The 57,671-nt window shown below is 64.6% G+C and carries 51 protein-coding genes and 1 riboswitch (1 of these 52 running past the window's edge); of the genes, 24 read left to right on the plus strand and 27 right to left on the minus strand.

Annotated elements, in window-relative coordinates:
- Window positions 1–201 precede the first annotated feature (201 nt).
- Window positions 202–417: a DUF465 domain-containing protein gene (locus F4Y72_06175; protein ID MXZ27874.1), complete on the plus strand. Its 216-nt coding sequence runs from the start codon at window positions 202–204 to the stop codon at window positions 415–417.
- Window positions 418–505: 88 nt separating this feature from the next.
- On the opposite strand, the gene F4Y72_06180 is transcribed toward F4Y72_06175, so the two are convergent.
- Complete coding sequence (locus F4Y72_06180) at window positions 506–2,041, minus strand: putative sulfate exporter family transporter (GenBank protein MXZ27875.1); 1,536 nt, start codon at window positions 2,039–2,041, stop codon at window positions 506–508.
- Window positions 1,642–2,754: an amidohydrolase family protein gene (locus F4Y72_06185; protein MXZ27876.1), complete on the minus strand. Its 1,113-nt coding sequence runs from the start codon at window positions 2,752–2,754 to the stop codon at window positions 1,642–1,644. The genes F4Y72_06180 and F4Y72_06185 overlap by 400 nt, the downstream gene beginning before the upstream one ends.
- A gap of 135 nt (window positions 2,755–2,889) precedes the next feature.
- On the opposite strand from F4Y72_06185, the gene ppk2 reads away from it, so the two are divergent.
- The 3 genes from ppk2 to F4Y72_06200 all read left to right on the plus strand — a co-directional run bounded on the left by ppk2 (window position 2,890) and on the right by F4Y72_06200 (window position 5,277).
- Window positions 2,890–3,858, plus strand: coding sequence for a polyphosphate kinase 2 (gene ppk2, locus F4Y72_06190; protein MXZ27877.1), 969 nt, complete (start codon window positions 2,890–2,892; stop codon window positions 3,856–3,858).
- A gap of 94 nt (window positions 3,859–3,952) precedes the next feature.
- The gene (locus tag F4Y72_06195; protein ID MXZ27878.1) at window positions 3,953–4,777 is read left to right on the plus strand and encodes an alpha/beta hydrolase; all 825 of its coding nucleotides are present in this window, start codon (window positions 3,953–3,955) and stop codon (window positions 4,775–4,777) included.
- Window positions 4,774–5,277, plus strand: a complete 504-nt coding sequence (locus tag F4Y72_06200) for an alpha/beta hydrolase (protein MXZ27879.1) — start codon at window positions 4,774–4,776, stop codon at window positions 5,275–5,277. Before F4Y72_06195 ends, F4Y72_06200 begins: the two co-directional genes overlap by 4 nt.
- Here F4Y72_06200 and F4Y72_06205 read toward each other — a convergent pair.
- The 3 genes from F4Y72_06205 to F4Y72_06215 are packed head-to-tail and all read right to left on the minus strand — an operon-like array spanning window position 5,263 to window position 8,373.
- Entirely contained in the window at window positions 5,263–6,030 is a 768-nt protein-coding gene (locus F4Y72_06205) for an HpcH/HpaI aldolase/citrate lyase family protein (GenBank protein MXZ27880.1), read from the minus strand. The genes F4Y72_06200 and F4Y72_06205 overlap by 15 nt on opposite strands.
- Window positions 6,031–6,039: 9 nt before the next feature.
- The gene (gene hpaH / locus F4Y72_06210) at window positions 6,040–6,843 is read right to left on the minus strand and encodes a 2-oxo-hepta-3-ene-1,7-dioic acid hydratase (GenBank protein ID MXZ27881.1); all 804 of its coding nucleotides are present in this window, start codon (window positions 6,841–6,843) and stop codon (window positions 6,040–6,042) included.
- Window positions 6,844–6,855: 12 nt separating this feature from the next.
- Entirely contained in the window at window positions 6,856–8,373 is a 1,518-nt protein-coding gene (locus F4Y72_06215) for a hypothetical protein (protein MXZ27882.1), read from the minus strand.
- Between F4Y72_06215 and F4Y72_06220 the strand changes: the two genes are divergently transcribed.
- A complete protein-coding gene (locus F4Y72_06220) occupies window positions 8,372–9,226 on the plus strand; it encodes a DUF1838 domain-containing protein (protein MXZ27883.1) in 855 nt (284 codons plus the stop codon). The two genes, F4Y72_06215 and F4Y72_06220, sit on opposite strands and share 2 nt — an antisense overlap.
- 13 nt (window positions 9,227–9,239) lie before the next feature.
- On the opposite strand, the gene cysQ is transcribed toward F4Y72_06220, so the two are convergent.
- Both cysQ and F4Y72_06230 read right to left on the minus strand, forming a co-directional pair.
- The gene (gene cysQ, locus F4Y72_06225) at window positions 9,240–10,058 is read right to left on the minus strand and encodes a 3'(2'),5'-bisphosphate nucleotidase CysQ (protein MXZ27884.1); all 819 of its coding nucleotides are present in this window, start codon (window positions 10,056–10,058) and stop codon (window positions 9,240–9,242) included.
- Window positions 10,059–10,065: 7 nt separating this feature from the next.
- Complete coding sequence (locus F4Y72_06230; GenBank protein ID MXZ27885.1) at window positions 10,066–11,373, minus strand: DEAD/DEAH box helicase; 1,308 nt, start codon at window positions 11,371–11,373, stop codon at window positions 10,066–10,068.
- Window positions 11,374–11,576: 203 nt separating this feature from the next.
- Here F4Y72_06230 and trxA point away from each other — a divergent pair, with 203 nt between their 5' ends.
- From trxA to F4Y72_06260, 6 genes are all read left to right on the plus strand, one after another.
- Entirely contained in the window at window positions 11,577–11,897 is a 321-nt protein-coding gene (gene trxA, locus F4Y72_06235; GenBank protein MXZ27886.1) for a thioredoxin, read from the plus strand.
- Between the two features lie 149 nt (window positions 11,898–12,046).
- A complete protein-coding gene (gene rho, locus F4Y72_06240; protein MXZ27887.1) occupies window positions 12,047–13,327 on the plus strand; it encodes a transcription termination factor Rho in 1,281 nt (426 codons plus the stop codon).
- A 74-nt stretch (window positions 13,328–13,401) separates the two neighbouring features.
- Window positions 13,402–14,154, plus strand: a complete 753-nt coding sequence (locus F4Y72_06245) for a DUF1538 domain-containing protein (protein ID MXZ27888.1) — start codon at window positions 13,402–13,404, stop codon at window positions 14,152–14,154.
- Window positions 14,154–14,924, plus strand: coding sequence for a DUF1538 domain-containing protein (locus F4Y72_06250; GenBank protein MXZ27889.1), 771 nt, complete (start codon window positions 14,154–14,156; stop codon window positions 14,922–14,924). Before F4Y72_06245 ends, F4Y72_06250 begins: the two co-directional genes overlap by 1 nt.
- Window positions 14,925–14,936: 12 nt before the next feature.
- Window positions 14,937–15,287, plus strand: a complete 351-nt coding sequence (locus F4Y72_06255; GenBank protein MXZ27890.1) for a P-II family nitrogen regulator — start codon at window positions 14,937–14,939, stop codon at window positions 15,285–15,287.
- Window positions 15,284–15,688 (plus strand): CBS domain-containing protein, encoded by a 405-nt coding sequence (locus tag F4Y72_06260; protein ID MXZ27891.1) that lies wholly within the window; start codon window positions 15,284–15,286, stop codon window positions 15,686–15,688. Before F4Y72_06255 ends, F4Y72_06260 begins: the two co-directional genes overlap by 4 nt.
- 19 nt (window positions 15,689–15,707) lie before the next feature.
- On the opposite strand, the gene F4Y72_06265 is transcribed toward F4Y72_06260, so the two are convergent.
- Together F4Y72_06265 and F4Y72_06270 are read right to left on the minus strand one after the other, a co-directional pair.
- Window positions 15,708–18,590: a TonB-dependent receptor gene (locus tag F4Y72_06265; GenBank protein MXZ27892.1), complete on the minus strand. Its 2,883-nt coding sequence runs from the start codon at window positions 18,588–18,590 to the stop codon at window positions 15,708–15,710.
- A gap of 59 nt (window positions 18,591–18,649) precedes the next feature.
- The gene (locus F4Y72_06270) at window positions 18,650–20,143 is read right to left on the minus strand and encodes an NAD(P)-binding protein (protein MXZ27893.1); all 1,494 of its coding nucleotides are present in this window, start codon (window positions 20,141–20,143) and stop codon (window positions 18,650–18,652) included.
- A gap of 130 nt (window positions 20,144–20,273) precedes the next feature.
- On the opposite strand from F4Y72_06270, the gene F4Y72_06275 reads away from it, so the two are divergent.
- Entirely contained in the window at window positions 20,274–22,739 is a 2,466-nt protein-coding gene (locus F4Y72_06275; protein ID MXZ27894.1) for a TonB-dependent receptor, read from the plus strand.
- Window positions 22,740–22,768: 29 nt separating this feature from the next.
- Here F4Y72_06275 and F4Y72_06280 read toward each other — a convergent pair whose 3' ends face one another.
- From F4Y72_06280 to aroQ, 7 genes are all read right to left on the minus strand, one after another.
- Window positions 22,769–23,605, minus strand: a complete 837-nt coding sequence (locus F4Y72_06280) for a hypothetical protein (GenBank protein ID MXZ27895.1) — start codon at window positions 23,603–23,605, stop codon at window positions 22,769–22,771.
- A complete protein-coding gene (gene purD / locus F4Y72_06285; protein ID MXZ27896.1) occupies window positions 23,602–24,897 on the minus strand; it encodes a phosphoribosylamine--glycine ligase in 1,296 nt (431 codons plus the stop codon). Before purD ends, F4Y72_06280 begins: the two co-directional genes overlap by 4 nt.
- Window positions 24,897–26,438: a bifunctional phosphoribosylaminoimidazolecarboxamide formyltransferase/IMP cyclohydrolase gene (gene purH / locus F4Y72_06290; protein MXZ27897.1), complete on the minus strand. Its 1,542-nt coding sequence runs from the start codon at window positions 26,436–26,438 to the stop codon at window positions 24,897–24,899. Before purH ends, purD begins: the two co-directional genes overlap by 1 nt.
- A 41-nt stretch (window positions 26,439–26,479) precedes the next feature.
- A complete protein-coding gene (locus F4Y72_06295) occupies window positions 26,480–26,779 on the minus strand; it encodes a Fis family transcriptional regulator (GenBank protein MXZ27898.1) in 300 nt (99 codons plus the stop codon).
- Between the two features lie 80 nt (window positions 26,780–26,859).
- Window positions 26,860–28,230, minus strand: coding sequence for an acetyl-CoA carboxylase biotin carboxylase subunit (gene accC, locus F4Y72_06300; GenBank protein MXZ27899.1), 1,371 nt, complete (start codon window positions 28,228–28,230; stop codon window positions 26,860–26,862).
- A gap of 33 nt (window positions 28,231–28,263) precedes the next feature.
- Window positions 28,264–28,716: an acetyl-CoA carboxylase biotin carboxyl carrier protein gene (locus tag F4Y72_06305; protein ID MXZ27900.1), complete on the minus strand. Its 453-nt coding sequence runs from the start codon at window positions 28,714–28,716 to the stop codon at window positions 28,264–28,266.
- Window positions 28,717–28,726: 10 nt separating this feature from the next.
- Window positions 28,727–29,170 carry a type II 3-dehydroquinate dehydratase gene (gene aroQ, locus F4Y72_06310; protein MXZ27901.1) on the minus strand — a complete coding sequence of 148 codons (444 nt, stop codon included), beginning with the start codon at window positions 29,168–29,170 and terminating at the stop codon, window positions 28,727–28,729.
- A 115-nt stretch (window positions 29,171–29,285) separates the two neighbouring features.
- Between aroQ and F4Y72_06315 the strand changes: the two genes are divergently transcribed.
- Window positions 29,286–29,957, plus strand: coding sequence for a DUF2799 domain-containing protein (locus F4Y72_06315; protein MXZ27902.1), 672 nt, complete (start codon window positions 29,286–29,288; stop codon window positions 29,955–29,957).
- Here the strand turns inward: F4Y72_06315 and F4Y72_06320 are convergent.
- On the minus strand, window positions 29,954–32,401 hold the full coding sequence (locus F4Y72_06320) for a TonB-dependent receptor plug domain-containing protein (protein ID MXZ27903.1): 2,448 nt from the start codon (window positions 32,399–32,401) through the stop codon (window positions 29,954–29,956). The genes F4Y72_06315 and F4Y72_06320 overlap by 4 nt on opposite strands.
- Window positions 32,402–32,695: 294 nt before the next feature.
- Here F4Y72_06320 and F4Y72_06325 point away from each other — a divergent pair, with 294 nt between their 5' ends.
- The 4 genes from F4Y72_06325 (at window position 32,696) to F4Y72_06340 (ending at window position 37,953) form a co-directional block, all read left to right on the plus strand.
- Window positions 32,696–32,986 carry a co-chaperone GroES gene (locus F4Y72_06325; protein ID MXZ27904.1) on the plus strand — a complete coding sequence of 97 codons (291 nt, stop codon included), beginning with the start codon at window positions 32,696–32,698 and terminating at the stop codon, window positions 32,984–32,986.
- A 76-nt stretch (window positions 32,987–33,062) separates the two neighbouring features.
- Window positions 33,063–34,694, plus strand: a complete 1,632-nt coding sequence (gene groL, locus F4Y72_06330; protein ID MXZ27905.1) for a chaperonin GroEL — start codon at window positions 33,063–33,065, stop codon at window positions 34,692–34,694.
- Between the two features lie 109 nt (window positions 34,695–34,803).
- Window positions 34,804–37,713, plus strand: a complete 2,910-nt coding sequence (gene glnE, locus F4Y72_06335; GenBank protein ID MXZ27906.1) for a bifunctional [glutamate--ammonia ligase]-adenylyl-L-tyrosine phosphorylase/[glutamate--ammonia-ligase] adenylyltransferase — start codon at window positions 34,804–34,806, stop codon at window positions 37,711–37,713.
- 18 nt (window positions 37,714–37,731) lie between these two features.
- Window positions 37,732–37,953 carry a zinc-finger domain-containing protein gene (locus F4Y72_06340; GenBank protein MXZ27907.1) on the plus strand — a complete coding sequence of 74 codons (222 nt, stop codon included), beginning with the start codon at window positions 37,732–37,734 and terminating at the stop codon, window positions 37,951–37,953.
- Here the strand turns inward: F4Y72_06340 and F4Y72_06345 are convergent.
- Window positions 37,899–39,041, minus strand: coding sequence for a glycosyltransferase family 9 protein (locus F4Y72_06345; GenBank protein ID MXZ27908.1), 1,143 nt, complete (start codon window positions 39,039–39,041; stop codon window positions 37,899–37,901). The genes F4Y72_06340 and F4Y72_06345 overlap by 55 nt on opposite strands.
- Between F4Y72_06345 and F4Y72_06350 the strand changes: the two genes are divergently transcribed.
- On the plus strand, window positions 38,959–39,735 hold the full coding sequence (locus tag F4Y72_06350) for a 3-deoxy-D-manno-octulosonic acid kinase (GenBank protein MXZ27909.1): 777 nt from the start codon (window positions 38,959–38,961) through the stop codon (window positions 39,733–39,735). The genes F4Y72_06345 and F4Y72_06350 overlap by 83 nt on opposite strands.
- Here F4Y72_06350 and F4Y72_06355 read toward each other — a convergent pair.
- Window positions 39,732–40,634, minus strand: coding sequence for a lipid A biosynthesis lauroyl acyltransferase (locus F4Y72_06355; protein ID MXZ27910.1), 903 nt, complete (start codon window positions 40,632–40,634; stop codon window positions 39,732–39,734). The two genes, F4Y72_06350 and F4Y72_06355, sit on opposite strands and share 4 nt — an antisense overlap.
- A gap of 57 nt (window positions 40,635–40,691) precedes the next feature.
- A riboswitch (cobalamin riboswitch) is annotated at window positions 40,692–40,914 on the plus strand.
- Window positions 40,915–40,984: 70 nt separating this feature from the next.
- Here F4Y72_06355 and F4Y72_06360 point away from each other — a divergent pair.
- Both F4Y72_06360 and F4Y72_06365 read left to right on the plus strand, forming a co-directional pair.
- Complete coding sequence (locus F4Y72_06360) at window positions 40,985–43,012, plus strand: TonB-dependent receptor (protein ID MXZ27911.1); 2,028 nt, start codon at window positions 40,985–40,987, stop codon at window positions 43,010–43,012.
- Window positions 43,013–43,019: 7 nt separating this feature from the next.
- Window positions 43,020–43,565 (plus strand): cob(I)yrinic acid a,c-diamide adenosyltransferase, encoded by a 546-nt coding sequence (locus F4Y72_06365; GenBank protein ID MXZ27912.1) that lies wholly within the window; start codon window positions 43,020–43,022, stop codon window positions 43,563–43,565.
- Here F4Y72_06365 and F4Y72_06370 read toward each other — a convergent pair.
- The 7 genes from F4Y72_06370 to F4Y72_06400 form a co-directional block, all read right to left on the minus strand.
- Window positions 43,562–45,256 carry a M28 family peptidase gene (locus F4Y72_06370; protein ID MXZ27913.1) on the minus strand — a complete coding sequence of 565 codons (1,695 nt, stop codon included), beginning with the start codon at window positions 45,254–45,256 and terminating at the stop codon, window positions 43,562–43,564. The genes F4Y72_06365 and F4Y72_06370 overlap by 4 nt on opposite strands.
- Window positions 45,257–45,327: 71 nt before the next feature.
- Complete coding sequence (recG, locus tag F4Y72_06375; protein ID MXZ27914.1) at window positions 45,328–47,424, minus strand: ATP-dependent DNA helicase RecG; 2,097 nt, start codon at window positions 47,422–47,424, stop codon at window positions 45,328–45,330.
- A gap of 30 nt (window positions 47,425–47,454) precedes the next feature.
- Window positions 47,455–47,841: a RidA family protein gene (locus F4Y72_06380; GenBank protein MXZ27915.1), complete on the minus strand. Its 387-nt coding sequence runs from the start codon at window positions 47,839–47,841 to the stop codon at window positions 47,455–47,457.
- 37 nt (window positions 47,842–47,878) lie between these two features.
- The gene (locus tag F4Y72_06385) at window positions 47,879–50,029 is read right to left on the minus strand and encodes a bifunctional (p)ppGpp synthetase/guanosine-3',5'-bis(diphosphate) 3'-pyrophosphohydrolase (protein ID MXZ27916.1); all 2,151 of its coding nucleotides are present in this window, start codon (window positions 50,027–50,029) and stop codon (window positions 47,879–47,881) included.
- Between the two features lie 78 nt (window positions 50,030–50,107).
- Window positions 50,108–50,359 carry a DNA-directed RNA polymerase subunit omega gene (rpoZ, locus tag F4Y72_06390; GenBank protein ID MXZ27917.1) on the minus strand — a complete coding sequence of 84 codons (252 nt, stop codon included), beginning with the start codon at window positions 50,357–50,359 and terminating at the stop codon, window positions 50,108–50,110.
- A gap of 66 nt (window positions 50,360–50,425) precedes the next feature.
- Window positions 50,426–51,049, minus strand: a complete 624-nt coding sequence (locus F4Y72_06395) for a guanylate kinase (GenBank protein MXZ27918.1) — start codon at window positions 51,047–51,049, stop codon at window positions 50,426–50,428.
- Window positions 51,046–51,912, minus strand: a complete 867-nt coding sequence (locus F4Y72_06400; protein MXZ27919.1) for a YicC family protein — start codon at window positions 51,910–51,912, stop codon at window positions 51,046–51,048. Before F4Y72_06400 ends, F4Y72_06395 begins: the two co-directional genes overlap by 4 nt.
- A 118-nt stretch (window positions 51,913–52,030) precedes the next feature.
- Here F4Y72_06400 and F4Y72_06405 point away from each other — a divergent pair, with 118 nt between their 5' ends.
- On the plus strand, window positions 52,031–52,768 hold the full coding sequence (locus F4Y72_06405) for a ribonuclease PH (GenBank protein ID MXZ27920.1): 738 nt from the start codon (window positions 52,031–52,033) through the stop codon (window positions 52,766–52,768).
- Here F4Y72_06405 and F4Y72_06410 read toward each other — a convergent pair.
- Window positions 52,765–54,735 carry an NAD(P)-binding protein gene (locus F4Y72_06410; GenBank protein MXZ27921.1) on the minus strand — a complete coding sequence of 657 codons (1,971 nt, stop codon included), beginning with the start codon at window positions 54,733–54,735 and terminating at the stop codon, window positions 52,765–52,767. The genes F4Y72_06405 and F4Y72_06410 overlap by 4 nt on opposite strands.
- Before the next feature lie 79 nt (window positions 54,736–54,814).
- Here F4Y72_06410 and rdgB point away from each other — a divergent pair, with 79 nt between their 5' ends.
- From rdgB to F4Y72_06425, 3 genes are all read left to right on the plus strand, one after another.
- Complete coding sequence (gene rdgB, locus F4Y72_06415) at window positions 54,815–55,429, plus strand: RdgB/HAM1 family non-canonical purine NTP pyrophosphatase (GenBank protein ID MXZ27922.1); 615 nt, start codon at window positions 54,815–54,817, stop codon at window positions 55,427–55,429.
- A 235-nt stretch (window positions 55,430–55,664) separates the two neighbouring features.
- Complete coding sequence (locus tag F4Y72_06420; GenBank protein MXZ27923.1) at window positions 55,665–56,987, plus strand: MFS transporter; 1,323 nt, start codon at window positions 55,665–55,667, stop codon at window positions 56,985–56,987.
- Window positions 56,988–57,010: 23 nt separating this feature from the next.
- Window positions 57,011–57,671 carry the 5' portion of a TVP38/TMEM64 family protein gene (locus F4Y72_06425; GenBank protein ID MXZ27924.1) on the plus strand. The gene runs 26 nt beyond the window's last position, so 661 of the gene's 687 nt are visible here — the first part of the coding sequence; the start codon lies at window positions 57,011–57,013; the stop codon falls past the right edge of the window.

A 57,671-nucleotide genomic window follows, 5' to 3' on the forward strand; every position in this document is an offset into this window, starting at 1 on the left:
GGTGGCCCTATTCAAACAGACAAGCAGGGACAGCGAGAATCGAGCCAGGATGGCGTCTCCCACGAGGAGGGGGGCAAAGAAAGGGCGAGGAAGCGGAGGGCGGCGTTGCAAGTGGGCGGCGGCGCGCTACAATGCAAGGTAGGCGGGGCAGGAAACCGGGAGCGGATTTCGGGGTGCCTGCGCCATTGCATTCAAGGCCAGATGAATTCCAACGTCGAAACACAGGTTTTTGCCAATCGGGAAAGAATCAAGCAACTCAGGGACGAGCACAGGGATCTGGATCTCGCCATCGCGGAAATGTCAAAACACGCGAGCGCCGATCAATTCATGCTGAAACGTATGAAGAAGCGCAAGTTGCGCCTGAAGGACATGATCACGCGCCTGGAGAGTGAACAGATTCCGGATCTGAACGCCTGATTCTCCGGCGCCGGCCGGGGCGCACTCCATCAACCGGCACACGGGGGCGCTCGCCCGGCCGTTACTGCGGATCGCGTTGCCTGCCGGATCAGTTGCCGGTCATGCTGAGCAGCGCCGGCGCGAACAGCGAGATCATCAGGAAACTGACCCCGCCCACCGCGGCGGCCGCGAACAGTCCTAGCAGGAAGGGCCGCAGGCCGATGCTGCGAATCCCGGCAAAGCTGGAGTTCAGGCCGACTGCGGCCATAGCCACCAGCAGGCAGACTTCCGCCGCCCGCCGGAGCAGGGACACGACTTGCGCCCAGCTGTTCGGATCGAGAAAGCCGAACGCCTGCTCTCCGGCATCGCCTGCGGTCCGCAGCGCCGAAAAAACGGCGAATCCCACCACGAACCACGGAATCATCCTCAGGTAGTCTCCCGCAGTCCGAGCGCCGCCTGTCCCGCGTTCGGCGCCGAAAAGCACGCCCGCCAGGGGGATCATCGCGATCATGCACAGGTTACGAACGAGCTTGGTCACTGTGGCGATGTCGAGCGCCACCGGGGCGTCGTACTGGGCCTGGTACATCATTCCGGCGCCGGCCACCTGCGCGGTCTCGTGAATCGACGTGCCGAGAAAGAGGCCGGCCAGTTCAGGGCGATTCTCGAAAAAGCCGTGCGCCAATATCGGGTAGAAGAACATCGCGGCAATTCCGAACACCGTTATGCAGGCGATCGCGTAGCTGACTTCCGATTCCCTGGCACGTATCAGCGGGGCGGTTGCCACGATGGCGCTGGCGCCGCAGATGCTGGTTCCGATTGCGATCAGTCCTGCCAGACGCCGCGACAGTTCCAGTCGCCGGCCCAGATAACCCACTACCGTCATGCCGGCGGCTATCGCCAGGATCACGAAGGGCAGGGCCACCAGCGTGAACTTGCCGGCGCTCAGCAAACTCAGGCGAATTCCGAGCAGGGCGATGCCGATGCGAAGAACAGTCGTGGAACAGAACTTGAGCCCGTCGGAGGCAAGCGGCGCCAGGTTCAGCGAGTTGGAGAGGATCATGCCGAGAATGATGGCCAGCATGATCGCGCTCACCGGGCTCCTGGCCAGCCCAAACACCGAAACGCCGATCCATTCGGCCGAGTAGCCCGCCAGCACCGCAACAGCAACGGCCAGCGCCAGACCCAGCCACCACGCGCGCGATCGCAAGTTGGCAGTTACGGTGTTCAAGGCTTGCGTGCGGTTCTTCAGCCCGCGGGCGGCCCGGCCGGGCAGATTTCGGGCGCGCTGTAGTCGAGCCCGAGGAGGCGGAAATAGTTTTCGCCCAGCGCGATATTGCGGAATGCCTCGTCGCCCAAGTCGGCCAGGATATCGCTGGTAACGCGCAGCTCCTCCGAATAGACATCGAAATTCTTGTCCGCCGAAGCCAGAAAATCCGAACCGGGGAGGATTCGGGTGGAATACTCTTCGATGAACGGCAGATAGGCGGCCCGTAGTTCGGGCCGCGAAAAGACGTTGTCGTGGATGACCCGCCAGGAAATGTCCACCATCAGCGCGGGATAGCGATCGAGCAGCCGGCGCAGCACTCCAAGATGCACATCCGGGTCGATCCGGGTCAGTTCGCGCGACAGGCCCAGGTGCATCCACACGATCGGATTGTCCGGATACAGCCTGAGTACCTCCTCAATCCAGGGAAGATATTGCATGGGCTCGCCATCGTGGCCCAGGTCCGAATGGACGGCAAACGGAATGTTCCGTTCCCGCAGCCTCTTCATGAAGGGCTCCCAGGCGGCGATCGCTTCTAGCGGGACCGCCCGGTGCGCGTTCGCAAACAACGCCTGCTTCACCAGGTTTACCTCCCCCATCCAGCGGAACACGCCGGGAAACTCCTGGTCGAGCAGATCCATGCGGGCGAGCACCGTTTCGGGACGCGCAAGATCGGGAAAGGTCATGGACATGGTCAGGTGCACATTTTCCGGCCGGTTCGACACGAAGTTCGCCGCGTTCGCGAAATCGTTCTTGAGCGTGGGCAGCACCGGTTCGCCCGGACAATCGAGGTAGTACGTGCACGGCGAGCCCACCGGCAGCATCTGCCCGATACCGTATACGTTTGCGAACCGAACCCCCGATCGATCCAGAAAAGCAACCATGTCCTCAAACGAAACGGCAGGCCCGCCGAACGGCCGGAAGTGCACGTGGGTATCGACCACCGCGGTCTGCGGATGCCGGCTGCGGTCATGGCAGGGAGCATCCGGGGACCGGAAGTCATCCAGGCTCGGCTGGGCCCACGCGTGTACAGCCAGCAGCGCCGCGCCCGGCAACAGCGCCCGGAGCCTCGTAGTCAACCCGTTCAATTCCATTGCTTCACGATCTATTCGCTCAATATTGAATCGTATCCCAGGAGTGCACTCTCCTTGCGGCTTGCAGCGGGTTGGTGCGGGCTTGTGGTGCCCGGTCTTCTATAATCGGGCGACCATTCTCGTCAGAGGTAGGTCATGAGCCGGGAGGTCGGCGTTAAAGGCAACGGGCGCGATCAGGCCGCCCGCAGGACAGGCGCGAAGCCGCGCCCGGAGCAGCCGGACGCCGCTGAGGAAGAGGCACGCGCGGCGCAGGGGAACCTCGGCCTCCCGAACGCTCGGCATTCCGCCGATGCCATCAAGCGCGTATTCCAGGAGGGCGTCTATCCCTATTCCGACAAGATGCGGCGCAAGGAATACGAGCGGCACAAGGCGTCGCTGCAGGTCGAATTGCTCAAGGCCCAACGCTGGATCAAGGAATCGGGCGCAAAGGTGCTGGTCCTGTGCGAAGGACGCGACGCGGCCGGCAAGGGCGGGACGATCAAGCGCTTCATGGAGCATCTGAATCCGCGCGGCGCACGTGTCGTGGCCCTGGAGAAACCCAACGACCGGGAGCGCGGCCAATGGTACTTCCAGCGCTATATCCAGCATTTGCCGGCTGAAGGGGAGATCGTGCTGTTCGACCGTTCCTGGTACAACCGCGCCGGCGTGGAACGGGTGATGGGCTTCTGCACCCGGGCGGAATACCTCGAATTCATGCGCCAGTGTCCGAACCTGGAGCGCATGCTGGTGAACAGTGGCATTCACCTTTTCAAGTTCTACTTTTCCGTCTCCCAGGAGGAGCAGGCGCACCGGTTCGACAGCCGCCGGACCGACCCTCTGAAACAGTGGAAGATCTCGCCGATCGATCTTGCATCGCTGGACAAGTGGGAGGACTACACGGAAGCGAAGGAGGCGATGTTCTTCTACACGGATACAGCCGATGCGCCCTGGACGGTCATCAAGTCCGACGACAAGAAACGCGCCCGTATCGCCGCCCTGCAGCATTTCCTCATGAAGCTGCCGTATCCGGACAAGGACCGGGAGGTCGTTCGCGGACCCGATGCGCTGATAGCCGGACCGGCCAGGCGCGTCGTGGACGGCGAAGCCCCGATGGATTCCCCTTAGCGCGGGCTATCCGCGTTACGTGCGAAGGCGATGTGTTTTGGTCTTGTCGGGCTGAGTGCCCGCTCCGCGAACTGCGAAAGAATGGAGAGGTGAGATGATTCGCAAGATCTACGTCGATGGACCGCACGGGCAAGTGCACCTGCGCGTCGCCCAGCCCGAAGCGGGCGCCGCGGGGCGTGCGGTGCTGTGCTTTCACATGAGCCCGAATTCCGGCCTCGTTTACGAGAGCCTGCTTGAGGAACTGGGACGGGACCGAATTGCCGTGGCGCCCGACACGCCGGGTTTCGGCGCTTCGGACGCGCCGTCCGAGCCGCCGGAGATCGAGGACTACGCCGACGCCATGGAGGCGGTCGTGGAACAGTTGGGTCTGGAGGAAATCGACCTCGTGGGCTACCACACGGGCTCCAAGACGGCTGTCGAACTGGGGTTGCGGCGGCCGCAGCAGGTGCGTCACGTCGTGATGATCTCGGCGCCGCTGTTCACCAAAGAGGAGCTCGACGACCACAGAAACCTATATGCCGCCAAGCCAATCGCGGAGGACGGATCGCACCTGGTCAGGCGCTGGAAGGGATTCGTCCGTTGGCACATGCAGCACCATTCGCTTGAAAAGTCCGCGGCCATCTTCACCGAATCCCTGCGCGGCGGCGACAAGTACTGGTGGGGTCATCGCGCCGCATTCAACTATCCCCTGTGGGAAAGAATGCCGGCCCTGAAGGTCCCGCTGCTGGTCCTGAACCCCGAGGACGACCTCCGGAAACAGAGCCTGCGCGCGCCCGAATTGATCAGAAATGGCGGGATGGTGAACCTGCCCGGCTGGGGGCATGGGTTCCTGGATGCGCACACCACGATTGCCGGCGCCATGCTGCGGGAGTTCTTCGATCAGGACCGCCTGCCCCAAACGCCCGCCGAGTGCGGGTGAACAAGCGCCGCGTCGTTCTGTTTTCGCACGGCCAGGAGAGCGGCCCGTGGGGAACCAAGATCACGGCGCTGGCGCAGGACGCCCGCGACGCCGGCCTTGAAGCGGATTCGATCGACTACCGGGGAATGCCCGATCCTGCGGCACGGGCCGCGAAACTCGTTGCGCGGATGCGCGAATCAAGCGATGAGATCCTGCTGGTGGGCAGCAGCATGGGCGGTTACGTGGCCGTAGCCGCCGCACAGCAACAGCCCGCCGCCGGACTGTTCCTCATGGCGCCCGCGCTGGCCGTTCCCGGCTGGCCGAAACTGGGGGAAATCGTTTCCGCACCGGCGTTCATCGTGCACGGCTGGCAGGACGACATCGTGCCGATCGAGTGGAGCATCGACTTCGCCCGTACCAACCAGGCGCGGCTGCATCTGCTGAATGCCGGGCATTCACTGACGGAAGCCCTCGACGAAATTCGGGCCCTCTTCGGTGCCTTCCTCTCAGCCGGTAGTTGACGAAAGCAATTCCCGCGACCCTTTCACGAGCAGGGCCGTGTCGCTGCCGATCCCGAGAAATTTCGCTCCGTTTTCCGCGTGCGTACGGATCGCTTCAGGCGACCCGGCCAGCGTCCCCGGCGCCTTGCCCAGAGCCGTGATGTCGCGCAGCGCCTGGGCGACGGCCGCCTGCACCTCGGGATGACCCGGCTGGCCCAGGTACCCCATGGATGCGGAAAGGTCGGATGGTCCGATGAACACCGAATCCACGCCATCCACCGCTGCGATGGCCTTCAGGTTGTCCAGTGCGGTCACGGTTTCCGCCTGCACGATCAGGCAGATCTGCTCGTCCGCGTGGCGGGCGTAATCCTCGATTTGAGTCCAGCGCGAGGCGCGGGTAATCGAGGTGGCCAGGCCGCGGATGCCGCGCGGCGGATAGCGCACGGCGGCCGCCAGCCTCTCCGCCTGTTCCGCCGTGTCCACCATGGGTATCAGCAGGGACTGCACGCCCATGTCCAGGTAGCGCTTGATCCGGACCGGATCGTCGTCCGCCAGCCTCACGATTGCCGGCGTGCCGGTACCCTCGATGGCCTGCAATTGCGAATATGTCGAACGAAAATCGTCGGCTCCATGCTCGCCGTCGATCAGCAGCCAGTCGAAGCCGACGCACGCACACAGTTCCGCGGCCACCGGCGACGCGAGGGCCAGCCACAGGCCAAATTGCACGCCGTCCTCGCTCAGCGCACGCTTGAATTGGTTTTCCGGTAATTTCATCGTCCTGCTCTATACAAATCGGCAGCCAATCCGCCCGAGCGGGCCGAAGTCTGCCAGAAAATCGTCACCGGCGCTTGCGGCGACCGGCCGGGTGAATGACCCGCTCAGAATCACGTCGCCGCTATTCAGACTGATCCCGTGGGCCGCGAACCTGCGCGCCAGCCAGCAAACGCCGTTGGCCGGATGCCCCATGACCGCCGCCGCCAGCCCGGTTTCCTCCACTTCTCCGTTGCAGTACAGGGCGGCGCCGCACCAGGGCAGATCCAGCTCGCGCGGATCGAATCCCCGGCTGCCCAGCACGACCCCGGCTGAGGCCGCGTTGTCGGCGATGGTGTCGACCACCGTACGGGTCTTCCCGGTTTCGGGATCCACGCGGTAGCTGCGCGCGGCGATCAATTCCAGCGAAGGATAGACCGCTTCGGTAGCGTCCAGCACCTGTTCCACGGTCACCTCCGTGCCCTGCAGAGCGTCATTCAACACGAAGCAGATTTCCACTTCCACGCGGGGATCGAGAAAGCTCGCCGTTTCAATTCCGGCGCCGTCGTCGAAGAACATATCGTCCAGCAGCGTTCCATAATCCGGCTCGTCGATGTTCATGGCGCGTTGCATGGTTTTCGAGGTCAGCCCGATCTTGCGCCCGCGAATCCGGGCGCCGCGGGCGAGTTTTATCGCAACCCAGGCGTCCTGCACGGCGTGCGCGTCGACCATGTCCATCTCCGGATAATCGAAGGTAAGCGGGCGCATCTGGCGCCGTGTCCGTTCCGCCTCGTCGAAGCGTTCGGCGGCCCGTCGGGCCTGTTTCGGTGTGAGTATCGGCATGGCCTGCTAACCCGATGCCGCCTCGGTCTGCATCATCCTGTCCCGCTCGCGCAGGCCGGCGACGATTTCGGCATGGCGGGCCCGCGTCAGGCGGAAAGTGGACAGGACCGCCAGACCGGCCAGGCCAGCGACCGCACAGAATACACCGGCGTAAAGCGCAAGGTCACTCGCTACACCGGGAGTCACCTCCACGCCGGACTTCACGTCCGGGAAGCCCACCCACTCAAGAATCCAGCCCGAAACCACCTTGCCCAGGCCGCTGGCGAGCTTGTTGCCGAAGGTGATCAGGCCCAGGATCAGCGCGGTGCGCGAAACGTTGCGCACGAACCGGTACTCGTCGGTCGTTTCGGCAAACATGATCAGCGAACAGATCATCAGCAGGCCCGCGCCGAGGCCGGCCGCCAACTGAAAACCGAACAGGACCCCCGCGAGCGCGCCGCTCCCGAATTCCGGCAGCAATCCCAGCAGGGTCAGAAACAGCGGCGCGACATAGGACGTGAGCAGGATCGCATAGCCCGTCAGATAGAGATATTTCGGCTCGGTCCGCGTAACGATGAACCGCGCGCCGACGGCGGCGGCCAGCATCCCGTAGGGCACCGCCTGCTGCCAGGCCTGCATCTGCTCCGTGGTCAGCCCCCAGAGATACGGGCCGAAATGCAGGTTTAGCGAACGGAAGCAGGAGCCCATGGTCGTGGCCAGCAGCAGACCCCAGAACAGCGCCCGCGTATTGCGCACCTGGAGGATCAGCTCGCTCCAGGACCGAAGCGTCTTCATCCAGTCGAACCGGGTCCTGGAAGGCGGTGGCAGGCTGTTTTCAAAGCGCCGGATGTGCCGGTAGGTACCGGCCGATGCCACGATCATGAACACCATCAGCGCGATGGCGGCAGCGGCGCCGAACGGCGCGTAGGCGGCGGGGTTCTCCTGGCCGACCGGAAACGCTTCGGTGGAGCTGAAGAAAACGCTGAAGGCAAGGTAGAGGACCCCCAGGTAGGCGAGCAGTCCCGCCACCTGGCGATAAATGCCCATTTCGGCCCGATCGGCCGGGCGGACAGCCACCTCGGCCGTAACCGCCGCCGCCGGAGCGTCGAAGAAGGTCAACATCACGCGCGCGCCGACGGACATGACCAGCAGCCACAGGAACAGGCCCTGCTGCGAAAGGCCTGCCGGCGGGGTGAACTGCAGGAAAAAGAACAGTCCCATCGGCAGCACCGAACCGAACATCATCGTGTGCCTGCGCCCGAACCTGGCCCGCAGACGGTCGGACCAGTCACCGATGACGGGATCGGTCAGGGCGTCCACGACCAGGCTGATGAAGATGGCCAGCCCGACGAGACGTCCGTCAAGGCCCACCACGCGCTGGTAGAAGAACAGCACGAACAGTTCGAACACCACGAACACGAGGTTTCCCACTGATCCGGTGAACCCGTGCAGCGCCTTGATATGGAATGGAGCCCGTTCGTGCATCAAGCACCTCATTCGCGCCGCGCTACTATAAGGCCCCTTCGAAACAGAGGAAACGCCCATGCCCGCAACCACCCACGAACTGAACCGCCGGGACCTGCTTGGAGTGTCGGCCCTTGCGCTTGGCGGTCTGGCGGCGGCCTGCGCCCCCGGCACTCCGGGGGACGAGGACACTCCCTCTCAAGACTTGAGCGACGCCTGGGCCGCCAGTCCCGAGAGCCTGTTCCGCAATTTCGTTCGGGTGCGCGCGGATTTGAACGGTGGCGTTTCGCCCTGGTGGTGGAGCGGCGTTTACGTGGCGGTGACGCCGGACGAGAATCCGCGCGTGCTGTTTGCCGCCGAGGGCTGCGAAACCAAGCGCGTGGAACGCCTCGACGAGAACCGCTATGAAATCTGGTCGAAGGTGATGACCGTTTTCAAGGATCCCGAATCGGGCGAAATTCTCAACGGCAAGGAATACCGCAATCCGTTTACGGGCGAGATGAACCAGGTGGAACCCAACGTGATCGGCTCGCACATGATTCTGGAGCCGGACGAACAGGGACGTATTACCGAACGGCCGGCGGCCGGCGGCGATCCCGCGGCGCTGGACCTGAGCTGGGTGCGCAGCGGCGACAAGCTGCTGATGGTGGGTTCGAGGGACTATCCCGAGGAACGTCCGATACCGCTGGCCGAATACGGCACGACAGTAGTGAGTGTGCCGGCGCTGAACGACCCGGGACCCAGCCGCGTGGAGGCGGTCTTTTCTTCCGTATACCTGGCGCCATGGCAACGCTTTCTTGCGATGCCCGAACAGGCGGGCCACGCCGTCTGGCACGCAGTCGGGCGCAAAACCCACGGATTTCACGAACTGACGCCCGCCTACCTCGCCGAAGCCGAACGCTACATCCCCGACGTCCTCGCCTGGGCCGATTGACCGGGAGTGAAGGCTACGGGAGGTAGTCGAGCCAGTCGTGCGCCGGGTCGCCGCAGGCGATGAACGGCGGAACGCGGATCGAATCCTTGCCGTAACGCAGCCGCCTGCCCTGCAAATCGAATACGGCGCCGCCGGCGCATTCGAGCACGGCCTGCCCGGCGGCCGTATCCCACTCCGAAATGGGCCACATGCGCGGATACACGTCCGCGTCCCCGCGCGCGATCAGGCAGAACTTCAGCGAACTGGAGATGGCCCGCCGGTGCGTTAACCCCAGCGCGCCGATGTAAAGCTCCAGTGCCGAGCCGGCATGCGAGCGGCTGGCAAGCACGCGCAATGGATCCGCGGGCGGCCGCCGGACGGAAATCGGCGCCGGAGTATCGGAATCCGCCGTGCAGGAATGTGCGCCGCCGCCCTCATGACCGAAGAACGCGATCCCCTTGGCCGGAGCGTCCACCACCCCGAGTACCGGCGCTTCGCCGCGAATCAGCGCAATGTTCACGGTGAATTCCTCGCCGCCGCGAATGAACTCGCGGGTGCCGTCCAGCGGATCGACCAGCCAATGCCAGTCCCATCCTGAGCGCTCCCTGGCATGCTGTTCCGCGCCGGACTCCTCCGACAGTACCGGAATCCCCGGCGTCAGGCGCTCGAGACCGGCAACGATGTGATCGTGCGCGGCGTGGTCGGCTTCGGTGACCGGCGTGCGGTCCAGCTTGTAGTCCACGCCCAGTACATCCGACCGGAACAGCTTGAGGATGCGCCGGCCGGCTTCGCAAGCCAGTCCGGTGACAGGCTCGATCAGGCCGGCCAGGTCCGGCGCTGGCGTGGAATTCATGATTGGCCTAGCGGCGGCGGCCGCGGCCGCCCGTGCGCCGGGTCTTGCGGCGGTATGCCCTTGTAGGCGGCGCCTGCATGTACGGCGCCAGCATGTCCTGGTCGATCGGCATGCGCTCAATCGAGTGGCCGATAAAGGTCTCGATTTCCGGCAGCGAATAGGCGTAGTGCTCGCACGCAAAACTCACCGCGTGGCCCATCTCGCCCGCCCGCGCCGTGCGCCCGATGCGATGCACATAGTCCTCGGGGTTCTGCGGCAGGTCGTAATTGAAGACGTGGCTGACGTCGGGGACATGCAGGCCCCGGGATGCGACGTCGGTGGCGACCAGCACCGGTAGCTCGCCGTCGTGAAAGCGCTTGAGCATGCGCATGCGCTTCGTCTGCGGCACGTCGCCGGAAATCGCCTGCGCGGTGCCGGCCCAATTGTCCAGCCAGCGGGACAGGTGGTCGGCCTCCCTGCGCGTATTCACGAAGACCATGCTGCGCTCCACCTCCTTGCGCGACAGCAGCGCAGCCAGAAGCGGCGCCTTCTCCTCGCTGGACGGATAGTAAAGCCATTGCTCCACTTCATCGACCACCTTCTTGTCCGGCTCGATCCGCACGATTTCCGGGTGGTTCAGGTGTTGTGTCGCCAGCTCCAGCACCAGGTATCCCAGGGTGGCGGAAAACAGCATGCTCAGGCGCTTTTCGCGCGGCGGCAGGCGGCGCATCACGTAGCGGATATCGCGTATGAACCCGAGGTCGTACATACGGTCCGCCTCGTCGATCACGATCACTTCCACGGCATGCAGGGAAAAAACGCCTTGCCGGTAGTAATCCAGCAGCCGCCCGGGCGTGCCGATCAGCACGTCCACGCCGCGGCCCAGGCGTTCGCGCTGCGACTTGTACGCCGCCCCGCCGTACACGACCATCATGCTCAACCCCGTGGCGCCTCCGAGCAGAATCGCGTCACGCTCTATCTGTTGCGCCAGTTCGCGTGTCGGCGCCAGCACGACCGCGCGCGGGGCGGAAGTCTTGCTCCGCTTCGGCGAGGGATTTCCGAGCAGCCGGTCGAACAGCGCCAGCAGAAACGCGGCCGTCTTGCCGGTGCCGGTCTGGGCCTGTCCGGCCACGTCCCGACCGGCCATCAGCAACGGCAGGGTTTTGGCCTGTATCGGTGTCAGCGTTTCGAAGCCGGCGCGCTTTATGCCGGCGCGCAAGGCCGGCGGAAGCTCCAGCGATTCGAAATAAACGGTTTCTTCGGACAATGTGCGGACTTTTTCGACGCTGCGTATTCTAGTGCGCCTGCGGGACGGCACACTAGTGCCCAGCCCCATGCGGCGCCAACCCGGCGAGCAAGTTTTCATGTAGAATGACCGCCACGCCCGAGATCGTTCGGGGGCGCGTGGCCTTTCCAAGCCGGCGCAGCCGTTTTCGAACCATTCGCAGATTACCGACGCGGGCCGAGGATTTTTTCAGGCGAGGCGAGGGGCTTCGTCGTTATTTTTCTTCTCTACATGCCTCTTGAGGAGACCCTGATATGAGCGTTACCCAGGTAGCGGAAGACAGTTTCCAGGCCGACGTGCTGAACAGTGAATTGCCGGTACTGGTTGATTTCTGGGCGGAGTGGTGCGGTCCCTGCAAGATGATCGCGCCGGTCCTGGAACAGATTGCGGACGAATACGAAGGCCGAATGCAGGTGGTCAAACTCAACGTCGATGAGGCCCAGCAGACCGCCTTCCGCTACAACGTCCGCAGCATTCCCACGCTGATCCTGTTCAAGAACGGGCAGGTGGAAATGCAGGTTGTCGGAGCGCAGCCGCGGCAACAGATCACGAGGATGCTGGAAGAAAAACTGTGAGAAATTACGCCGGAAATCCTGGACGACAGCGCGGTCGACGGCCGCGGCCCCGCAACCCCAACGCTGCGCCGCGAGGCCGGCGCCGAGACGGGCGGCATCACGATGACGTGGGCGTCTTCACGGTCGAGGAAACGATCACCGACGAGCAACTGGAACAGCTCGGCCATGTGCTCAAGCTGGGCGAGTTCAAGAAACTGCCGGTTGCCAAGGTGCTGGAGCAGGGACGCCAACTGGGGCTGGAAAGCCTGTCCCGGGCCCGCAAGCAGGACATCATCTTCTCTGTTCTCAAGGCCCACGCCAACGAGGGCGCCTCCATCTACGTCGAAGGCGTTCTGGAAATTCTCCAGGACGGCTTCGGCTTCCTGCGTTCGGCCGACGAGTCATACCTTGCGGGGCCGGACGACATCTATGTGGCGCCGGGGCAGATCCGCCGATTCAACTTGCGTACGGGCGACACCGTGGCGGCATTGGTGCGGCCGCCGCTGGATAACGAACGCTACTTCGCGCTCCTGAAAGTCCACAAGATCAATTTCGAAGCGCCGGCAAATTCCCAGGGCAAGGTGCTCTTCGAAAACCTCACGCCGCTGTTCCCGCAGGAACGCTACACGCTGGAACAGGGAAACGGCAGCACCGAGGACCTGACTTCGCGCATCATCGATATGGCCGCTCCCGTGGGCAAGGGACAGCGCGGCCTGATCGTCTCGCCGCCCAAGGCCGGAAAGACGATGCTGCTGCAGAACATCGCGCAGTCCATCGCGGCCAACTATCCGGAAACTTTCCTCATCGTGCTGCTGATCGACGAGCGCCCCGAGGAAGTGACCGAAATGCAGCGCACCGTGCGTGGCGAAGTGGTGTCAAGCACCTTCGACGAGCCCGCCACACGGCATGTGCAGGTAGCGGAGATGGTTCTGCATAAAGCCCGCCGGCTGGCCGAGCATCGGCGCGATGTGGTGATACTGCTGGATTCGATCACGCGTCTGGCGCGCGCCTACAACACGGTCACACCTTCATCCGGCCGGGTGCTGTCCGGCGGCGTCGAAGCCACCGCCCTGCAGCGCCCCAAGCGCTTCTTCGGCGCAGCACGCAAGATTGAGGAAGGCGGCAGCCTTACCATCCTCGCCACCGCGCTGGTGGACACCGGTTCGAAGATGGACGAAGTGATTTACGAGGAGTTCAAGGGCACCGGCAACTCCGAAATTCACCTGGACCGGCGGATTTCCGAGAAGCGCGTCTTCCCCGCCATCAACATCAACCGCTCGGGTACGCGGCGCGAAGACCTGATTACGGCAGACGACGAGATTCAGAAGATCTGGGTGCTGCGCAAACTCCTGCATCCCATGGACGAACTTGCGGCCGCCGAATTCCTGATCGACAAGATGCGCGACACCAAGCGCAACAAGGCTTTCTTCGAAACGATGAAGATGGGCTGAGCGGTTCTCTCACAGCCGGCGCCGCCACCAGGGCGTTTGCGAGGATCGGGGCTTCGAAAAGGCGGCGTTGAAGGATGCGGTTCAGGAGTCCGACTGGCACGGCACTTGCGGCACTCTGGCGGCGAATCGCCGATGCGTTGCGCGACCTGGCGCCCATCATCCTCGTGATCGCTTTCTTCCAGGTCGCCGTGATCCGGCAGCCGTTCCCCGATCTGGCCGGCGTGGCGCTGGGTCTTGTGTGCGTCGTGTTGGGGCTGGCGCTTTTCGTTCAGGGGCTGGAGCTGGGGCTGTTTCCATTGGGAGAAGCGATCGCCCGCGCGTTCGCTCACAAGGGCAGCGCGGCCGCGCTCCTGGCCTTTGCCTTCTGCCTCGGTTTCGGGACAACGGTGGCGGAACCGGCCCTGATTGCAGTGGGCGACAAGGCTGCCGAGGTAGCGGCCGAGGCGGGCGCAATCGCCGGCGGCGAGGAAGCGCGCAACACCTACGCCTTTCAGCTGCGCATGGTAGTCGCCTTTTCCGTGGGCCTCGCAATCGTGCTGGGCGTGCTACGCATTCTCAAGGGCTGGCCGCTGCACTACCTGATCATCGGCGGCTATGCGCTGGTCACGCTCATGACGCTGTTCGCACCCGATGAGATTATCGGCGTGGCGTACGACTCGGGCGGCGTAACCACAAGCACGATCACGGTGCCGCTGGTCACGGCGCTTGGCGTGGGCCTGGCGTCGTCGATCAAGGGCCGTGATCCGATGCTGGACGGTTTCGGCCTGATCGCGTTCGCCAGTCTCACACCGATGATCTTCGTGCTCGCATACGGCATGGTGCTGTAATGGAATTCGTGACGATGCTGCTGCAAACCGGGCTGGGCACGCTGTTGGACGTGGCGCCCATCGTCGCCATTCTGTTTCTGTTCCAGGCGGCGGTGTTGCGGCGGCGACCGCCGAATCCGGGCCGGATCGCGCTGGGCTTCATGTTTGTTCTGCTGGGCCTCACGCTGTTTCTGGTGGGCCTGCAGGAAGCGCTTTTCCCGATCGGGGAAACCATGGCGGTGCAACTCACTTCCGCCGCGCTCGAGGGCGCGGCGTCCGCCGTGGTCCGCTGGGACGACTACCTCATCGTGTACGCGTTCGCCGCGGCAATCGGGTTCGCCACAACCGTGGCGGAACCTTCGCTGATCGCCGTCTCACTCAAGGCGGAGGAAGTTTCCGGAGGCTCCATAGCCGCCAACGGGCTGCGCGTCGCCGTGGCCGTGGGAGTGGCCGTCGGCGTGGCGCTGGGCTGCCTGCGGATCGTGACCGGCACGCCCCTGCCCTGGTACATCATCGCCGCCTACGCCGTCGTGATCGTGCAGACCTTTCGTTCCGGCCGAAACATCATCCCGCTGGCATATGACAGCGGCGGCGTCACCACATCCACCGTGACGGTACCGGTACTGGCCGCGCTTGGGCTTGGACTGGCCGCCTCGGTACCCGGTCGAAGCGCCCTGATCGACGGATTCGGCCTGATCGCGTTCGCCAGCGTTTTTCCCATCATGTCCGTGCTCGCCTACTCGATGGCCGTATCCGCCATCGCGCGCCTGCGCGGCCTAAAAACAGAATAGGAGCATCAAGCGATGTATATGAAGCTCATTGTCGCCCTGGTTCCGGACGACAAGACCGCCGCCATCATCGATGCGGCGCGCGAAGCCGGCGCAACGGGCGCGACGGTCATCACCAGTGTGCGCGGGGAAGGCCTGAAGCCCGAAAAGACTTTCCTCGGGCTTGAACTTACCGCCATGCGGGACGTTTTGCTGTTCCTGGTGGCGGAAGCACGAGCCCGGGAAATACTGGAACGGATCCGCGACGCCGGGCGCTTTGAAACCGACCCGGGCGCCGGCGTCGCGTTTCAGATCGCCATCGAGGACGCGGTCGGCATGAGCACCCAGTTGCCGGCACTGATGAAAGAGGTGGAGGAGGAAATATGAACACCGACAAACGCAATATTCGCGTAAGCGAGGTGATGATCGGCGATGTCAGGAGCATCGACGGGCTTGCCACGGTGTCCGACGCAGCCGCGCTGATGCGCAGCCACTCGATTACATCGCTGGTCGTCAATCGCCGCGACGCGGACGACGAAGCCGGGTTGATCGATATTCAGGGTATCGCCCGCGAGGTCATCGCCCGGAATCGCGCCCCGGACCGCGTTCATGTCTACGAAGTAATGACGAAACCGGTTGTGTCGCTCCCCGCCACAATGCTGGTCCGGTACGCGGTCCGTCACCTGACGAACCTGGGACTGCGCCGGGCGCTGGTGGTGGATCAGGAGCGCAACGTCATCGGAATCGTTGCACTCAGGGACATGGTCCTCGCATGGATAGCGGACTGATCCGGCCAAAACGGGGCGATCAGCCCCAGGGGCGATAACGGAAGCGGACATAGAGCGTGCGACCCTTGATGTCGTGCACGAATCCGTCGTAACCCGGACGCAGGTTGTAGCGGTGAACGCCCTCGCGGCCGCTGGGTAACGGCGGCGGATCCTCGTCGGTGAGGTTTCGGGCGCCCACGAAGAACGTGGCCTCGCCGCCGAACAGGCTGTCCAGTTCAAAGCTGTAGTTCACGTCCAGCGTCGTCCACGAGGAAATTTTCGGCAGGGACGCGACTTCGTCGTTCTTGTAGGAATCGACGTATCGCACGATCAGGCCGGCCGCGTGCGGTCCGCTGCGCCAGGCGAGGCCGAGATTGAGCCGCAACTCGGGCGTGGGCGCGAAGCCGTTCGTATCGTTGCGGTTGCCCAGCTGATCGACGAAGCCCTCGCCGGCGGAATTCACGTCGAATCGGGTCAACAGGGTGGCGTCGGCGCTGATGCGGAAATCCCCGGCGGACGATTCAAGGTCGTAGTAGGCGTTGGCATCCAGGCCCCCGCTTCGGACCGCCCCGACGTTCTCGTAGTCGGTGGTTACCACGCTGAGCTGCCCCGAGGAATCGCGTTGCACCCGGGGGTCGTTGGGCCGGCCGTCGTCGCGGCAGTCGTCGTCCACGATTGCCTGAAAACTGCGCCTTTGGGCAATGACGCTGCGGTAGTTCAGCGTCCAGAAATCCAGGCTGACGGCGACATTGTCCAGGGGCCGCAACAGCAGGCCGAAGTTGGCCGACCGCGCAGTCTGGGGCTTGAGTCCCCCTCCGCGCAGCACCGTGGCGAGGGCGAAGTTGTCGCCGCGGTTCACGATTTCGCCCGCTGATCCGATCGTGCATTGCCCGACGCCCTGACCGTCGAAGCGGAAAGGATCGGTAAGCGTGCGCGAACTGATGTTGCCGGCTGCCTGGAACACGCTGGGCGCCTGAAAGGACGTGCCCCAGGACGCGCGCAGCGACAGCCAGTCGTTGGCGAAGAACTGCGCGGCGATCTTCGGGTCGGTGGTGTTGCCGGCCTGATCGTAGCGCTCATGACGGGCGGCGAGCTGCAATTCGGCGCGGTCGCCGAACCAGATCAGGCTCTCGGCGAATACCGCCCATACATGCTGGTCCGCGTCCCGGGGAAAGTCGCGAATCTCCCGCGGACCTTCGCCGGAGGCGTTCAGCGGGTCGGGCTGATACGAGTAATGCAGGTGGCGATAGTGGGCGCCGGCGGCCAGCGATACCGGCCGGCCGCGCCACTCGAACAGGTCGCCGGAGGCCACGAACTCCGCCACTTCCTGAACGCTTTCCGCGGTCTCCATCCTGACGCTGTGGAACTGCTGCAGGACCTCGGGATCGTTCGCGGCGCGCCTGCCGGCCAGCGCCGGCGCCAGCCCGTCGCCCGCCACGGTCTTGGGCGTGACCAGGTCCGGCGCGACCAGGCGCGTGCCGAAAGGATTCCACAGCCCCTCGGCCACGACCCGGGCAAACTCGTCGGCCACCCAGTGGCGTTCCGAGCTCACGGACAAATCCGTCTGCGCCCGCGCAATATAGCCTTGCCCCGTCCAACCGCCGGGCAGTTCGGCATCGAGGCCGATCATCGCCCGGAGATTGTCGAACTTGCGCAATTCGTCGCCGGAGTTTTGGCCGGCCGCCTCCGCGCCCAGCGGCCGGCCGAAGTAGCCGAGCGACACCGCCTCGTGTACCTCGGGATTCCAGTCCGACGGCGGGACATAGGCAAGTACGCCATCGTTGTCCGGGTCGGTCCAGAAGTTGAAGGGGTGGTTGGCGGGCACGAAGAACTCGTTGGTACGCTCGACGTTGCCCCGGAACAGCAGCATGTTGCCCACGCGGTCCTTTATCTCGTTGACCGAATGGCCGATTTCCGAGAAAAGCGTGACCCCGCCGGTCAGCTCGAACTCGGCGTCGGCGAAGAACTGGGCACGCTGCTCGGCGGCGATCATTGTTCGCTGATCGGAGAAATCCATCCGGCACAGCGAACCGCTCGGATAGCCTCCGCCGGCTCGGCAATCGGGGTCGGGGAACCGGCGCGTGTCGAGGCCACCGACCTGATACGGTGAATAGGTGCCGTCCACGTTGGCGACGGCGCGCCGGAAGCTGCCGGGCGATCCCCGGCCCGAATCGAACGATCCTTCCACGATGTCTCCATCACCGTCCGGATCGACGGTCCTGGGAATCAGCCAGTCGAACTCGGTGCGAAAGTTCTCGTCCTGCCTGAGCCAGGCCCCGTGAAGGCTCACATGGCCTCGTGGCGCCTCAAGACCCGAAGCGAAAGCCAGGTCGTACGCCGTGTTGCTGGCGGATCGATAACCGCCGGTGATCTCCAGCCCGGTGAAGCCCTTGCGGGTAACGATGTTGGCGACACCCGCCACCGCCTGGGAGCCATAGGTCGCGGAAGCGCCGTCTCTGAGTATCTCGACGCGCTCGATCAGCAGCACGGGCAGCGAGTTGATATCGAAGAAGCTCTGTCCGACGTCGTTGGAAACCGGCGCGAACCCGGCCCTGCGTCCATTGATCAGCGTGAGCGTGGAAGACAGCCCCACGCCGCGCAGGCTGAATTGCGCAACGCCTTGCAGATAGTTCTGCTGCGTGGCGATGTACGAGCCGGTGTTGGCGGTCAGGCTCCCGAGAATGTCCACCGCCTGGGAGGCGCCTGTCGACTCGAACAACTCCGCGTCCAGCGTCTGCACCGGCGCGCGCCCTTCATAGACGACGCGCCGCTTGATCAGCGAACCCACCACCACGATCTCCTCTATCACGGTTTCGCCGGGCCCGGAGGGCGCCGGATCTTGCGCAAACGCCGACGACGTCGCAAGAAGCGCAACCACGGTCCACAAGACCGCGAACATCCGGCAGCCGGAAACGCCGATCATGCCTGGCCCCCCGCACTCATGACGCCAATTATCCGGCAACAAGCGCGCCGGATGCCGCACTAGATCCGATCGAGGATCTCGAGGGCCGCCCGTTCACCCGCTTCCATGGCCGCTTCCATTCCGTAATCCAGCCTCCGGGTATGTTCGCCGGCAAAGTGCAGGCGGCCGTGCGGCAGGATCATCTCGTTCGCGAACGCCGTGACCTGGCCGGGGGCGAACATCGGGCTGCAGCCGCGTTGCAGCGGCTGGCGTTCCCAGGAGTGGTAGCGAAGGATCTCGATCTGGCCGCGCGACGCGGGCCTGATCCGCTCCATCTCGTCGATCAGGAAGCGAACGGCGCTTTCCGGCGGGCGCGCGGCGACCTGCTTGCCCGCGGTGTTGGTCAGCACGAACATCCCCCGGTGCTCCCCATCGCCGGTGTGATTGTCGATCGTCCAGAACATCCGCACGGCGCCGTCGGAGAACAGAGAAGGCTCGAAGCCGTCCTCCTGCCAGAAAGGCTCCCTGATCCGGCAGAACGCGCGTGTGGTTTCGGCGTAATTGAGCCGCTGAATGGCCTGGAACTGCGGTCCGGGTGGGCGCGGCCAGATGGAAACATCGCGCAATACCGTGAACGGCGTTGCCGCAACGGCGAACCTGGCGCGGTACCGGCCGCCGTCCAGCGTGCGCACGCTCACCGCGTCCGGCTCGACTTCGATCGCCGTGGCCTGCTGCCCCAGCCGTACCTCCCGCGGCAACTGTGCGGCGATGGCCAGAGGCAGGGCGACAGTCCCGCCGAAAAGGTTCTTCGGCCAGTGTTCAAGGGGTTGACCGTCCTCGCCGAGTGCGCCGGCAAACCTTTCCTCGAACGAACCGCGGATCTGCTCCTGGAACAGGCGCAGTGCGGAAACGCCATGAAGGTCGGACTGGTGCCCCGCCAGCCGGATGCCGTCTTCCGACACCCCGTGGCGCGCAAGCAGGTCGTGAACGGAAACGTCATGGTCCCTGAATCGCGGGTCCAGCCAGTCGTCCAGTTCGGTCAGCGGATTGAGCCGGGCCAGCATGGCCGAGGCGAACTGAACAGCGGGGATTTCGCGTTCGTCGCCGACCGTCCTGTTGTGAGGAGAATCGGACCACTCCGACCCCTTGATGAGCGTACCGTCGAGGTGATAGGCGAACGGCAATACCGTCCGATCCTCGTCCAGGGTCGGGAGCTTGAGACGATCAATCGCGTAGAGGACGCGCGCATAGGAAGGACCCACTTGCGATGCCCCAAGCTCGATCGGGACCTCTCCCGCGTTCGTTACCCATTTTTCATCGGCCGACCACACACGGCCGCCGATACGGTTGCTACCTTCGAGCACGAGAACATCTGCGCCGGCCTCGCTGAGTATCCAGGCAGCGTTCAGCCCGGACAGGCCGGCCCCTATGATGACGACGTCGGCCGATTCCCGGGCCCTGGCGCGGCGGGTATGAACGAACGGGGCGGCCACGGCCAGCGATGCCAGACCAACGGCCGAATTGAACGCGCGCCGGGTGATCGGATTCTTCGACAGTCTGGCACTCATCTTCATTGGCTAGGGTAGCACCTCGCTTTTTCCTGCGGTGGGGGGTCGGTTATGCTTTCGGCGCTGGACCAGGCCTCGCCATGAGGCCTTCGCTTGCGGCTCTTCTCGGGGCTGCGCTGTTTGGAGGGGACTGAAGATGAGACGTATTCCGTTTGCGGCCATCGCCGCGGCTATCCCGTTGTTCGTGCTCTCGGGCACACCGGCAAGCGCACAGGAACTTGCGCTGGAAGAAATCGTGGTGACCGCCCGAAAGGTCGAAGAGAACCTGATGGAAGTGCCGCTGGCCATTACGGCTTTCTCCGCCGAGGAACTGGAATCCATCGACATGGCGGAGCTGACCGACATTCAGTTGTATACGCCCAGCTTCAGCTTCACCAACCAGCAGGGCGGGTCGGGACGCAACGACCGTTCGTCCAATGCCCTGGTTTTCCGGGGCCTGTACCTGAACATTAATGTGGGCATCAACGCCGGCGGCCTGCTGTTCATCGACGGCGCCCCGGTGGTCGGCGGCTACTCGCCCAGCATTGTCGACACCGAGCGCGTCGAGATCCTGAAAGGCCCGCAGAGCGCATATTTCGGCCGCTCCACCTTCGTCGGCGCGCTGAATTTCGTGATGAAGGAACCGGGCGATGAATTCGGCGGCCGGATCTCCACCGATTTTTCAAGTTTCGGATCCAACGAACAGCACATCATGTTTGAGGGCCCACTCGTCGAAGACAAGCTGTCGATGCGGGTCAGCGGCCGGCACTGGCGTCAGGGAGGATACATCGACAACTACGCCGATCCGTCCGATGAACTGGGCGAACGCACCACCAATTCCATTTCCACCTCGATCGTTTTCACGCCCACCGACTCGCTGAAGGCAAAGCTGTTCGTCAATTTCTTCGTGGACGAGGACTGGTCCGCCACGCAATTCGCGCTCAAGCAGGATCAATTCAATGGGCGCGGCAATATCGACGGCAGCTGCGATCCGTTGAGCGCGCCGCTTCGCCCGGGCGTGCAGGAAGGTTCGCGCGCCGCGTTCGGCTATGTTTGCGGCGAACTGCCGAGCATGGGCGAGGTGGACCCGGCGATCTTTTCCGCCGACACGGTGATCGATCCGATCCTCGAGAAGACCCTGTTCGATCCCAATCCCAACTGGCTGGTGTTCGATCCCGACTTCCATCGGGCGCCGGGACTCAAGCGCGAGGCCTTCCAGACCAGCCTGCGCATCGACTTCGAGCATTCGTCGGGCTATTCGTTCACCTCGCTGTCGGCAATCCACACCGACAAGAACCAGAACGTCATCGACCTGAACTACCGCGACGGCCGCTCGCGGCCCAACCCATTTGCCCCGCTGTTCATCGGTGTGTTCGGCCGCACGGACGTCCGTCCGGACTGGAACACCACGCTGGCGATACAGGCCGAGCAGGAGGACTGGAGCCAGGAGTTCCGCGTCACGTCGCCTCAGGACAGGCGCTTCCGCTGGGTCGCGGGTTTCAATTACTTTGACGCTTATTCCCCGGGCCAGTCGGTGTACGGCAACCTGATCGTCGGGCCGTTCTTCACATCGGCCATCGTGGAACGCGAGGTGGAAACGCCTGCCGTGTTCGGCGCCGCTTATTACGACATCACGCCGAAGCTGACCCTGAGCGCGGAAGCCCGCTACCAATGGGACAAGATCTCCGAGAATACGCTGATTGGCGTGAATCAGCTGCCACCCGAATCGCCGCTGGTATTCAGCGGGACATTCAAGAGCTTTGCTCCGCGCATATCGCTGGATTACAAGTACGCCGACAACTCGACCGTTTACGTGCTGTACTCGCGCGGTTTTCGCCCGGGACGCTTCAACGCCGTGCTGGCCAGTGCAAGCCCGGCCGTGCTGGACGCGCTCAGGGCCGTGGCGCCCACAGCCGGAATCAATATTCTCGAGGAGAAGCTCGACAACTACGAGATCGGCTGGAAAGCCACCTGGCTGGACGGCCGTGCCCGGACCACGCTGGCGCTCTACTACGATGAATGGCTGAACGGGCAGGTCGGCAACAGCATCCCCGTGGTTGCCGACGGCGTAGCCAACCTGATCAACATCGTCCTGAACAACGGTACGGCCGAACTCAGGGGCATCGAGTTCGAGGGCCAGTTTCAGGCCACCGAGAACCTGACGCTGGCAGCCTCATACGGCCTGAACGATACCGAGGTCAAGTCCTTCGTTTGCGGCGACTGCAACCTGGTCTACGGCAGCTTCGACGGCGTGGTGGGGAATGAACTGCCCAGCGCGCCGCGGGTCACCTGGGCCGTTTCAGGTCAGTACGAAGACAATCTGATGGGCGACTGGGACTGGTACGGACGGGTGGACTGGGCGCACCAGGGAAGCCGCTACACGGACTTTTCCAATATCGCGAAAACGTCGCCCTACGACAACGTGAATATTCGTATCGGCGTGCGCGGTTCGAGCCTTTCGGTCGAGGCATTCGTCGAGAACGCGCTGGACCACGATGAATTCATACAGGGCTCCCTCGGCGTTGACCTGTTCACCTTCATTCGCGGTCCGAACAAGAACGAAGTCCGTGTCTCCGCTCCCATACCGAGGAGCTACGGCATACGCCTGGCCTACAACTTCTAGCCCCACTGGGTAACGATGCTGATCGCCCGTCAGGGTTTGTCTGACTCGGGGTCGATCACGCAGACTTCGCAGTCGCCGCCCAGGTCCATGTTGCCCTGGCCGGCGACCAGCGCGCCCACGGCGCTGAGGTTGTCGGGGTTGGGTTTGGGGTAGGCGGCGTCACTGTGGCGCACGCCCAGCGTGAGCAGCGCTTCGGCGGTCTTGTAGCCGGTGCGCATGGACTCGAAGACGGGCACGTTCACCTGCGCCGCGACGTCGGGACCGACGGGCGCCATGCAGGTGCAGCCGAGCATGATGGTGTCGGCGCCGTCTTCGGATACCGCCGCGTTGATGGCGTCGACGATGCGTCTCTTCAGCGATTCGTTCCGATCCTTCAGGTTCGCAGTGGTAGCGGCGGCCTGTGCGACTCCTTCGACTTCACGATCCTCCTGCACGTTGCGGATGGACGCGCAACGGTCCTGCATTCCGCAACTGCTCAGCCGCTCCTGCTGAATGAAGTTCAGTTTCGGTGGCCAGATTGTGACAATGGAGAAACGGCGGCCGGTGTTCACGCACATGGCCATGGTCGCTTCGCCCGCCCCGACGACCACCATGCCGGTTGCCGATTTCATCTCGTCGATGCCGTAGTCGCCCACGGTATTGATGAACACGGCGTCGAAACCGGCCTTTTCCGCTTCCAGCGCGCAGTCGAGGTAGGCCAGCGCCGTAAGGCCCCGGTCGTACGGCGTCATCGGGAAGGTGCGCAGGCGCGGCTCGATCAGCTCGGGCGCGAAGCCGTCCGCGGCGATTTCCCTGATGGGCGCGGGCGGGACATTGGTCCCGGTCGGCGCGGTGCCGGTTCCGATGATGCCGATGCACCAGGTCATGCGCTTTCCGAGGGCAGACGCGCCAGGGCGCGGGCGCCGATGTCGGAGCGGTGGAAGGCGCCTTCGAAGGAAATGTCCGACACCGCCTGGTAGGCCCGGTCGCGCGCTTCAGGCAGGGAATCGCCCAGCGCGGTAACGCACAGCACGCGGCCGCCGGCAGTCGCGACCTTGCCGTCCTTCATGGCCGTGCCGGCGTGAAACACCTTTACGGACGAGTTGTCCGCCGTGTCCAGGCCGGAAATCTCGTGGCCCTTGGCATAGCTGCCGGGGTAGCCGCCGGACGCCATGACCACGCCCAGCGCGCTGCGCGGGTCCCAGCTCATACGGACCTTGTCCAGCCGCCCTTCACGCGTCGCCTCGATCAGGTCGAGCAGGTCCGTGCGCATGCGCATCATCAGCGGCTGGCATTCCGGGTCGCCGAAGCGCACGTTGAACTCCAGAACGCGCGGAGCGCCGTCAGGCGAAATCATCAAGCCCGCATACAGAACGCCCTTGAAAGGAGTGCCGTTGTCCCGCATCACGCGCACCACCGGGTGCATGACTTCGTTCATAACACGTGCCTGCACATCCGGGTCGAGCACCGGCGCGGGCGAATAGGCGCCCATGCCGCCGGTGTTCGGTCCGCGGTCGCCGTCGTCGCGGGCCTTGTGGTCCTGCGACGACGCCAGCGGCAACACATGTTCGCCGTCCACGAGGGCGATGAAGCTCGCCTCTTCGCCTTCGAGGAAGTCTTCCACCAGGACCCGTCGGCCGGCATCGCCGAAGGCTTCCGCCTCCAGCATTTCGGTGAGGGCGGCGCACGCCTGCTGCCTGGTCTCGGCCACGATTACGCCCTTGCCGGCCGCCAGGCCGTCCGCCTTCACCACCATCGGCGCCGGCCTTTCCTCGACATGCCGCAACGCCGCCTCAAGCCCGGTGAATTCGCGATAGCCCGCGGTGGGCGCGCCGGCGGCATCCAGCACCTCCTTGGAAAACACCTTCGAACCCTCGAGCCGGGCCGCGGCCGCCGTAGGGCCGAAACAGGGCATCCCGGCCCTCTCCATCTGATCGACCAGACCCGCGACCAGCGGCGCCTCCGGGCCGGGTATTACCAACTCCACGTCTTCCGTAATGGCGAACGCCACCAGGCGTGCGTTCTCGTCCGCCTCCAGCGGCACGTTGCACACGCCGGGCTCGCGGGCAGTTCCCGCGTTGCCGGGCGCGACCAGGACTTCGCTGATGCGATCGGATTGCGCCAGTTTCCAGGCCAGCGCGTGTTCGCGGCCGCCGGAGCCGGTAACGAGGACTCGCATCAGTGGCGGAAGTGGCGCACGCCGGTGAACAGCATGGCCACGCCCCGCTCATCGGCGGCGGAGATGACTTCCTTGTCACGAATGGAACCGCCGGGTTGAATGACGACGCCGATTCCCTCGTCGGCGGCCGCCTCGAGCCCATCGGCGAACGGCAGAAATCCATCGGACGCCATCGCCGCCCCCTTCAGGCTGAAGCCGCAGTCCGCCGCCCGCCAGGCGGCGATGCGGGCGCTCATCACGCGACTGGTCTGCCCACCACCGATACCGAGCGTCTGTCCGTCACGCGCGTAAACCACGGCGTTGGACGACACGAAGCGGGCCACGGTCCAGGCAAACCCAGCGTCGCGCAGTTCTTCGTCGGTGGGCGCGCGCCGGCTTACGACTTCGTGGCGCTCCGCTGCGGCGCTATCGAAGGTCTGCGCCAGAACGGCGCCGTCCAGCACCTTGAGGCCCGGCAGGTCGCCGTCCGGGCCGGAAGATGCCGTGCCCTGCTCGACGATGCGCAAATTCCCGCGCTTCTTCAAGACCTCAAGGCCGCCGGGCGAAAACTCCGGGGCGATCACGACTTCGGCAAACTGCCCGGACACTGCCCGGGCGGTGTCCTCGTCCACCGCGCAGTTGAAGGCGATGACGCCTCCGAATGCCGATTCGGGGTCGGCAGCGAACGCGCGTTGATAGGCGTCGCTTGCACTGCCGCTCACGGCCACCCCGCAGGGCGTAGCGTGCTTGATGATGGCGCAGGCGTAATCGGGCAGGGCCGACGCACATTGGCGCGCCAGGTCCGCGTCGGCCAGGTTGTTGTAGGAAAGGGGCTTGCCGCCGAGCAGACGCAGACCGCCGGCGCCCGGTGCGCTTGAAGGCGCGTACACGGCAGCCTGCTGATGGGGGTTCTCGCCGTAGCGCAGGTCGGCTTGCTTTACCAGTTCCACGGACAGCCGTTCCGGCAGCGTCTCGCCGGACACGCCGGCGGGGCCTTCCAGCCAGCCGCAGATCGCCCGATCGTAGCGGGCCGTGTGGTCGAAGGCCTTGACCGCCAGGCGGCGGCGCGTGTCCTCGCCGAGTACGCCGGCGGCTTCGATCTCCGAGGCCACCGCATCGTAGTCCGACGGGTCCACCACGACGCCGACGCGCTCATGGTTCTTGGCCGCCGCCCGGATCATGGCCGGGCCGCCCACGTCGATCTGCTCGACGACCTCCGCGCGTTCGGCGCCGGCACGGGACGCGGCCTCCACGAACGGATACAGATTGATCACGGCCAGGGCGATCGGCCGTATGCCGTGCCGGGCGATGTCCTCGGCGTCCTGTTCCGGCCGGCACAGCAGGGCGCCGTGAATTGCCGGATGCAGGGTCTTGACGCGCCCGCCCAGCATTTCCGGAGAACCGGTTACGGACGCGACTTCCTCGACCTTCAGACCCGCTTCGCGCAACAGCTTCGCGGTGCCGCCGGAGGCTACGAGGTCCCATCCTGCGCCGGCAAGCCGGACCGCGAAATCGCTCGCGCCGGTCTTGTCCGAAACGCTGAACAGCGCCCTGGGCCGCATTAGTGCTTTCTTGCTTTGCTGCGGGCCCTGTGGGGCCGTATTCAGAGACTGTGGCGGCGCAGCTTGGTGCGAAGCGTGCCGCGGTCGATTCCGAGCATTCGGGCGGCCCGGGTCTGGTTGCCGCCGGCATAGTCCATCACGCTTTCCAGCAGGGCCGATTCAACCTCGGCAACCACCATGTCGTAGAGGCCCGTAGGCCAGTGGCCGTCCAGCGTCCGGCAATAGTCGCGTACCGCTTCCCCGGTCAATTCCCGAAGCGTGCGTGATCCGTTTGTAGTGGCCGGCTGTCCGGAAAGATGCGCCGCGCGGCGCGCCTTGTCTACCCCCTGGTTGGCGGTCAAACCAACTCCCCCTCATGCGTTTGTATGGTCGCCCCGAACCCGCCCCGAAGAAGAGCGGGCCGAAACTATAGCACGCCGGATCAGGACCCCGTGGGGGCCTCCGAAACGGCCCCGGACTGAAGCCAGTTCTCAAGGAAATGGATGTCCGCGCCACCGCCCGTAAAGCCCTCGCTTGCGAGGATTAATTGATGCAGGGGAACGTTCGTCACCAGGCCCTCGGTCACGATTTCATCCAGCGCCAGTCGCATGCGCGCGATGGCGGCGTTGCGGCTTCCGCCCCAGGCAATCAGCTTGCCCACCAGCGAATCGTAGAAGGGCGGTACGGTGTAGCCGGTATACAGGTGGCTGTCCACGCGCACGCCGGGTCCGCCGGGCGCGTGCCAGAGAGCGACCTCGCCGGGCGACGGGGCGAAGGTCTCGGGATGTTCCGCGTTGATGCGGCACTCGATGGCGTGCCCTCTGAACGTGACGTCCTCCTGACGAAAGCCGAGCGGCTCGCCGGCCGCGACCCGCAACTGCTCCCGGACGATGTCCAGGCCGGTAATCATTTCCGTTACCGGGTGCTCCACCTGCAGGCGCGTGTTCATCTCGATGAAATAGAACTCGCCGTCCTGGTACAGGAACTCGAAAGTCCCGGCCCCCCGGTATCCCATCTCCAGACAGGCGTTGGTGCACAGGCGGCCTATGCGCTCGCGTTCCTCGTCCGTGATGCCGGGGGCGGGCGCTTCCTCGACGACTTTCTGATGGCGGCGTTGCATTGAGCAGTCGCGTTCGCCCAGGTGGATCGCGTTGCCGTGCGCGTCGGCCAGCACCTGGATCTCGACGTGGCGCGGATGGGTCAGGAACTTTTCCATGTACAAGCGCGGATCGCCGAAAGCGGCTTCCGCCTCGCCGCGGGTCAGGGGAATGAGGCCGGGCAGTTCGGTGCTCAGGTGAGCCACGCGCATCCCGCGGCCACCGCCCCCGCCCACGGCCTTGACGATCACCGGCAGCCCGATGTCCTCGGCCAGCCGGACGATTTCGTCCATGTCGTCACCGAGCACGCCTTCCGACCCGGGCACCGTCGGAACCCCCGCGGCCTTCATGGTCTGAATGGCCCGCACCTTGTCGCCCATGGTCTGGATGGCGCTGGCCGGAGGTCCGATGAAGACGAACCCCGAGGTCTCGACGCGCTCGGCGAAGTCCGCGTTTTCGGACAGGAAACCGTAGCCGGGATGGATGGCGTCCGCGCCGGTCACCTCGGCGGCGGCAATGATCGAGGGAATGTTGAGATAGCTCTGTGGTGAGGGAGGCGGGCCGATGCAAACGGACTCGTCGGCCAACCGGACGTGCTTGAGTTCGGTATCGGCGCTGGAATGCACGGCCACGACCTGGATGCCGAGTTCGTGGCAGGCGCGCAGTATGCGCAGCGCGATCTCGCCGCGGTTGGCTATGAGGACCTTGTCAAACACTACGGGCCGCCGAACGGGAGGCTATATACGGCACTAGGTTCGGATAATGAAAAGGGGCTGGCCGTACTCCACCGGCTCCGAGTTTTCCACCAGCACGGCGGCCACTTCGCCCGAATACTCGCTCTCGATGTGGTTCATCGTCTTCATGGCCTCGATCACGCAAAGCACGTCACCGGCATTGACCCGGTCGCCCACTTTGACGAACGCCGGCGAGGTGGGGGACGGCGCCGCGTAGAACGTGCCGACCATCGGCGAGATTACCTGTTCCCCTTCCGGCTGCGCCGGAGGGGCCGGCTCCGGCGCAGGCTCCGGCTCGGGAGCCGCCGGCGGGGCGGCTGCGACGGCCACGGCGGGAGCGGCGGGAGCGGCCGTGACCGTGCTGGCGCGGCTGAGACGGACCGACTCCTCGCCGTCCCTTATTTCGATCTCCGCCAGTTCCGACTCCTGCAGGAGTTGAATCAGCGTCTTGATTTTCCTCAGGTCCATCCGAACCCCCTTACGGGTTTTCCCGCAATTGCTCCGCGACGAACTGAATCGCGAGCAGGTAACCCTGTGCCCCCAGGCCGCTGATGCAGCCCACGGCGATGTCCGTCAGCATGGACGAGCGGCGAAACTCCTCGCGGGCGTGCACATTCGACAGATGCACTTCCACGAACGGCAGCGCCAGTCCCAGCAATGCGTCGCGCAGCGCGATGCTCGTGTGGCCGTAGGCGCCCGGGTTAATGATCAGATACCGCGAGCCCGGCGCATTCTGCTGCAGCCAGTCCACCATCCCGCCCTCGCTGTTGCTTTGGCGGCAGGCAAGCTCGTGGCCCAGAGTTTCAGCCTCGTCGCGGCAGCGCTGCTCGATGTCGGCCAGCGTGTCCCGTCCGTACACCTCGGGTTCGCGCTGCCCCAATAAATTGAGGTTAGGTCCGTTAAGCAGAAGAATGGACGCCATAAAGATATATTTGGCAGAAGAAGCGCGCATGATAGCCCCAGATGGCGCCATATGCAACGACAGTGGCAACCCCGCGGCGGAGCGTACCGGCATTGGATTCGGGTAGCATGTGTCCATGCTGCGCAAGACGAACTTCAGAGAAGGCTGGCGGATCGCCGGTCTGCTGCTGGCGGCGTCGATCGCCGGCGGCTGCGCGACGATGTCGGAGTCGGAGTGCATCAACGCGGACTGGCGCGAGGTCGGGCGCAACGACGGACTGGAGGGCAAGCGCCAAACGCAACTGGCCAGGCACTACGACGCCTGCATCAAATACGGAATTACGCCGGACCGCGACGAATACATGGCAGGCCGCGAGGCGGGCCTGAACGTCTATTGCACCCAGGACAGCGGTTACTGGGAGGGAAGAAACGGGGTCGGCTACCAGCGCGTGTGTCCGGCGAGTTCGGAACCGGCGTTTCTGACCGGCTATCGGGCCGGGCAATCCGTGTACGACGCCATCGAGAACATCCGTTCCGTCCGCGGGCAAATGGATTCGGCAAAAGCCAGGATCGACTCCCTTGAGGATGAGATCAGGAAGCTTGAGTCGCCGGACGATGAGAGCGACACGGAAGAAAAGAAACCGGCGGGAAACATCGAGGACAGGCGCAGGGAGATCGGAAGGATCGAGGATGAACTGGATTCGCTGCGAGTCCTGCGGGCCCTGGCAGTCGTCGAATACACGCGCGCGATCGAAATAGCCAACAACCTGGGCTATCCGGAAGAATTTCGGCTGGACGAAATCCTTTAGAAATTGACCCTCAGCGTCGCGCCCACCTGGCGGCGGCGCGGATGCGAAACCGTCAGCCGCCACGGGAAGAAGGTGTCGAAGAAACCGCCGGCCCCGCCGCCCGGCAAGGCGTTCGAAAACCACACGTCGCGGAACGCCGCTATCGGCTTGTCGTCGTCCAGCAGATTGTCCGACCACAGTTCCACCGAGTAACGCTCGGCGTCAAATCCGATCTTGAGGTTAACGTAGGTATGGGCGGGGACTTCCGCCTGGTTGACCGCGCCGACCCATTGCTTGCCCGTATAAAGGACATCGGTGCGCACGTACCACTCCAGGTCGTTCCGAAATGCGCGCCGGTAATTCAGCGTCAGGTTGCCCTGAACCGCGGACTGACGCAATAACTCGTTGCCGGACACGTCGCCGTCGGGACCATAGCTGGGGAAGTCGGCGAACGACTGGATCTTGGCGTCGTCGAACTCGGAGTCCGTCACCGAGAAGCCCAGATTGGCGGTCAGATTGTCGGTGACCGCGAAGCCGAAAGACGCCTCCACCCCCTGCACCGTTGCGTCTCCGGCATTCATGTCCAGGTTCAGGACCCCTGCCAGCGGGACGCCGTTGGAGTCGACTCCTACCAGTTGCGGAATTACGATTTCGGTCCAATCGATCAGGAACAGCGCGATGTCGGCGCTCAAACGGCCGCCCATGTAGGTGCCCTTGACGCCAAGTTCGAAGGACGTGTTCTTTTCGGGATCAATAAAGCTGGCAACGAAAACATCCTCTCCGTTGATGTTTTCCTCGTTATCGGAATCGAACGCCCCGCTCTTTTCGGCACCTGCAATCGACGCGTAATACATGGTGTTCTCGCTGGGCTTGAAGTCCATCGTTGCCCGCCAGGAGATGAAGTCCCAGGAGTTCTGGAGGTCGGAACCCGTTACAAAATTCTGACTGTGCTTTTCCTCGTCCGTCCAGCGCAGTTCCACCCGACCCTTCAGCCGATCGGAAAAGTTGGCGTCAACGGACCCGAACACCGACCAGGCATCGGTCTCCAGCATTGCGTCCACTCCACCCGTGACGTCGCCCATGGGTCCCGAGAACCACCGGCCGAATGTCAGGTCCCCGATCGAAGTCCTGGGAAACGCCGTCAGCGCGAAACCCACGCCCGGGAAGAACTGGATACAGGGGCAGAAATTCGCAAACGTGCGAGGCCGGGGGGTCTGCGCCGCCACACCGCTGTTGCCTTCCTCCTTCTCAACGCTGTAGAAGTAGGCGCCCAGCGAATAGCGCCAGGACCGGTCCTCCGGGCTTGTGAAACGCAGTTCCTGGCTGAACTCCTCGGTTATATCGGCCGCGCCTATCTGGAGCAGTTCGGCATCGAATGTGCCGAGAACGAAGGCGCGGGGAAACGGCGAAATGAACGACTGATAAGCGAACCTTGTGGACGGATTGCCGCGGGAACCGTCGTAAAGGAATGTCTGTTCCACCTTGGAGAACCCGGACAGGGCCGAGAACTCGCCCAGGGCGGTATCCAGCTTCATCGTCAGGTGGGCGCGGTTCACATCCCGCTCTTCCCCGGTGGCGCGCTTGAGAACGTGCAAGTCATTCTTGTCGATGCTCGGCAGCTCGCCGCAGTAATTCGCCAGCCGCGTGCCGCGCGCGCTGACGTTCTCGCAGGTCGCCGTAACGGAGGTGAGGGCGGACACGTCGATCAAGTCTTTCGAGACGTAAAGCGACAGGCCCGCTTCGAATTGCTCCGTCGGCGTCCAGTAGAGACTGCTCTGCACGGTTTCGTACTCGAACCCGCCGATGTCCGGACCATCCGGGACCTGGTTCTCGTAGGAACCGTCCCACTGGTTCAGGATGACTGCCACACGGGCGCGCAGCTTGTCTTCCACAATCGGCCCGCTGATCGCGCCGGACGCGACCATCCGGCCCCGGTCGCCGAAAGTGAGTTCCGCCTTGCCGCGGAACTCGTCCGTCGGCCGCGCGGTAACGAAATTGACCGCCCCGCTGAAGCTGTTGCGGCCGTACAGGGCCGCCTGGGGGCCCTTGACCACCTCGATGCGTTCGAGGTCGAGCTGACTGAAATTAAGTCCTTCGCGACCGGAGACATATACGCCGTCAACGAATATCGCCGCGTTGTTCTCGCGGTCCTGCACCGCGGTGGGCGCAATACTGCGAATCACGGGCACCGGCAGAAACTCGCCGATCAGGTTCGAAAAGGTCATGCCGGGCGTAAGATCCGCCACGTCGGTCAGATTCTCGATGCCCGCCGCCTGGATTTCGGCGGCGCTGAAGGCGGTAATCGCAAGCGGTACATCCTGCAGCCGCTCCTCCACTCTACGTGCCGTTACAACAATCTCTTCGAGGGCGACCGCGCCTTCCTGAGCGTACGCCGTTCCAAGGAAAACTGGACTCGCGAGCACGAATGCCGCCACGAATCCGACTCGCGTCTGGGTAAGAGTCATCACGTCCCCCCGTGATCAACCACGTCCGCCACTCATCATATACCCACTTTCGCCCTCCGGGTTACCAGGTTGGATCAGAGCGGAAAACGGCGCGAGCAGCCGCAATCACGCCCGGTGTGGCAAGATTTTGGCGTTATTTGCAGCCTTTGAGGCGCTTTTCTTCGCATTTGGCACTTGAAATCGCAACATCCGTCCCTATCATTTACCCGCCCTCTCGATTAGAGGGCCGTTTGATCAGAAATCGCCGCGCCGAGGGGGCGCGGCTATCGGTATTTCCCACGAGGAGAACGCAACATGAAAATTCGACCGCTGCAAGACAGGGTGCTGATTCGCCGTACCGAGGAGGAGCGGAAGTCCCCCGGCGGGATCGTGATTCCCGACTCGGCAACCGAAAAGCCGATTCGGGGCGAGGTCATAGCCGCCGGCAAGGGCAAGGTGCGCGAGAACGGCGAGGTCCTGCCCCTGGAACTCAAGGCCGGCGACAAGGTGCTCTTCGGAAAGTACAGCGGCACGGAAGTCAAGGTGGACGGCGAGGAACTGCTGGTCATGAAGGAAGACGACGTCATGGCCGTCATCGAAGAGTAGCCCGGTCGTAAACCGACCGGCTACGGTCTTCACCTTTCACCTTTCCTAATTCACACCCAATCAGAGGAATACAGCAATGGCTGCAAAAGATGTGAAATTCAGCGACGGCGCCCGGCAAAAAATGATGGCCGGCGTCAACACGCTGGCAAACGCCGTCAAGGTTACGCTGGGGCCCAAGGGCCGCAACGTGATTCTCGACAAGAGTTTCGGCGCTCCCACCATGACCAAGGACGGCGTGTCGGTGGCCAAGGAAATCGAGCTTGAGGACAAGTTCGAGAACATGGGCGCACAGATGGTCAAGGAGGTCGCTTCGCATACCTCCGACGTGGCCGGCGACGGAACGACGACGGCCACGGTGCTGGCCCAGTCGATCCTGACCGAAGGCCTCAAGGCGGTCGCGGCCGGGTTCAATCCGATGGACATCAAGCGCGGTATCGACAAGGCCAGCGCCTCGGTGATCGACAGCCTGGAGGGCATTTCCAAGCCTTGCCAGGAAGACACCGCGATCGCGCAAGTGGGCACCATCTCCGCGAACTCCGATGAAGCCATCGGCCGGATCATCGCCGACGCGATGGACAAGGTCGGCAAGGAAGGCGTGATCACCGTGGAAGAGGGTTCCGGACTGGATAACGAACTGGACGTCGTGGAAGGCATGCAGTTCGACCGCGGTTATCTCTCTCCGTACTTCATCAACGACGCCAACTCGCAGAGCGTGGAACTGGAATCCCCCTACATACTCCTGCACGACAAGAAGGTCTCCAACATCCGCGACCTGCTGCCGGTGCTCGAAGCCGTCGCCAAGTCCGGCAAGCCGCTTCTGATCGTGGCCGAGGACGTGGAAGGCGAGGCGCTGGCCACGCTGGTGGTCAACAACATCCGCGGCATCGTGAAGGTGGCCGCGGTCAAGGCGCCCGGCTTCGGCGACCGCCGCAAGGCGATGCTGGCCGACATGGCGATTCTCACCAACGGCCAGGTGATCTCCGAGGAAGTCGGCCTGTCGCTGGAAAAGGCCTCCCTGCCAGACCTCGGGACCGCCAAGAAGGTCCAGGTCACGAAGGAGCACTCCACGATCATCGATGGCGCCGGCTCGAGCGAGCAGATCCAGGCGCGTGTCGTGCAGATCCAGCGCGAGATCGAGGAATCGACCTCCGATTACGACAAGGAGAAGCTGCAGGAGCGCGTCGCCAAGCTGTCCGGCGGCGTGGCCGTGGTCAAGGTCGGTGCGGCCACCGAGATCGAAATGAAGGAAAAGAAGGCGCGCGTCGAAGACGCCCTGCACGCAACCCGTGCGGCTGTCGAGGAAGGAATCGTTCCCGGCGGCGGCGTGGCGCTGCTGCGCGGCCAGTCCGCGCTGGACGGCCTGGAAGGCGACAACGACGACCAGGACGTCGGCATCAAGATCATGCGCCGCGCACTCGAGGAGCCGCTGCGCCAGATCGTCGCCAACGCCGGCGCCGACGCCTCCGTGGTATTGAACGACGTGGCATCCGGCGAAGGCGATTATGGCTACGACGCCGCGCTCGGCGAATACGGCCAGCTCGTTGGCCGGGGCATCATCGACCCCACCAAGGTCACGCGGCTTGCGCTGCAGAACGCCGCCTCGGTGGCGGGCCTGTTGCTGACGACCGAGGCCATGGTCACCGAAAAGCCGAAGAAGGACGAGCCTTCCCCCATGCCCGCGCCCGGCGGCATGGACGGCATGATGTAGTTCCTCCCGGTGGACGCCGCCGCCGCTGCCCGGCGGCGGCTGAAGCCTCAATGCACGAAGCCCTGCCTTTCCAACGAAAGGCGGGGCTTTTTGCTTTCAACGTGATGTAATCTTTGCCGCCTCCGTACACCAGCCATCAATCGAAGTGAACGCCGACAAGTTTCCAATTCCCGAACTGTTGCGCGAGAGCGCCGACAAGGCGCTGGCCGCGTTGCGGGAAGACGAGGCGCTGGCTCCCAGGCTCGAGCAGAGTGGACTTCTCGCGCCGCTCACAAGGGTATTGGCCTGTTCCCCGTTCGCGGCGCGAAGCTTTACCCGCAGGCCGGAGATCCTCGACCATCTCCTGTCCGGAGACCGGCTCGGCCGGCCGCTGGAAGCGGGCGAACTGGCGCGACTGGCCGGCGAAGCACTGGGCGAGTTCCGTCAGGAGCCCTCGTTCGTGCGCGAACTTCGCTGGTTTCGGCATCGCGAAATGTGCCGGATCCTGTGGCGCGACCTGAACGGGCTCGGCAGCCTGGAGGAAAGCCTGGAGGAACTGTCCGAACTGGCCGAGACCTGCATCCTTGCCGCCCTGGAGTTCGCGCGGGCCAACGTGGCGGAACGGCACGGCCTGCCGCTCACGGCGGAGGACGAGCCCAGCGAGATGGCCGTTATCGGCATGGGCAAGCTGGGCGGCGGCGAACTCAACTTTTCTTCCGACATCGACCTCATCTTCGTCTATTCCGAGGACGGACGAACCGATGGATCCGTTCCGATCGACGCGCTGCGTTTCCACACCCTGGTCTGCCAGCAGTTGATCCGGGCGCTCAATCAGCGCACGGTGGACTCCTTCGTGTACCGGGTCGATACCCGCCTGCGTCCATTCGGAAACAGCGGACCGCTGGTAATCAAGACCTCGTCTCTGGAGAGCTACCTTGCCCGCTCGGCCCGTGACTGGGAGCGCTACGCGTGGGTCAAGGCGCGCGTGATCAACCCCTGCGGGATGAGCGAGGCGCTCTACGGGGAAATCATGCGGCCTTTCGTCTACCGCCGCTACCTGGACTACAGCGTGTTCGAGTCCCTGCGCGACATGAAGGGCAAGATCGAAAGGGAGGCGCTGCGCAAGGACAAGGCCAACGACATCAAACTGGGCCGGGGCGGCATCCGCGAAATCGAGTTCATCACGCAGTCGATGCAACTGGTGCGGGGCGGCGCCAACCCGGACCTGCGCGGCCGCAGCCTGCGCGGAATGCTCGCGCGCCTGGGCGATCGGGGCTTCCTGGGACCCGGCACGTCCGGCGAACTCGACCGGTCCTATTGCTTCCTGCGGCGTCTTGAGAACCGGCTGCAGGGGATGGACGACCGGCAGACTCAGGAGTTGCCGGACGACGACGAGGGCCGTATCCGCCTGGCCTTCGCCATGGGTCATTCGGATTGGGACAGCCTGGCGGAGAAGACCGATTCACATCGCGAGACGGTAGCCAGGCATTTCTCGACCATCGTGTTTCGCCCGGACGACCTGCCCGAGGCGGAAAGCGGCCCGCCTGAAGACCTGGCCGCCGTGTGGACGGGAGATGCCGAAGACGCCGGCGAAGTGCTGAAAGCCTATGGGTTTCCGGATCCACAGGTTGCGCTGGATTCCATGCAGACGGTCCACCAGGCCTCCGACTACGCGCGCCTGGACCAGACCGGAAGGAAGCGGCTGGACATGCTTATTCCGCGTCTGATCGAGGCTGCGGCCAGAGAGCCGGAACCCGGTCTCACGCTGGCCCGCACGCTCAAGGTCCTCGCGGCCATCGCCAGGCGCTCCGCGTACCTGGCGCTGCTGTACGAAAACGGACCGGCCCGCGACCGCCTCGTGCATGTCTGCGGCCTGGGCGAAACGCTGGCCAAGCAACTGTGCTCGGTCCCGGCGCTGGTGGACGAGTTGCTCGACGCCCGCATTACGCAGCAGGTAATGGACCTCGAACAGCTTGAAGAGGAACTGGACTTTCGGCTGGTTCGCACCGCCAACGAGTCGGAGGAATTGCGGCTGGCGGCGATCAGCGAGTTCAAGCAGGCGGCGGCCTTCCGGGTGGGGGTGCTGGACCTGGCCGGCGGCCTTCCGCTGATGCGGGTGAGCGATCTTCTTACCGGAATCGCCGAACTCGTGATCGACCGGTCGCTGGAGCATGTCTGGGAAGAACTCGCGGAGCAGCACGGATCGCCCGGCTACACGGTCGACGGCGAGCGAAGGCCGGCCGGATTCGCGGTCATCGCCTACGGCAAGCTGGCCGGCCTGGAGATGGGCTACGGTTCGGACCTGGACCTGGTGTTCGTCTACGACGCGCAGGGCGAGGACCAGGTAACCGATGGCCTCACGAGCATAGCCAACTCAGACTTCTTCTTCCGGGTCGCGCGCAGGGTTATTTCAGTGCTCACGACGCGGAGCATCACCGGAAGAATGTACGAAGTGGACACGCGCTTGCGTCCGAGCGGCCGCTCCGGGATGCTCGTGTCCTCGCTTCAGGCCCTCGACAAATACCAGCGCGAGTCCGCCTGGACCTGGGAGCACCAGGCACTGCTCAGGAGCCGTGCCATCGCCGGCGCCGCCCATGTGCGCGAAGCGTTCGAAGTGCTGCGCGTGAGCGTTCTGCGCGAGTCGGTGCGGCACGACGATCTGCGTGACCAGGTAATCGAAATGCGTGGGCGGATGCTGGGCGAAGCACCCGTTGTGGGCAAGGGCCGCTTCGATATCAAGCACGCCCGCGGCGGATTGCAGGACATCGAGTTCATCGTGCAGTACCTGGTATTGAACCACGCACACAAGCATCCCGACCTGGTCGCCTGGCCGGACAACGTGCGCCAGCTGGAAGCTCTGGCGCGACACGAAGTGCTGACCGGGGAAGACGCCGACGTCCTGACGCGATGCTATCTCGAGTACCGCGAAATCCTGCACCATCGCGCGTTGGCCGAACGGCCGCCTCATACGCCCGCGGGCGAAGTCGCCGAGCGCGTGGAAACGGTTTCCGGCCTGTGGCGACGCTATCTGGGCGAGTAACCGAAATATACTCTCGTTATGGCTCAACAGAGTAGCGGCCAGAGAGTGACTTCAAACATGGAGCGGCGTTATACCGTCTCCGAGAAGGACCTGCCGGTATCCTGCCCGCTCCCCTGGACCGTTCGCTGGAACTCTCATCCGCGCGTTTACCTGCCGCTCGAGCCCGGGACCGACGCCACTTGCCCCTACTGCGGGGCCGTTTTCTCTCTGGCCTCGGCGGACCCCGGCGATCGGGGCTGAAGATTTCGGCCCGGCAGCGCCCAGGCGCGCTCAACCGTTTCGATCACGTCGGCGACGGCGATTTCGTTCATTACGTCGCCGGCCCGCAAGCGGCGCCCGAAGCTTATGTCGTCGACCCCTTTGCCCAACGATCTCAACACAGCCTGCGGATAACGGTTCACGGTGAATTCCCGGTTTCCCCATGGACCCGAGCGGTCCGGATTGGAACCCGCATAAAGTCCCACCACGCGCGTTCCCAGCGCCGCGCCGAGGTGCGCGGGTCCGGAATCCGGGCAAACGACCAGCCTTGCAAGCCCGATCAGCGCCACGAGCTGCTTGAGCGTCGTGCGCCCGTTCAGGTCGGTGACGCCAGGCTGAGCGGCGATCACCGCGGCGTAGTCCCGCTCCATCGAAGTACCCGATCCCGTCAACAGAACTTCGCCGCCGAGTTGCTCCACGACATGCCTCGCCACGCTCGCGTAGCGCTCCGCCGGCCAGTTCCGAAACGCGCCGCGGCGCTGGCTACTCAGCGGACTCATGACGCAGAAGGGCCGTTCGGGCGCCATCCTTGCGGCCGCCTGCAGGTCTTCGGCGCCCAGGGGGAAGTCCCAGCGCGGCGCCGCCGGGCGCTCGATCCCGAGGTGTTCGGCAAAGCCGAACAGCGCTTCCATCACGTGCTGCCGGGGCCGATGGGCGATCCGCTCGGTCGTGAACAGCCATTGGATATCCCGCGCCCGGCGCCGGTCGAATCCCACTCGCCGCCGGCAGCCGGTCATTAGCGCGACCCGACTGGCCCGCAATGAATCCTGCATCTGCAACAGCAGGTCAAACCGGCGCGCCTTCAGTTTCTCCTTCAGTTCGCGCATTCCCCGGCGGCCGGCCCGCTTGTCCAGCACCAGGAAGTCCACTCCGGCAAGCCCCTCCAGCAGGGAATGCTCGACTTGCCCGATAATCCAGGTAATGCGGGTCTCCGGCCAGGCGCTTCGGATGGCCTGCACGACAGGCAGCGCGTGACAGCAATCCCCGATGGCGGACAAGCGGATCACGCACAGGCTGCGCGGCGGGCTCGACATGCTTGAAGAAATACGTACAGCGGGGAAGGATCGCATCCTACACGATGCGCAGGTCGCTCGATCGGTGACGCCCGAGTGGTTCGAGCACGGCTTTTGGCACCAAAGGCAACAATGGACGGCCGTTGCGGGCGGACGCGGCGCCGGCGGACGAATCGGCGAGGGGGGCCAGTGGTTTCTGCGTCACTACCTGCGGGGCGGCAGGGCCGCGCTGTTCAGCAGGGACCGCTATCTCTTCCTGGGAACGCGGCGTGTTCGCTCATTCGCGGAATTCCGGCTGCTGGCCGGGATGCACGAAGCCGGGCTGCCGGTGCCGCGACCGATCGCCGCCCACTTCAGGCGGCGCGGCGGCACCTACTCGGCCAACCTGATCACCGAATGGATCGAAGGGGCGCGGCCGCTGGCCGGTGCGTTGCGCGAGGGTAACGATGCGCGGGAGATCATGGGGCGCGTCGGCGTCGCCGCGGCGCGTTTTCATAGCGCCGGAATCTGTCACGCCGACCTGAACGCAAACAACATCCTGATCGATCCGGACGGCGGCGTCTGGCTCGTCGATTTCGACCGCGCGCGCCGCCGACGGCCAGGAGGCTGGCGCAATTCCCGGCTGCAGCGCCTGAAACGGTCGCTGCAAAAACTGGGGCTGTACGATCAGCGGGCGTTTCTGACCTTGTGCGAACGGCACGATCGCACCATCGCGGACAGTGGCGGCGGGACGCCCTCGCCTGGAGGCTAATCGTACGGATCGGGCAGCGGCGCCGGGCGGCGCTTGAAGCGCCGGTGTATCCAATAGTATTGATCGGGCGCCTTGCGCACCTGCCGCTCGACCAGCGCATTGACCCGCTCCGCTTCTTTCTGCGGCGAATCTCCGGTTAATCCCTCAAGAGCGGGGAGCAGTTCGACCCGGTACCTGCCGTTCTTGAGTCGGCGTGTGAACCAGGGCACGACGGGAGCGCCGCTGATCCGCGCCAACCGGCCCAGCGCAGTTCCGGTCATCGCGGGCTCTCCGAAGAACGGCGCCAGTTCGGCGGACTTGGCATCCGTCATCTGGTCGCCTGCGTACCAGAGCACCGCCCCGGAGCGCAACGCCTTTACCATGCCGCGCACGTCGTACTTGGACAGCGTATCCGTCGCGGTCTTCAAGCGGGCGCGATTGACCAGGTACGCGAATACGGCGTTGCCGCCCGGGCGATAGACGGCCACCAGTCCCGGAGGCGGGAAATCCAACGCGCGTGCGGTAAATTCCAATGCCGGGAAATGCCCGCTCATTGCGATCACGCCTCGGCCCTCGCGGAGCGCGTCGCCAAGATGCTCGGCGCCCTTCACCTCGACCAGTTCGCGTACTTGTCGGTCGGAACACCAGGCGGCCATGGCCAGTTCCACCAGCCCCATTCCCAGCGACTGGAAATGCGCCTTGAGCACCGCCATCCTGCGCGCATCCGACCACTCGGGAAAGCACAATTCAAGATTCCGCAGCGCTATGGCCCGGCGTTTCCCCATGACCCGCATAGACAGGCGGCCTGCTCCACGACCAATTGCGAGGCGCAGGCGGTGGGGCAGCGCTGCCGTCATGCGGATCAGCGCCAGCGCCAGCATTGCCGGCCAGTTGGAAGGATTGTTCAGGGGAAGCGCCACGGTGTGCCCGCTCTATGCGGGCGCATTCTATACAGCCCGGTGCGTATGCACCCCCGGAAAGACGGTGGTATAGTGCGTGGCGATTCGTCGGGTGAACGGGAAGCCGGTGCAATTCCGGCGCTGCCCCCGCAACGGTAATCGAGTCAAACGCCGCTCACGCCAGCGTCACGCGCGTGAAGGCAGCCACTGTCTCAGGACAGGAAGGCGAGCGGCGTGGATTGCAGGACCACCTGCTGTCCGCTCGAAAGCCCGGAGACCGGCCCGAGCGAACCACGTTGGCAGCGCGGCGGGCGCGAGCGGCGTAAGGGAAATCCCTTCTGCCTGACACCCGTTCCTGCCTTGGGCAATAAATGGAACGGGAGGTTCCCATGGCCTGGATCAATTCCACAGCGGTACGCCAACTGCTGGTATCCCCATTATTTCTGCTGCTTTTCGCCGCATACGCGCATGCCCAGCCACAGGGCGAACCGGAGGAATCCGGAGACGAGGCGCCGGAGACCATCGTGGTCACGGCATCGCGCATTCCTGTTGCTTCGGAACAGGCCGGCGCATCGTTCACGGTGCTGGACGAGGAGTATCTTGACCGGCGCCAGGCGCTGACCGTGGAGGAGTTGCTGCGGGGCACTCCCGGAGTGGCCGTGAGCCGCAGCGGTGTGCTGGGATCGCTGTCGCAGGTTCGGATGCGGGGGGCGGAAGCCAATCACACGCTGGTCCTGATGGACGGAATCGAGATCGGCGATCCGGCGCTTGGCGGAGAACTCGATTTCTCGCATTTCCTGGCCGCAAACCTGCGGCGCATCGAAATCGTTCGCGGTCCCTTGAGCGCGCTTTGGGGCAGCGACGCGGTCGCCGGAGCAATCAACCTGATCAGCACGCCCGAGGAATTCGGGCGTTCGCTGAAGACTTCCGCCGAGGCCGGGCAATTCAATACGCGCAGGGGAGCCCTGAACGGGTCAGCCAGCGGCGACGGCTGGGGCGTCGGCGTATCCGTGGACCACTTGAGCAGCGACGGACAGAACATTTCCCGCTCCGGCGACGAGGCCGACGGCTACCGGAACAATACCGGCCACGTCGTCGCCCGCTTCGATCCCTCCGGACGGGTTTCATTGCGCGTCATTGCGCGCCGTTCCCAATCGGAGAGCCAGTACGACGCGACCTCGTTCCTTTCGGGCGTGCCGGCGGACTCGGACAGTTCTACGAAGCGAACCCATACCGTGGCGGGCCTGCAGGGTTCGGCGACCACGTCCGGCGGGCGCTGGACGCATCGCGCAAGCCTCACGCACACCGGCTCGGAAAACCACAACTTCGCTTCCGGGTCCGAGATCGGGGAGACCAGTGGAGACAAGTTGCATCTCAGCTACCAATCCACTTTTCTTCTCCCGCGTTTCGCACGGAACAATGGGGACGGAGGCGTATCGCCGTCCATCACGGTCGGGCTGGGGCATGAACGCGAGGACTATCTGCAACGCGCCGCGGCCTCGTTTTTCGGCGATCCCAACCGCGACCTGAGCACTCGGTCAACCGAGGCGCTGGCGGAATTCCGCCTGGACACCAGGGGCGACTGGGCGGCTGCGGCGGCATTGCGCTTGGACCGCAACAGCGACTATGACGATGCCGTGTCCTGGCGCGCCAGCGTGCTCAAGCACCTGGGCCTGGGTACCGCGCTGCACGCCGCTTACGGAATCGGCGTCAAGAACCCCACGTTTATCGAACGCTTCGGTTATTTCTCCAACTTCATCGGCAATCCCGACCTGATTCCGGAATCCTCGCGCGGATGGGAACTGGGCGTTCGCTACGGCAGCAGGACCGGCACGCTGGCCGGCAGCATCACCTGGTTCAGCGAACGGCTGGAGGACGAGATCAACGGCTTCGTGTTCGATCCGTCGTCCGGAGGATTCACGGCCGGCAACCGGCCCGGTACAAGCCGCCGACGCGGCCTCGAATTGCAGGGGCAAGCGAGCATCCTGCCCCGACTGACGCTCTATGGCGCATACACATGGCTTCGCTCACGGGAACCGGCTCCCGGCGACACCATGGTTCAGGAGCTTCGCCGGCCGCGCCATTCCGGCAGTCTGAACGCACACTACGAGATTGCCGCCCCGGCAATCGGCATCAATCTGCACCTGGCGTACACCGGCGAACAGCCGGACATCTTTTACCCGCCGTGGCCCAATCCCTCGCGCCGCGTGTCGCTGGATTCGTTCCTGCTCGCGAGCCTGACCGCATCATGGCAATCGACTTCCCGGGTGCGCTGGCACATCCGCGCGGAAAACCTCGGCGACACCCGTTTCGAGGAAGTCTATGGTTTCCGTGGGCCCGGCCGCAGCATACACTTGGGCGTGCAGTTCTCGTTCTTCGAGGAAGCGGACGGAAATTAAGCGACACGTGGGACACCGCCTTTCGAAAATCTACACGCGAACCGGCGATGCCGGCGAAACGGGCATCGACGCGAAGCGCCGTTTCCGCAAGCACCATCCGCGCATCGCCGCTTTCGGCGACCTCGATGAACTGAACGCGGCGCTGGGCCTGTTGCTGGCCGAACTTCAGCCGGGCGACATTCCCGACTTGCTGCGCGACGTACAGCAACGCCTCTTCGACACCGGCGCGGAGCTGTGCGTGGACGAGCTGAAGTCCACGTCACCGGAACACGTGCGGTCGCTCGAAGACGCCATCGACGAGCACAATCGGGAACTGCCCCCGCTCAAGGAGTTCATCCTGCCCGGCGGCGGCCCGGCCGCGGCCGCCTGCCACTTCGCCCGCGCCGTGTGCCGGCGCGCGGAACGCTCGCTATGGGCCCTGCAGGACGAGGAAGGGGGGCTGAATCCCGAGTCGCTGAAGTACCTGAACCGCCTGTCCGACCTGCTTTTCGTCCTGGCCCGGCGGCTCGCCGAAAACGAGACCGAGTGGCGCGGGACCGGACGCCGCCGCTAGTAGCCAGCTTCAAGCTCCGCCAGGGCCGCGGCGCGTGCGGCGGCGAACTCGTCGGACGGGTACCAGGACTGCATCTCGTCCGCCTGGGCTATCAGGTAGGTGGTCAGCAATCCGAAGTGCGTGTCCGCGACCATCCCGTCGAACACCCAGTCGTCGGTCAGTTCATCGCTGGGTTGATGGTAGTCCCTGGTGATGTAGGCATTGATCCGCATCCTGCCCCATCCTTCCGGCTTGCCGATGATCTCGACGCCGCCGTCCAGGTAGACGCCCGGAACGCCGACCTTCGCAAAGCTGAATTGATCGGAACGGTAGTAGTAGCCCTGGTCGGGAAACTGGTCGCCCTGCAGGGTCCTTCCGACGTACGAGGCCACATCGGCAGCGACCTGGTCGAGCGACGATTTCCCCAGGCCGATGAAGATCATGTCGCTCGCCTCGCCCCATATGCTCACGCCGTCCAGGTTGACGTTGGCTGCGATGCGCCCCGCATGGAACGTGGGATGCCGCGCGTAGTAGGCTGATCCGAGCAGCCCCTGCTCTTCCGCCCCCACCAGCGCGAACACGATCGAGCGCCGCGGCGGAGAAGGCAATCCCGCCAGCGCCTTTGCCAGCGAAAGCACCGCGGCCACGCCCGTCGCGTTATCGAAGGCGCCGTTGTAGATCACGTCCTCGCCCTCGGAAGCAGCGACGCCTTTGCCCAGGTGGTCGTGATGCGCGGTCACGACCACGGCCTCGTTCTTGAGATTCTCGTCGCATCCGGGGAGTACGCCCAGGACGTTGGCGGTTTCCACGCGCTCAAGGCCGGCCTCGAGTTCGAGGCTCGTGCTTATCCCCAGCGGCACGGGCGCGAAGTCACGGCTGCGGGCCGCCCGCACAAGCGCGTCCAGTTCGTGGCCGGCGGAGGCCAGCAACGCTCTCGCTGCGGATTCGGTGAGCCAGGCGGCGACTTCCAGGCGCGGCTCGCCTTCGGCCGGAATTTCGTACTGCGGGCCAGTCCACGAGGTTTCGACAACCTGCCAGGGATAGCCTGCCGATGGCGTCGTATGAATGATGATCGCGCCGGCCGCGCCCAGGCGGGCGGCGATCTCGTACTTGTAGGTCCAGCGCCCGTAGTAGAGACGGCGCTCGCCTGCAAACAGGCCGCGATCCCATTCGGGATCGTTGTTCAGCATGACCAGCACCTTGCCGCTCATGTCCTGCGACTTGTAGTCGTCCCATTCGTATTCCGGCGCCTGGATGCCGTAGCCCACGAATACGAGTTCGGCGTCGGCGAGCGAAGCCCGGGAGGTTTGATTGCCGACGTTGGCAACGAATTCGGCGCCCGGCGCGATGGAAGCGCCCGTCGAAAACGGCCATGCGGCGGGCAGTTCGGTCGTGACGGACACGAGCTCGAACGGCTGCTGATAGCCCTGGTCCGCACCCGGCGCGATGTTCGCCTCGGCAAGGCGCGCCTCGATCCATTCCCGCGCCATCACGTCGCCGGCGGTGCCCGGCGCCCGGCCTTCGTAGTCGTCGCTCGCCAGTTCGGCCACCACGGCCCGCAGCTCCCCACCCCGAATCAGGTGCGCGACCTGGTCCGCATAGGCCAGGGCCTCGGCGGTTTCCGTCGGACCGCAGGACTGAACGGCTTCCTCGCCCACGTCGCCGCAGGCGGACCCCAATAGGCAGAGTAAAACAATGCTTGGCACACGCATGAAGCGCACCTCAGGACTCAATGAGAGAGCGCCACGATACACGAATCGGGCATATCCCGGCTCGGATCGGCCTAGACGCCGGCGTAACGACCGCCTTCGCCGACCCAGCGGCTTATCAGCTGCTCCACCTCGGGGGCGTTCGTACGGAGCATTTCGTCGGCGATCCGCTGGGCCGGTTCGGCCAGCGCTCCGTCGCGCACCAGGTCGGCCACGCGGAACTGCAAAGCGCCCGTCTGCCGGACACCGAGGATTTCACCGGCGCCACGCAACTCCAGGTCCTTGCGGGCGATTTCAAATCCGTCGTTGGTGTTGCGCATCGTGTTGAGCCTCTCGCGGGCCATTGGTCCCAATGGCGATCGATACATCAGAACGCAGTGGCTCTTGTCCTCGCCCCGGCCCACGCGCCCGCGCAACTGGTGCAACTGGGCCAGACCGAGACGTTCGGCGTTCTCGACAATCATCAGGCTGGCCTTCGGAATGTCCACGCCCACTTCGATGACCGTCGTGGCCACCAGCACGCCCAGCCTGCCGGCGGCGAACTCCCCCATCACCCTATCGCGCTCGCGCGGCGTTGCCCGGCCGTGCAGCAGGCCGACCCGAATGTCGGGCAGCGCCTCGCTCAACTCGCGGTGGGTCGGCTCGGCCGCCTGGGACTCGATATAGTCCGATTCCTCGATCAACGGGCACACCCAGTAAGCCTGCCGTCCGGCGCCACAGGCCGCGGCCACCCGTTCGATGACCTCGTGGCGCCGCTCCTGCGAAATCAGTGCGGTATTGACCGGCTGGCGTCCGGGCGGCATGTCCCGGATGGCGGAAATGTCGAGGCCCGCATAGAAGGTCATGGCCAGCGACCTTGGGATCGGCGTGGCGGTGGTCACCAACTGGTGCGGCGCCTGCCTGCCGTCGGATCCCTTCTCCACCAGGCTCAACCGCTGATGGACTCCGAAGCGGTGCTGTTCGTCCACCACTACCAGTCCCAGCGAACGGTACCGGACGCCTTCCTGGAACAGGGCGTGCGTCCCGATGGCAAGCTGGGCATCGCCGCCGGCAAGCTCGGCCTCGAATACCCGGCGCTCGGAGCGCGACATGCCGCCGGCCAGCCAGGCCAGGCGCACGCCCAGCGGCGCAAGCCAATCCGAGAGCGTGCGCATATGCTGTTCCGCCAGCAATTCGGTGGGCGCCATGATTGCCGCCTGCCGCCCGGACTGAATGGCAGCCAGCACCGCGGCCGCGATCACCACGGTCTTGCCGCAGCCCACATCGCCCTGCAGCAGCCGCATCATCGGCACGTCTCGAACGAGGTCGGCATCGACCTGTTCGATCGCCTGCCGCTGGCCCGGCGTCAACTCGAAAGGCAGCCGGCGCAGGAAGCTCTCACGGAGCGGGCCGCGGGAGGTCAAAGGAAAAGCCTCGCGTTGCTGACCTGCCTCCCGCATCCTTCTCAAGCCCATATGCCAGGCCAATATTTCCTCGAACGCCATGCGCTTGCGGGCGGGATGTTGTCCGGACAGCAGCATTTCCAGCGCCATGCCCTTCGGCGGACGATGCACGGTGCGCAATGCGTCGTGCAGTTCCGGAAAACCGATCCCGGCCAGAAAGCGGGCCGGGATCAGGTCCGGCAAGTCGTCCAGGGCATTCTCAAGAGCGTGATCGGTCAGATTGCGAAGCCGGGTCTGGGTTACGCCCTCGGTGGAGGGATAGACGGGCGTGAGCCGATCCCGGACGGGCGTGGGATCGGATTCTTGCAGCCTTCTATACTCGGGGTGAACGATCTCGAATCCCCTGGGCCCCTGGCGAACGTCGCCGTAGCACAGCAGGCGGGTCCCGGCGCGCAGGCCCGACTGTTGCTGCCGGGTGAAGTGAAAGAAGCGCAGCGTGATTTCCGCGGTCTCGTCGCGCAGCGCGCAGAGGAGGCTCCGGCGGCGGCCCATGATGACCCGGGCGTGGGCGATCACTCCCTCGATCTGCACCCGCTGTCCGGGCTTAATCTCAATGATGGGGCGTATGCGGGTGCGGTCCTCGTAGCGGATCGGCAGCAGGAACAACAGGTCGCGGACCGTTCGCAGGCCCAGCCGCCCAAGCTTGCCGGCAATGGCAGGGCCGATGCCCGTGAGCGTAGTGAGTTTCGGGCTGCCTTCGACCGGCGGGGAGGCGGAATCGGCAGGCAACGGGCGACGTGTTCCGCTAGCGAGTCCGTACTACGGAACGACCAGAATCGCGTCGGCCTCTACCTGCGCGCCCCTGGGCAGTCCTGCCACCTCGATCGCGGCGCGGGCGGGAAAGGGCTGGGCAAACATCCCGGACATGACCTCGTTGACCAGTCCGAAATGGGCCAGGTCCACCAGGAAGACCGTGATCTTCACGGCGTCCCTGCCGAGATCGCAGCCGGCGGCCCTGGCCACCGCCGCCAGGTTGTCGAAAACCTGCCTGATCTGCTCGCCGATGTCGCCGTCAACCATTTCACCGGTCTCCGGGTCCAGCGGAATCTGCCCGGACACATAGCAGAAGCCGCCCGCGACGATGGCCTGCGAATAGGAGCCGATCGCCGCCGGAGCGCGTGACGTGTGTACAGGGGTGCGTTGCATGGTCGACTCGGGGGTCAATAATATGCCAGACAGGGTGTTAAACACGCTGCACGCGATGCACGCTGGGCAGCGTGCGTATCGCCCGGATGACCCGCGCAAGCCGATCCCTGTCCTTGACCAGCACCGACAGGAACAGCTCGGTGCTTTCCTCGGGGCGGTCCTGCATGTTCACCTGGGCGATGTTGTGGCCGGTCTCGGCCACGCGGGCGGCGACTTCCGCGAGCACGCCGGGCCTGTGATCGATATGGATACGCAGCCCGGACGGAAACTCCAGCCGGATGCGGCGTTTCCAGTTGACCGGGATCCAGCGGTCCTTGTGCTTGCGCTCGGCGCGGAAATTGCCGCAGGTGTTGCGATGGATGACGAATCCGCGCCCGCTGGACGTATGCCCCACCACTTCGTCGCCCGGAATCGGGTAGCAGCATTTGCCGTAAGTCACCACCATGCCCTCGGCGCCGGCGATGTCCACGGGCGTGAGCTTGCGGCGCCGGTCGCCGGATCGTTTCTTTCCGGGATTCATGACCACGGCCGCCGCCAGTGTCGCCAGGCGTTCCCCGAGGCCGATCTGTTCGTAAAGTTCCTGGCGGCTTGCGACCCCGAGTTCCTCGAGCGCTTCCTCAAACGGGCCGCGCCCCATCTTGCGCAGCGAAGATCCGCGGTCGGCGAGCGCCTGGTTCAACAGCACGGCGCCCACCTCGCGGGCTTCCCTCGTCTGGGTGTTCTTCAGGTAATCGAGGATGGCCGAGCGGGCCTTGGCCGTGGCGACGTATTCCAGCCAGCCGGCGTTCGGATGCGCATTGCGCGACGTGAGTATCTGCACGTTCTGGCCGTTCTTCAATTGCGAGCGCAGCGGCGTCACCTGTCCGTCCACCCGCGCGGCGACGCAGCGGTGCCCGACGTCGGTATGCACGGCATACGCGAAGTCAAGGCAGGTGGCGCCCCGCGGCAGGCGAAGGATCTCGCCCTTCGGCGTGAATACGTAAACCTTGTCGGGGAACAGGTCCACCTTTACGTGATCGTAGAACTCCTCCTCGTGGGCGGTGGCCTGCATTTCGGTAATGCGCCGCAGCCATTCCTGGGTGCGGAACTGCGCCGGGAGCACGCTCTTGTCCTCGGCCTTGTACTGCCAGTGAGCGGCGATGCCGCCCTCCGCCACGCGATGCATCTCGGGCGTGCGGATCTGAAATTCCAGCGGCATGCCTTCCGGGCCCAGCAGCACCGTATGCAGCGACTGGTAGCCGTTCACGCGCGGGATCGCGATGTAATCCTTGAACCTGCCCGGCATCGGGCGGAACAACTGGTGCGCGATGCCCAGGCACCGGTAGCAGGCGTCGATGTCCGGAACGATGATGCGCAGGCCGAAGACGTCGGCGATTTCCTTGAATGTCAGCTGCTTCTCGCGCATCTTGGTATAGATGCTGTACGCGGACTTGGCCCGGGCGGAAATGCTGCCTTCCAGGTCGGCCGATTTCAGCGCCCGCCGCAGGCGGTCCGAAACGCGCCTCAGCACCGCGCGTGGGTGCCTGGGCCGCTGGTTCAGGTGCCTGTTGATCACCCGATAACGCTGCGGCCAGGCGTAACGAAAACCCAGGTCCTCCATTTCCCGGCGAATCGTGCGTATGCCCAGGCGGTTGGCGATGGGCGCGTAGATCTCCAGCGTCTCGCGGGCGATGCGCTGCTGGCGTTCCCGGTCCAGCGCGTCCAGCGTCCGCATGTTGTGCAGCCGGTCGGCCAGCTTGACCAGGATGACGCGGATGTCGTCGACCATGGCAAGCATCATCTTGCGGAAACTGGCCGCCTGGGTTTCCGAATGACCGGCTTTCCTAAGGCGGGTCAGCTTGGTTACGCCGTCAACGATTGCGGCGACCTGCTGCCCGAAATGGTCTTCCAGATTGACCCGCAGCGTGGGCGTGTCCTCGATTACGTCATGCAACAGCGCGGCGACTATGGTTTCCGAGTCAAGCCGCAGCTGGGCGAGGATGGTGGCCACGGCGACCGGATGGGAAATGTACGGCTCGCCGGAACGCCGCCGCTGATCGTGGTGGGCGCGCGCGCCGTATTCGTAGGCCTGCCGAACCTGGTCGCGCTCGTCCTCGGGCAGGTAGTCCAGGTCGGCGAGCAGCCTGCGGATGCCGCCGCCGGATACCCGGATTTTCTGCGTGCCGGGCAGAACAACCGCCTGCTGCATGATTCTTGCCGTATCCCCGGTTACGGGATGGCGGACGCTCGGACCTTGGACTGCCGGTACAAGCGCCGGCCGTCCGACCTAATACTCGCGAACTTCTCCCGGAGTCGCGAATGCTTCCTCGACGGACCGTTCCTGCTCGTTGAGGCTCTCTTCCGTAACAAGCCCGGCCGCGATCTCGCGCAGCGCCACCACCGAGGGCTTTTCGTTCTCGCGCGGAACCAGGGGCTCGGCGCCGTTGGCAAGCCTGCGCGCGCGCGTAGCCGCCACGCGAACGAGGTCGAAAATGTTCTCGATCCGCTGCTGGCAGTCTTCTACGGTAATTCGCGCCATTGCCTTTGCTCTGTGGAGAAGTCCTTACCCGGAATTCTGCATCACTATGCCTGCCGCCGCAAGGTCCTACCAGTCGTCCGCCCCGATGAGTTCTTCGACGCGCGCCCGGTGCCTTAGGTCGGAGACCGCGTACTGCGCCCCGTCGCCCGTCAGGATCTTCGACATCCTGCGGCAGGTCTCATCAATGTCGTCATTGACGAGCACATAGTGAAAGTCGGTCCACTTCCGTACGTCGTGGCGCGCTTCGGAAAACCTCCGCTCCACCACCTCCGGCTTGTCGGTGTTGCGGCCCCTGAGGCGCTTTTCCAATTCCTCTCGGGAAGGCGGCAGAAGGAAGATGCCCTGCGCGTCGGGCTTCGCGCGGCGCACCTGCTCGGCGCCCTGCCAGTCGATTTCAAGGATTACCTGGCAGCCGCTTGCAAGTTTCTCGCTTACCTCGCGCCGGCTGGTGCCGTAGCGGTTGCCGAATACGTCCGCGTGTTCCAGAAACCCGTTATCGCCGCGGATTTCATCGAAGGCGGTATCGCTGACAAAGTAATAGTCCCGCTTGTCCTGCTCCCGTTCGCGGGGCGGACGCGTGGTATGGGAAACCGCCAGGCTGACGCCCGGATTCTCCTCGACCAAACGCTTGACGATCGTGGTCTTGCCGGTGCCCGAGGGGGCGGAAACGACAAACAGGCGGGGCGTCACAGGATATTCTGGGCCTGCTCGCGCATTTGCTCGACGAGAACCCGCATATCCACGGCTTCGTGCGTTCCGCGCGCGTCTCCCGACTTGGCGGCCAGCGTATTGGTCTCACGGCCGATTTCCTGGAGAAGGAAATTCACCCGCTTTCCGGCCGGTTCGCTGGCCTGTAGCGCGGACCGCAGCGCCACCAGGTGGGCTTCCAGCCGATCGAGTTCCTCGCTGATGTCGTAGCGCATCAGCAGCAGCGCCACTTCCTTCTCCAGGCGCTCGGCATCGACACGCACCTTGATCGCGTCAAGGCGTTCCGTCATGCGGACCATGGCCCGATCTCTCAGTTCGGGCGTGCGGGAACGGAACTTCTTGAGAATCTTGTCCATCTTGGAGCAGCGGCTCTCGATGAACTTCCTCAGCTTCCTGCCCTCGCTGGCCTGCGTCGCGCGCAAGGCGTCGGCTGCCTTGTGCAGCAACTTGCGGACCTCTCCGGACATGTGGCTCTGGTCGGCGGAATGTTCCTCGATCACGCCCGGCCAACGCATGACGTCGAGCGGGCTGACCGCCGCGGGACGGCGCATCTGCTCCGCCAGCACCCGCGCGTATCCGATGACCCGCACCGCCAGGCCGGTATTGACCTTGATCCGGTCGGCGAATTTTTCCGCCGGGCGCCAGCTCAGGCGGGCGTCAACGTGCCCGCGCCCAACGTGCGTCGCCAGCAGATTGCGTATCTCGGGCTCCATCTCGCGAAACGCGCTGGGCATGCGAACTTCGATATCCAGATGACGATGGTTGACCGACTTCAATTCCCATTGCAGCCAACCACTCTCGCTGCGGTATTCCTCTTTGGCATAGCCAGTCATGCTGCGAATCATTGAAACGGCCTTTTTCTGCCCCCGCCCAATTAATGCCGGCTAATTTTAGCGTCGGTCAGGTAGCGGAAACGAGGCCCGAATGCAAAAAGTCGCGGCCGGCGATAACATATTTGGACAGATGCGCACAAAATCCACTTCAACCGTGCGCCGTCCCAGTGGCCGTGAACCGGACCGGATGCGCACTGTCGCGTTCGAGACCGGCTACACGATCCATCCCGGCGGCTCGGTTCTCGCCCGTTTCGGCGAAACGCGCGTGCTTTGCACGGCAAGCGTGGACGCTACGGTCCCGCATTTCCTTCGCGGCAGCGGCCGCGGTTGGGTAACCGCGGAATACGGCATGCTGCCGGGATCCACGCACACCCGGAGCCGCCGTGAGGCAAGCAGCGGCCGTCAATCGGGACGAACGATGGAAATCCAGCGCCTGATCGGACGCTCGCTGCGCGCCTGCGTGGATTTTGAAGCGCTCCGCGAACACACGATCGTCGTCGATTGCGATGTCATACAGGCCGACGGCGGGACGCGTACGGCCGCAATATCCGGGGGTTGGCTGGCGCTGAGCCTGGCCTGCAGGCGGCGTTCATGGCGGCGCAGGTTCGCCCGTTTCCCGCTGCACGGCCAGGTGGCGGCGGTTTCCGTCGGACTGTATCGCGGGCTGGAAGTGCTGGACCTCGACTACGCCGAAGACTCGGAGGCCGAGGCCGACGTCAACGTGGTGATGAACGAGGCCGGGGGAATCATCGAGGTGCAGGGCACGGCCGAGGCGCACGCATTTCTGCGCGAGGAACTGGACCGCATGCTCGACCTTGCGGCCGACGGCATCAAAAAAGTCTTGGCGGCGCAGGAAGAGGCGCTCTAGAGATCCAGGGCCAGGCGGGCGCCGTCCTGAACCGCCGCCCAGATGGACCGGGGAGCGACGCAGTCTCCGATTGCGCTCACGCCGTCCGGCGAGGGGTTGGCGACCGCGCCCATGGACAGCACCAGCGCGTCGAAGGCCCCCAACTCCTTGCCGTCCGTCGTTATGGCGGTGTCGTCCCTCACCTCTTTCACGAATGTGCCGCGGCATACCTCAACGCCCGCGGATTCGAGGCGGCGGGTAACCAGGGGCAGTTCTCCCGTCAGGGACAGCTCGGGGTCGCCGAACAGGGCGCTGGCCGTGGCGACGGTCACGCCGGAAACGCCGTCCATCGCGGCCAGGTATTCCACCAGGTTGACCGCCGGCCAGTTCCCTTCCTCGTCGATCACAAGGACGCTTCCCGAGACCGACTGCTTGCCGGCCAGGATGTCGCGACCGTGAGGCAGCCGCTCTGCGCCGGGAATGCCGTCGGTCATGCGGGGCCGATTGCGCCAGAGCCAGGTCCAGCCGGGCGAGCCGCCGGTAGCCCAGACGATCTCGTTTGCATCCAGTTCCCCCGGATCACGGACCGCGGTGTTCAACCGAACCGTAACGCCCAGCCGGGCAAGTTCACTCTCCCACCACCGGAGGGCCGGCAGCATCTCCTCGCGGTGCGGGCATAAAGCGGCGAGACGCAGGGCGCCGCCGAGCTCCCCGGTGGCTTCATACAAGGTAACGGCGTGGCCGCGCTGCGCCGCTACGCGGGCGCATTCGAGTCCGGCCGGTCCGCCTCCCACGACGGCGACGTGCTTACGGCTCGGTGCCGGCGCCCTGCCGGGCAGTTCGAACTCCCGTCCCGCCGACGCATTGATGTTGCACCCCGCCGGCAATGCGAGCGTCGCGAAGCCCAGACAAACCTGGTTGCAGGACATGCAGGGACGAATGCGCTCCTCCTCGCCCCGCCGCACCTTCAAGACCCAGTCGGGATCGGCGATGAAGGCGCGGGCCATGGCCACGATGTCCGCCTGGCCGTTGGCAACGACGGCCTCGGCTTCATCGGGGCCGCGGATGCGCCCGGCCACGGTGACCGGCACCGACAGCGCCTCCGTGAAGCGCGCCGACTGCTCCGCCAGCTGGACCCGCGGATAGCCCATGGGAGAAATGGTCTCCGCAAAATTGGCGTTCGAACCGCTCATGACGCTTACGTAGTCGGTAACGCCCGCCTCGGCAATCGTTACCATGGCAGCCAGGGATTCTTCGATACCGTAGCCGTCCGGGTCGCCCGGAATGGCGTGGAAGACCGAAGTGCGCAAACCCACGGCCGCCTTTCCGGAAACTCTCTTTCTTATCGCTTCCAGAACCTCGATGACGAAGCGGCAGCGGTTCGCGACCGACCCGCCGTAACCGTCGGTCCTGTGGTTGAGCTGCGGGCTGAGAAACGAACCGAGCAGGTAGTCGGAAGCGGTCTGGACCTCGATAACGTCGATCCCGGCCCTGGCGCATCGCTCGGCCGCGTCGGCGTAATAGCCCACCATGTCCCTGATCTCGGCAACGGAAATGGCCTTGGGCACCTGGCCGATCTGCACGGAAGGAATCGCCGACGGGGCCAGCGCGACCGCGCCGCGCCCGAAAGGAACGTTGTGGCCGCCGTGCCAGAGGATGATGGACAGCCTGGATCCAGCTTCATGGACAGCCTCGGCGGTGTGGGTCAGTGGGTCGATGATCTCGTCCCGCCACAGCTCCAGTTGGCCGGTCCAGGTGAGGCTGTCGGGATGCACCGGGGCGGACTCGATACCTACCAGAGCGGCGCCTCCAAGGGCCCGCCGCACCAGGTAGGCGTGATAGCGCTCGGTAATCAGACCGGATGAATCCCCGTGCACCATGGAGTGTCCCGGAATGATCACCCGGTGATCCAGCCGCACCGGCCCCAGAGAGATGGGGGTGAAAAGGTGGGGGTAGCGATGCTCGGGAGGCGTCGCGGGATCCGGCATGCGTTCGTTTCCGGTTGGATTAGGCCGTCGGGTGCAAAGAATATCCCACCGCGCCGCCGTTAAACTTCACCGTATCGATATGTCCACTATCCGAAGCGCCGTACTAGCCTCGGGCAACCCCGGCAAGCTGCGCGAGCTGCGCGAGTTGCTCAGGGGGCATATTCGCTTGATTGACATGCGGGAACTCGCTCTTGTAGCGGCGGAGGAGACCGGTTCAAGCCTTGAGGAAAACGCCCGGCTGAAGGCCTTCGCTGCTGCCCGGCAATCCGGCCTGCCGGCGCTCAGCGACGACTCCGGCCTGGAAGTGGACGCACTCGGCGGGGCGCCCGGAATCTATTCCTCCCGCTACGCCGGAGACGATGGAAACGCCCGGGCCAATATCCGGAAACTGCTGAAGGATCTTGACGGCGTGCCGGCCGGGAACCGCACCGCCCGCTTCCGCTGCGTGCTGGTCCTGGCCATTCCCGATAACGAACAAGCGCCGCTGATTGTCGAAGGCGTCTGGGAGGGGCGCATAGCCGAGAGGGCGGAAGGGCGCCGGGGGTTTGGCTACGATCCGGTGTTCCTGGACGGGCGCACGGGCAAGTGCGCGGCGCTGATGAGCGCCACGGAAAAGGGACGGAGAAGCCATCGTGGGCTGGCGGTGCGCGAGCTGGTGCGGGCGCTGGGACGACGGGGCGCAGGGGCGGGATAATATGCCCGCCGCAAGGCAGTTATTCACACCCGGCGGAAAATCGTATTGCGCAGTTCAAATTGCGGCAACTTTCGCATAACATCTTTGTTAACCTCTTCTAAGTTATTGTAATTACGTGTCTTTCCTGAATCTGCTGAAATCTTCCCCCGCTGTGCAAAACCGCGAGAGCCAATAGAGGCAAGGGCTTCGTACGATTTTGTCCACAAAGTTATCCACATGAGCGGGAAACGGTAGCGTGACCGGAGTGACCGATGCGCCCCGATGGCCCCGGCGCGGCTACGCATGGTACGTCGTGATCCTGCTGATGGTCCTGTACCTGTGCTCGTTCCTCGACCGCAACATCATCACCCTGCTGGTCGAACCCCTGAAGCGCGACCTCGACCTGAGCGATGTCGAGATCGGCATGTTGTACGGCCTGGCCTTCGCTGCCTTCTACACCACCCTGGGCCTGTTCGCAGCCGGGATGGCCGACCTGTGGAACCGCCCTGCCGTCATTGCCGTGGGAGTCGTATTGTGGAGCCTGGCTACGGCGGCCTGCGGACTCGCAACGAACTACGCTCAGCTTTTCGTCGCCCGAATGCTGGTCGGCGTAGGCCAGGCGGCACTCTCGCCCGCCGCCTACTCGCTGATCGCCGATTACTTCCCGCCAAGAGTCCGTTTGCGGGCCACCGCCACTTATGCCGCAGGCCTTTACCTCGGTATCGGGCTGGCCACACTCACCGGGGGACTGGTCATCAACTGGGTGGCGGGCGGGGGCAGCGCCGAACTGCCCGTGATTGGCTCGCTGAGGGGCTGGCAGGTCGTCTTCATCGTCGTGGGCCTCCCGGGCGTTCTGCTGGGAGTGCTCACGCTGGCCTCGGTGCGCGAAACGGCTCGTTTCGGAGAGGCGCCCGAAGCCGGCGTCAGCGCAAGGTCGTTCGTCCGATTCCTGGGCGGGCCGCAACGGACCCTGTACCTGACCCACTTTCTGGGCTTTTCCTGCCAGGTCACCTACTCCTACAGCTTCGGCGCCTGGACGCCGTCTTTCCTGATCCGGGAATTCGGCTGGACCCAGGCCCAGACGGGCCTGGGCCTGGGCTCGGTCACGCTGGTGACAGCGCCGCTCGGCGTGTACCTGGGCAGCGTCGCGGCGCAGCGCCTTCGCCGGCGCTGGCCGCGGGACGCCGAAATTCGGGTTGCGTTCGCGATCGCACTGATCGCCCTTCCCTTCGCCGTGGCCTTTCCGTTCGCGTCCACCGCAACGCAGGCGCTGGCGCTGATCGGCGTAACGCAGTGCCTGATCAGCATGCCCTTCGGCATCTCGCCGGTGGCGCTGAACGAGGTGACTCCGAATCGGTTCCGGGCCCGAATCATCGCCGTGTACCTGTTCTGCGTAAACCTGCTCGGCCTGTCGCTGGGTCCGGTGGGTGTGGCGCTGCTGACCGAGCGGGTTTTCGGTTCGCCGGATCGACTGCCCCTGGCGCTGGCGACCATGGCAGTCTGCACCATGCCTCTCGCGGCGGTCATATTCCGGGTCTGCGCGCCCGCCTACCGCCAGGTCGCGCGGAACCGTGCCTAGTGTTGTGAGACACAACACTTAGCATGAAACGGCGAGCGCTGATACTGCTGCTTTCGCTGACGGCGCTGCTCGTCGCCGTCTGGATGCTGCCGGCGCGCGAGTGGCTGATCCAATCCACCGACTGGGCGCAGGCGCATCCGCGCATCGCCTGGGCCGGCTTCATTCTCGCCTACATCCTGGCCGCGGTGTTCATGGTTCCGGGTTCCATTCTTACCCTTGCGGCAGGCGTGCTCTTCGGTGTCGCCCTGGGCGTGGCCCTCGTGTCCCTGGCGAGCACTCTGGGCGCATGCTGCGCGTTTCTAGTGGGCAGATTCATGGCGAGGGACTGGGTCGAATCCCGGCTGGAGGCCATGCCGCGTTTCCGCGCCCTGGACCGCGCGGTGGCCCGCAGGGGTTGGCTGATCGTGCTGCTGGCGCGGCTTTCCGTCGTGATCCCCTACAACCTGCTGAACTACGCCCTGGGACTAACGAATGTGCGCTTCGGGGCCTACCTGTTCGGCACGCTCATCGGCATGCTGCCGGCCATTTTTCTCTATGTCTACCTCGGCTCCGTAGCGGGGAGCCTGGCATCCCTGGAGCAGACCGGCGCCCCGATGATTCCGCAATCGCTGTTCATTGCCGGTCTCATCGTCACGGCATTGCTGATTCTAGTGATAGCCCGCCTGACCGCCCGCGCCCTACGAA

This window comes from Gammaproteobacteria bacterium (assembly GCA_009838035.1).
Classification (GTDB): Bacteria; Pseudomonadota; Gammaproteobacteria; order Steroidobacterales; family Foliamicaceae; genus Foliamicus.

Coding starts and splice junctions, on each gene's coding strand:
- F4Y72_06175 (MXZ27874.1), top strand. CDS start 202: ATGAATTCCAACGTCGAAACACAGGTTTTTGCCAATCGGGAAAGAATC.
- F4Y72_06185 (MXZ27876.1), bottom strand. CDS start 2,754: ATGGAATTGAACGGGTTGACTACGAGGCTCCGGGCGCTGTTGCCGGGC.
- ppk2 (MXZ27877.1), top strand. CDS start 2,890: ATGAGCCGGGAGGTCGGCGTTAAAGGCAACGGGCGCGATCAGGCCGCC.
- F4Y72_06195 (MXZ27878.1), top strand. CDS start 3,953: ATGATTCGCAAGATCTACGTCGATGGACCGCACGGGCAAGTGCACCTG.
- F4Y72_06205 (MXZ27880.1), bottom strand. CDS start 6,030: ATGAAATTACCGGAAAACCAATTCAAGCGTGCGCTGAGCGAGGACGGC.
- F4Y72_06220 (MXZ27883.1), top strand. CDS start 8,372: ATGCCCGCAACCACCCACGAACTGAACCGCCGGGACCTGCTTGGAGTG.
- F4Y72_06215 (MXZ27882.1), bottom strand. CDS start 8,373: ATGGGCGTTTCCTCTGTTTCGAAGGGGCCTTATAGTAGCGCGGCGCGA.
- cysQ (MXZ27884.1), bottom strand. CDS start 10,058: ATGAATTCCACGCCAGCGCCGGACCTGGCCGGCCTGATCGAGCCTGTC.
- F4Y72_06230 (MXZ27885.1), bottom strand. CDS start 11,373: ATGGGGCTGGGCACTAGTGTGCCGTCCCGCAGGCGCACTAGAATACGC.
- trxA (MXZ27886.1), top strand. CDS start 11,577: ATGAGCGTTACCCAGGTAGCGGAAGACAGTTTCCAGGCCGACGTGCTG.
- F4Y72_06245 (MXZ27888.1), top strand. CDS start 13,402: ATGCGGTTCAGGAGTCCGACTGGCACGGCACTTGCGGCACTCTGGCGG.
- F4Y72_06250 (MXZ27889.1), top strand. CDS start 14,154: ATGGAATTCGTGACGATGCTGCTGCAAACCGGGCTGGGCACGCTGTTG.
- F4Y72_06255 (MXZ27890.1), top strand. CDS start 14,937: ATGTATATGAAGCTCATTGTCGCCCTGGTTCCGGACGACAAGACCGCC.
- F4Y72_06260 (MXZ27891.1), top strand. CDS start 15,284: ATGAACACCGACAAACGCAATATTCGCGTAAGCGAGGTGATGATCGGC.
- F4Y72_06265 (MXZ27892.1), bottom strand. CDS start 18,590: ATGATCGGCGTTTCCGGCTGCCGGATGTTCGCGGTCTTGTGGACCGTG.
- F4Y72_06270 (MXZ27893.1), bottom strand. CDS start 20,143: ATGAAGATGAGTGCCAGACTGTCGAAGAATCCGATCACCCGGCGCGCG.
- F4Y72_06275 (MXZ27894.1), top strand. CDS start 20,274: ATGAGACGTATTCCGTTTGCGGCCATCGCCGCGGCTATCCCGTTGTTC.
- F4Y72_06280 (MXZ27895.1), bottom strand. CDS start 23,605: ATGACCTGGTGCATCGGCATCATCGGAACCGGCACCGCGCCGACCGGG.
- purD (MXZ27896.1), bottom strand. CDS start 24,897: ATGCGAGTCCTCGTTACCGGCTCCGGCGGCCGCGAACACGCGCTGGCC.
- purH (MXZ27897.1), bottom strand. CDS start 26,438: ATGCGGCCCAGGGCGCTGTTCAGCGTTTCGGACAAGACCGGCGCGAGC.
- F4Y72_06305 (MXZ27900.1), bottom strand. CDS start 28,716: ATGGACCTGAGGAAAATCAAGACGCTGATTCAACTCCTGCAGGAGTCG.
- aroQ (MXZ27901.1), bottom strand. CDS start 29,170: ATGGCGTCCATTCTTCTGCTTAACGGACCTAACCTCAATTTATTGGGG.
- F4Y72_06315 (MXZ27902.1), top strand. CDS start 29,286: ATGCTGCGCAAGACGAACTTCAGAGAAGGCTGGCGGATCGCCGGTCTG.
- F4Y72_06320 (MXZ27903.1), bottom strand. CDS start 32,401: ATGACTCTTACCCAGACGCGAGTCGGATTCGTGGCGGCATTCGTGCTC.
- F4Y72_06325 (MXZ27904.1), top strand. CDS start 32,696: ATGAAAATTCGACCGCTGCAAGACAGGGTGCTGATTCGCCGTACCGAG.
- groL (MXZ27905.1), top strand. CDS start 33,063: ATGGCTGCAAAAGATGTGAAATTCAGCGACGGCGCCCGGCAAAAAATG.
- F4Y72_06340 (MXZ27907.1), top strand. CDS start 37,732: ATGGCTCAACAGAGTAGCGGCCAGAGAGTGACTTCAAACATGGAGCGG.
- F4Y72_06350 (MXZ27909.1), top strand. CDS start 38,959: ATGGCGGACAAGCGGATCACGCACAGGCTGCGCGGCGGGCTCGACATG.
- F4Y72_06345 (MXZ27908.1), bottom strand. CDS start 39,041: ATGCGATCCTTCCCCGCTGTACGTATTTCTTCAAGCATGTCGAGCCCG.
- F4Y72_06360 (MXZ27911.1), top strand. CDS start 40,985: ATGGAACGGGAGGTTCCCATGGCCTGGATCAATTCCACAGCGGTACGC.
- F4Y72_06370 (MXZ27913.1), bottom strand. CDS start 45,256: ATGCGTGTGCCAAGCATTGTTTTACTCTGCCTATTGGGGTCCGCCTGC.
- F4Y72_06380 (MXZ27915.1), bottom strand. CDS start 47,841: ATGCAACGCACCCCTGTACACACGTCACGCGCTCCGGCGGCGATCGGC.
- F4Y72_06385 (MXZ27916.1), bottom strand. CDS start 50,029: ATGCAGCAGGCGGTTGTTCTGCCCGGCACGCAGAAAATCCGGGTATCC.
- rpoZ (MXZ27917.1), bottom strand. CDS start 50,359: ATGGCGCGAATTACCGTAGAAGACTGCCAGCAGCGGATCGAGAACATT.
- F4Y72_06400 (MXZ27919.1), bottom strand. CDS start 51,912: ATGATTCGCAGCATGACTGGCTATGCCAAAGAGGAATACCGCAGCGAG.
- F4Y72_06405 (MXZ27920.1), top strand. CDS start 52,031: ATGCGCACAAAATCCACTTCAACCGTGCGCCGTCCCAGTGGCCGTGAA.
- F4Y72_06410 (MXZ27921.1), bottom strand. CDS start 54,735: ATGCCGGATCCCGCGACGCCTCCCGAGCATCGCTACCCCCACCTTTTC.
- rdgB (MXZ27922.1), top strand. CDS start 54,815: ATGTCCACTATCCGAAGCGCCGTACTAGCCTCGGGCAACCCCGGCAAG.